Source organism: Altericroceibacterium endophyticum, assembly GCF_009827595.1.
In the GTDB taxonomy this organism is placed as follows: Bacteria; Pseudomonadota; Alphaproteobacteria; order Sphingomonadales; family Sphingomonadaceae; genus Altericroceibacterium; species Altericroceibacterium endophyticum.
In genome coordinates this window covers 571,344-627,403 of the sequence record NZ_WTYT01000002.1, presented here as the reverse complement: position 1 = coordinate 627,403, position 56,060 = coordinate 571,344, and the positions used below count along the sequence as shown (strand labels likewise).

Annotated in this window: 55 protein-coding genes and 1 pseudogene (2 of these 56 cut by a window edge); 33 read left to right on the top strand and 23 right to left on the bottom strand. The window is 58.8% G+C overall.

Annotated elements, in window-relative coordinates:
- The 3 genes in view from GRI91_RS06955 to GRI91_RS06945 are tightly spaced (at most 34 nt apart) and all read right to left on the bottom strand, a layout consistent with a single transcriptional unit that may run on beyond the window.
- Nucleotides 1-365: the beginning of a phage portal protein gene (locus GRI91_RS06955; RefSeq protein ID WP_160735878.1), read on the bottom strand. Its footprint begins 811 nt before the window's first position; only the first 365 of its 1,176 coding nucleotides appear in the window; it begins with the start codon at nt 363-365; its stop codon lies off the left edge, out of view.
- A 34-nt stretch (nt 366-399) separates the two neighbouring features.
- Nucleotides 400-1,737 (bottom strand): DNA-packaging protein, encoded by a 1,338-nt coding sequence (locus tag GRI91_RS06950; protein WP_160735877.1) that lies wholly within the window; start codon nt 1,735-1,737, stop codon nt 400-402.
- Nucleotides 1,730-2,254 (bottom strand): hypothetical protein, encoded by a 525-nt coding sequence (locus GRI91_RS06945; RefSeq protein WP_202385488.1) that lies wholly within the window; start codon nt 2,252-2,254, stop codon nt 1,730-1,732. The genes GRI91_RS06950 and GRI91_RS06945 overlap by 8 nt, the downstream gene beginning before the upstream one ends.
- A gap of 198 nt (nt 2,255-2,452) precedes the next feature.
- Here GRI91_RS06945 and GRI91_RS06940 point away from each other — a divergent pair, with 198 nt between their 5' ends.
- Nucleotides 2,453-3,094: a YqaA family protein gene (locus tag GRI91_RS06940; protein WP_160735876.1), complete on the top strand. Its 642-nt coding sequence runs from the start codon at nt 2,453-2,455 to the stop codon at nt 3,092-3,094.
- A gap of 18 nt (nt 3,095-3,112) precedes the next feature.
- On the opposite strand, the gene GRI91_RS06935 is transcribed toward GRI91_RS06940, so the two are convergent.
- The 4 genes and pseudogenes from GRI91_RS06935 to GRI91_RS06925 form a co-directional block, all read right to left on the bottom strand.
- The gene (locus GRI91_RS06935; protein ID WP_160735875.1) at nt 3,113-3,910 is read right to left on the bottom strand and encodes a sulfite exporter TauE/SafE family protein; all 798 of its coding nucleotides are present in this window, start codon (nt 3,908-3,910) and stop codon (nt 3,113-3,115) included.
- Nucleotides 3,910-4,101, bottom strand: coding sequence for a YgaP family membrane protein (locus GRI91_RS16390; protein ID WP_419866828.1), 192 nt, complete (start codon nt 4,099-4,101; stop codon nt 3,910-3,912). The genes GRI91_RS06935 and GRI91_RS16390 overlap by 1 nt, the downstream gene beginning before the upstream one ends.
- A gap of 54 nt (nt 4,102-4,155) precedes the next feature.
- Nucleotides 4,156-4,422 (bottom strand): annotated as a pseudogene (locus tag GRI91_RS16385) (rhodanese-like domain-containing protein); the annotation flags it as partial.
- Nucleotides 4,419-4,730 carry a metalloregulator ArsR/SmtB family transcription factor gene (locus GRI91_RS06925; protein ID WP_337190332.1) on the bottom strand — a complete coding sequence of 104 codons (312 nt, stop codon included), beginning with the start codon at nt 4,728-4,730 and terminating at the stop codon, nt 4,419-4,421. The gene GRI91_RS06925 and the pseudogene GRI91_RS16385, both read right to left, overlap by 4 nt.
- An 84-nt stretch (nt 4,731-4,814) precedes the next feature.
- On the opposite strand from GRI91_RS06925, the gene GRI91_RS06920 reads away from it, so the two are divergent.
- Together GRI91_RS06920 and GRI91_RS06915 are read left to right on the top strand one after the other, a co-directional pair.
- A complete protein-coding gene (locus tag GRI91_RS06920) occupies nt 4,815-5,711 on the top strand; it encodes an MBL fold metallo-hydrolase (protein WP_160735872.1) in 897 nt (298 codons plus the stop codon).
- A gap of 71 nt (nt 5,712-5,782) precedes the next feature.
- Nucleotides 5,783-6,211: an OsmC family protein gene (locus GRI91_RS06915; protein WP_160735871.1), complete on the top strand. Its 429-nt coding sequence runs from the start codon at nt 5,783-5,785 to the stop codon at nt 6,209-6,211.
- A 44-nt stretch (nt 6,212-6,255) separates the two neighbouring features.
- Here the strand turns inward: GRI91_RS06915 and GRI91_RS06910 are convergent, their stop codons facing one another.
- The 4 genes from GRI91_RS06910 to GRI91_RS06895 form a co-directional block, all read right to left on the bottom strand.
- Nucleotides 6,256-7,500 carry a metallophosphoesterase gene (locus GRI91_RS06910; protein WP_202385487.1) on the bottom strand — a complete coding sequence of 415 codons (1,245 nt, stop codon included), beginning with the start codon at nt 7,498-7,500 and terminating at the stop codon, nt 6,256-6,258.
- 165 nt (nt 7,501-7,665) lie between these two features.
- Nucleotides 7,666-8,916, bottom strand: coding sequence for a serine palmitoyltransferase (gene spt / locus GRI91_RS06905; RefSeq protein ID WP_160735869.1), 1,251 nt, complete (start codon nt 8,914-8,916; stop codon nt 7,666-7,668).
- A gap of 15 nt (nt 8,917-8,931) precedes the next feature.
- Nucleotides 8,932-9,174, bottom strand: coding sequence for an acyl carrier protein (locus GRI91_RS06900; RefSeq protein WP_160735868.1), 243 nt, complete (start codon nt 9,172-9,174; stop codon nt 8,932-8,934).
- A gap of 54 nt (nt 9,175-9,228) precedes the next feature.
- Complete coding sequence (locus GRI91_RS06895; protein ID WP_160735867.1) at nt 9,229-9,630, bottom strand: response regulator; 402 nt, start codon at nt 9,628-9,630, stop codon at nt 9,229-9,231.
- 69 nt (nt 9,631-9,699) lie between these two features.
- Here GRI91_RS06895 and GRI91_RS06890 point away from each other — a divergent pair, with 69 nt between their 5' ends.
- The 9 genes from GRI91_RS06890 (at nt 9,700) to GRI91_RS06850 (ending at nt 16,121) form a co-directional block, all read left to right on the top strand.
- On the top strand, nt 9,700-9,984 hold the full coding sequence (locus tag GRI91_RS06890) for a DUF3572 domain-containing protein (RefSeq protein ID WP_202385486.1): 285 nt from the start codon (nt 9,700-9,702) through the stop codon (nt 9,982-9,984).
- Nucleotides 9,981-10,610, top strand: a complete 630-nt coding sequence (locus GRI91_RS06885) for an HAD family hydrolase (RefSeq protein ID WP_160735866.1) — start codon at nt 9,981-9,983, stop codon at nt 10,608-10,610. Before GRI91_RS06890 ends, GRI91_RS06885 begins: the two co-directional genes overlap by 4 nt.
- On the top strand, nt 10,607-11,068 hold the full coding sequence (locus tag GRI91_RS06880) for a RidA family protein (RefSeq protein ID WP_160735865.1): 462 nt from the start codon (nt 10,607-10,609) through the stop codon (nt 11,066-11,068). The genes GRI91_RS06885 and GRI91_RS06880 overlap by 4 nt, the downstream gene beginning before the upstream one ends.
- Nucleotides 11,069-11,090: 22 nt before the next feature.
- On the top strand, nt 11,091-11,810 hold the full coding sequence (locus tag GRI91_RS06875) for a glycerophosphodiester phosphodiesterase family protein (protein ID WP_237437701.1): 720 nt from the start codon (nt 11,091-11,093) through the stop codon (nt 11,808-11,810).
- 28 nt (nt 11,811-11,838) lie between these two features.
- The gene (locus GRI91_RS06870) at nt 11,839-12,975 is read left to right on the top strand and encodes a GNAT family N-acetyltransferase (RefSeq protein WP_160735863.1); all 1,137 of its coding nucleotides are present in this window, start codon (nt 11,839-11,841) and stop codon (nt 12,973-12,975) included.
- Nucleotides 12,976-13,127: 152 nt separating this feature from the next.
- Entirely contained in the window at nt 13,128-13,586 is a 459-nt protein-coding gene (dksA, locus tag GRI91_RS06865) for an RNA polymerase-binding protein DksA (protein ID WP_160735862.1), read from the top strand.
- A gap of 135 nt (nt 13,587-13,721) precedes the next feature.
- Nucleotides 13,722-14,090, top strand: coding sequence for a PilZ domain-containing protein (locus GRI91_RS06860; RefSeq protein ID WP_160735861.1), 369 nt, complete (start codon nt 13,722-13,724; stop codon nt 14,088-14,090).
- Between the two features lie 68 nt (nt 14,091-14,158).
- Nucleotides 14,159-15,643 carry an ABC transporter substrate-binding protein gene (locus tag GRI91_RS06855; RefSeq protein WP_160735860.1) on the top strand — a complete coding sequence of 495 codons (1,485 nt, stop codon included), beginning with the start codon at nt 14,159-14,161 and terminating at the stop codon, nt 15,641-15,643.
- 88 nt (nt 15,644-15,731) lie between these two features.
- On the top strand, nt 15,732-16,121 hold the full coding sequence (locus tag GRI91_RS06850) for a DUF4112 domain-containing protein (protein ID WP_419866827.1): 390 nt from the start codon (nt 15,732-15,734) through the stop codon (nt 16,119-16,121).
- 14 nt (nt 16,122-16,135) lie between these two features.
- Here the strand turns inward: GRI91_RS06850 and GRI91_RS06845 are convergent, their stop codons facing one another.
- Nucleotides 16,136-16,744: an HNH endonuclease gene (locus GRI91_RS06845; RefSeq protein ID WP_160735859.1), complete on the bottom strand. Its 609-nt coding sequence runs from the start codon at nt 16,742-16,744 to the stop codon at nt 16,136-16,138.
- A gap of 120 nt (nt 16,745-16,864) precedes the next feature.
- Here GRI91_RS06845 and gluQRS point away from each other — a divergent pair, with 120 nt between their 5' ends.
- The 4 genes from gluQRS (at nt 16,865) to GRI91_RS06825 (ending at nt 19,327) form a co-directional block, all read left to right on the top strand.
- Nucleotides 16,865-17,710 carry a tRNA glutamyl-Q(34) synthetase GluQRS gene (gene gluQRS, locus GRI91_RS06840; RefSeq protein ID WP_160735858.1) on the top strand — a complete coding sequence of 282 codons (846 nt, stop codon included), beginning with the start codon at nt 16,865-16,867 and terminating at the stop codon, nt 17,708-17,710.
- Nucleotides 17,711-17,723: 13 nt separating this feature from the next.
- A complete protein-coding gene (locus GRI91_RS06835; RefSeq protein WP_160735857.1) occupies nt 17,724-17,951 on the top strand; it encodes an HIG1 domain-containing protein in 228 nt (75 codons plus the stop codon).
- 93 nt (nt 17,952-18,044) lie between these two features.
- Complete coding sequence (locus tag GRI91_RS06830; RefSeq protein WP_160735856.1) at nt 18,045-18,914, top strand: 3-hydroxyacyl-CoA dehydrogenase NAD-binding domain-containing protein; 870 nt, start codon at nt 18,045-18,047, stop codon at nt 18,912-18,914.
- 65 nt (nt 18,915-18,979) lie between these two features.
- The gene (locus tag GRI91_RS06825; protein WP_160735855.1) at nt 18,980-19,327 is read left to right on the top strand and encodes a hypothetical protein; all 348 of its coding nucleotides are present in this window, start codon (nt 18,980-18,982) and stop codon (nt 19,325-19,327) included.
- 23 nt (nt 19,328-19,350) lie between these two features.
- Here the strand turns inward: GRI91_RS06825 and GRI91_RS06820 are convergent, their stop codons facing one another.
- Nucleotides 19,351-19,752: a YidH family protein gene (locus GRI91_RS06820; protein WP_160735854.1), complete on the bottom strand. Its 402-nt coding sequence runs from the start codon at nt 19,750-19,752 to the stop codon at nt 19,351-19,353.
- Nucleotides 19,753-19,793: 41 nt separating this feature from the next.
- Nucleotides 19,794-22,388, bottom strand: coding sequence for a DNA mismatch repair protein MutS (gene mutS, locus GRI91_RS06815; RefSeq protein ID WP_202385484.1), 2,595 nt, complete (start codon nt 22,386-22,388; stop codon nt 19,794-19,796).
- Nucleotides 22,389-22,501: 113 nt separating this feature from the next.
- Between mutS and GRI91_RS06810 the strand changes: the two genes are divergently transcribed.
- Nucleotides 22,502-24,766, top strand: coding sequence for an NADP-dependent malic enzyme (locus tag GRI91_RS06810; protein ID WP_160735852.1), 2,265 nt, complete (start codon nt 22,502-22,504; stop codon nt 24,764-24,766).
- 66 nt (nt 24,767-24,832) lie between these two features.
- Here GRI91_RS06810 and GRI91_RS06805 read toward each other — a convergent pair whose 3' ends face one another.
- From GRI91_RS06805 to lptB, 5 genes are all read right to left on the bottom strand, one after another.
- Entirely contained in the window at nt 24,833-26,743 is a 1,911-nt protein-coding gene (locus tag GRI91_RS06805) for a M61 family metallopeptidase (RefSeq protein ID WP_160735851.1), read from the bottom strand.
- 424 nt (nt 26,744-27,167) lie between these two features.
- Nucleotides 27,168-27,872, bottom strand: coding sequence for a tRNA (guanine(46)-N(7))-methyltransferase TrmB (trmB, locus tag GRI91_RS06800; protein ID WP_160735850.1), 705 nt, complete (start codon nt 27,870-27,872; stop codon nt 27,168-27,170).
- A gap of 82 nt (nt 27,873-27,954) precedes the next feature.
- A complete protein-coding gene (ctrA, locus tag GRI91_RS06795) occupies nt 27,955-28,656 on the bottom strand; it encodes a response regulator transcription factor CtrA (RefSeq protein WP_160735849.1) in 702 nt (233 codons plus the stop codon).
- Between the two features lie 151 nt (nt 28,657-28,807).
- Complete coding sequence (rpoN, locus tag GRI91_RS06790; RefSeq protein WP_160735848.1) at nt 28,808-30,325, bottom strand: RNA polymerase factor sigma-54; 1,518 nt, start codon at nt 30,323-30,325, stop codon at nt 28,808-28,810.
- Between the two features lie 38 nt (nt 30,326-30,363).
- Complete coding sequence (gene lptB / locus GRI91_RS06785) at nt 30,364-31,125, bottom strand: LPS export ABC transporter ATP-binding protein (RefSeq protein WP_160735970.1); 762 nt, start codon at nt 31,123-31,125, stop codon at nt 30,364-30,366.
- Nucleotides 31,126-31,348: 223 nt separating this feature from the next.
- Between lptB and GRI91_RS06780 the strand changes: the two genes are divergently transcribed.
- From GRI91_RS06780 to GRI91_RS06770, 3 genes are read left to right on the top strand one after another with little or no spacing between them, the layout of a single operon-like run.
- Complete coding sequence (locus tag GRI91_RS06780) at nt 31,349-31,723, top strand: hypothetical protein (RefSeq protein WP_237437700.1); 375 nt, start codon at nt 31,349-31,351, stop codon at nt 31,721-31,723.
- Between the two features lie 45 nt (nt 31,724-31,768).
- Entirely contained in the window at nt 31,769-33,133 is a 1,365-nt protein-coding gene (locus tag GRI91_RS06775) for a TldD/PmbA family protein (protein WP_160735847.1), read from the top strand.
- Nucleotides 33,130-34,557: a mechanosensitive ion channel family protein gene (locus tag GRI91_RS06770; protein WP_237437699.1), complete on the top strand. Its 1,428-nt coding sequence runs from the start codon at nt 33,130-33,132 to the stop codon at nt 34,555-34,557. The genes GRI91_RS06775 and GRI91_RS06770 overlap by 4 nt, the downstream gene beginning before the upstream one ends.
- Nucleotides 34,558-34,666: 109 nt before the next feature.
- Here the strand turns inward: GRI91_RS06770 and ppa are convergent, their stop codons facing one another.
- Nucleotides 34,667-35,203 (bottom strand): inorganic diphosphatase, encoded by a 537-nt coding sequence (ppa, locus tag GRI91_RS06765; RefSeq protein ID WP_160735846.1) that lies wholly within the window; start codon nt 35,201-35,203, stop codon nt 34,667-34,669.
- A 200-nt stretch (nt 35,204-35,403) separates the two neighbouring features.
- On the opposite strand from ppa, the gene hisS reads away from it, so the two are divergent.
- The 8 genes from hisS (at nt 35,404) to GRI91_RS06725 (ending at nt 44,191) form a co-directional block, all read left to right on the top strand.
- Nucleotides 35,404-36,645: a histidine--tRNA ligase gene (hisS, locus tag GRI91_RS06760; RefSeq protein WP_160735845.1), complete on the top strand. Its 1,242-nt coding sequence runs from the start codon at nt 35,404-35,406 to the stop codon at nt 36,643-36,645.
- 34 nt (nt 36,646-36,679) lie between these two features.
- Nucleotides 36,680-37,750, top strand: coding sequence for a peptide chain release factor 1 (gene prfA, locus GRI91_RS06755; protein WP_160735844.1), 1,071 nt, complete (start codon nt 36,680-36,682; stop codon nt 37,748-37,750).
- Between the two features lies 1 nt (nt 37,751).
- Nucleotides 37,752-38,603 carry a peptide chain release factor N(5)-glutamine methyltransferase gene (gene prmC, locus GRI91_RS06750; RefSeq protein WP_160735843.1) on the top strand — a complete coding sequence of 284 codons (852 nt, stop codon included), beginning with the start codon at nt 37,752-37,754 and terminating at the stop codon, nt 38,601-38,603.
- A gap of 200 nt (nt 38,604-38,803) precedes the next feature.
- Nucleotides 38,804-39,532: a DUF4167 domain-containing protein gene (locus GRI91_RS06745; protein ID WP_160735842.1), complete on the top strand. Its 729-nt coding sequence runs from the start codon at nt 38,804-38,806 to the stop codon at nt 39,530-39,532.
- Nucleotides 39,533-39,598: 66 nt separating this feature from the next.
- On the top strand, nt 39,599-41,176 hold the full coding sequence (gene lnt, locus GRI91_RS06740; RefSeq protein WP_160735841.1) for an apolipoprotein N-acyltransferase: 1,578 nt from the start codon (nt 39,599-39,601) through the stop codon (nt 41,174-41,176).
- A gap of 47 nt (nt 41,177-41,223) precedes the next feature.
- Nucleotides 41,224-42,438, top strand: coding sequence for a methionine adenosyltransferase (gene metK / locus GRI91_RS06735; RefSeq protein ID WP_160735840.1), 1,215 nt, complete (start codon nt 41,224-41,226; stop codon nt 42,436-42,438).
- 204 nt (nt 42,439-42,642) lie between these two features.
- Complete coding sequence (locus tag GRI91_RS06730; protein ID WP_160735839.1) at nt 42,643-43,050, top strand: baeRF12 domain-containing protein; 408 nt, start codon at nt 42,643-42,645, stop codon at nt 43,048-43,050.
- Between the two features lie 136 nt (nt 43,051-43,186).
- The gene (locus GRI91_RS06725) at nt 43,187-44,191 is read left to right on the top strand and encodes a serine hydrolase (RefSeq protein WP_160735838.1); all 1,005 of its coding nucleotides are present in this window, start codon (nt 43,187-43,189) and stop codon (nt 44,189-44,191) included.
- 143 nt (nt 44,192-44,334) lie between these two features.
- On the opposite strand, the gene GRI91_RS06720 is transcribed toward GRI91_RS06725, so the two are convergent.
- A complete protein-coding gene (locus tag GRI91_RS06720) occupies nt 44,335-44,607 on the bottom strand; it encodes a hypothetical protein (protein ID WP_160735837.1) in 273 nt (90 codons plus the stop codon).
- 263 nt (nt 44,608-44,870) lie between these two features.
- Between GRI91_RS06720 and polA the strand changes: the two genes are divergently transcribed.
- The gene (gene polA, locus GRI91_RS06715) at nt 44,871-47,735 is read left to right on the top strand and encodes a DNA polymerase I (RefSeq protein WP_160735836.1); all 2,865 of its coding nucleotides are present in this window, start codon (nt 44,871-44,873) and stop codon (nt 47,733-47,735) included.
- Between the two features lie 56 nt (nt 47,736-47,791).
- Nucleotides 47,792-48,958, top strand: coding sequence for a mechanosensitive ion channel family protein (locus GRI91_RS06710; RefSeq protein WP_160735835.1), 1,167 nt, complete (start codon nt 47,792-47,794; stop codon nt 48,956-48,958).
- A gap of 62 nt (nt 48,959-49,020) precedes the next feature.
- Here GRI91_RS06710 and GRI91_RS06705 read toward each other — a convergent pair whose 3' ends face one another.
- A complete protein-coding gene (locus GRI91_RS06705) occupies nt 49,021-51,330 on the bottom strand; it encodes a CDC48 family AAA ATPase (protein WP_160735834.1) in 2,310 nt (769 codons plus the stop codon).
- A gap of 538 nt (nt 51,331-51,868) precedes the next feature.
- On the opposite strand from GRI91_RS06705, the gene GRI91_RS06700 reads away from it, so the two are divergent.
- Genes GRI91_RS06700 through GRI91_RS06690 form a run of 3 tightly spaced genes read left to right on the top strand, consistent with a single transcriptional unit; the run spans nt 51,869 to nt 54,539 of the window.
- Entirely contained in the window at nt 51,869-52,576 is a 708-nt protein-coding gene (locus GRI91_RS06700) for a CoA transferase subunit A (protein WP_160735833.1), read from the top strand.
- A 2-nt stretch (nt 52,577-52,578) separates the two neighbouring features.
- Entirely contained in the window at nt 52,579-53,214 is a 636-nt protein-coding gene (locus tag GRI91_RS06695; RefSeq protein ID WP_160735832.1) for a CoA transferase subunit B, read from the top strand.
- A 47-nt stretch (nt 53,215-53,261) separates the two neighbouring features.
- On the top strand, nt 53,262-54,539 hold the full coding sequence (locus tag GRI91_RS06690; RefSeq protein WP_160735831.1) for a spinster family MFS transporter: 1,278 nt from the start codon (nt 53,262-53,264) through the stop codon (nt 54,537-54,539).
- A gap of 108 nt (nt 54,540-54,647) precedes the next feature.
- Here the strand turns inward: GRI91_RS06690 and groL are convergent, their stop codons facing one another.
- Nucleotides 54,648-56,060, bottom strand: the 3' portion of a protein-coding gene (groL, locus tag GRI91_RS06685; protein WP_160735830.1) for a chaperonin GroEL. The gene runs 237 nt beyond the window's last position; only the last 1,413 of its 1,650 coding nucleotides appear in the window; its start codon lies beyond the right edge, outside the window; its stop codon occupies nt 54,648-54,650.

Sequence of the window (56,060 nt, the reverse complement as noted above, 5' to 3'; positions counted from 1 at the left end):
AGGGCGAACAGCTCCACCGGCTGCGCCTCGGCATTGCGCAATATCTGCACATAGGCATTGCCATGCAGCAGCATCTGCGCCGCCAGTGTTTCCAGCAAGGGCTGGCCCGCGCTGCGCGCGGTGATCAGGCGGCGCACATCATCATGCGCCGTTTTCAGCGGCACCGTGCCCAGCGCTTCGGCCACAATCTTGACCGCGCGCTGCGCCACCGGATTATCGCAAAAGGCGCGCCTAGCGCTTTGGGCATAGGTGGGGCGCGCCGCCGCATAGGGCACGCTCCAGGGGGAGAAAAGCGCACCGGAAACAGGCGCGCGGGCGCTCGCCCCGCTTTTGAAAGCGGTGCGGAGCCTGTCGAGCAGGGCCATGGACTTATCCTTTGCTGCGGAAGTGTGGGGTGTTCTAAAGCGCCGTTGCGCGCGGGCGTGGGCGGTTGTTGAGCATCAGTTCGGTAAGTGCCCAGACCAACGCATCCGCGCGGTCGGGGGAGCGGGTCGGCCCTTCATAGGCACCGCCCGCCATCAGAGCGCACAGCTGGTCTTCCAGCTGTGGGAAACATTCGGCATGGCGCACCCGCCCGGCCTCATAGAGCGCGGCCACCGGCTCTGCCCGGGCCACCTTGCCGCGGCTGGCATGGACGAGGCGCAGCGGCATGGCGCAATCGGCAGCGCGCAGGACGCTTGCCACCATATCGCCGCCCTGATTGGCCTCTGCCACGACCCGTTCGGCCTGCCAGCTCGTCGCGGTCAGCGCGACCTGCCGGGCCCATCTTTCGGGGCTGGCCGAGGGGATCGAGGCATCGGCAAGGACATGGCCGACGCTGTGTCCATCCGCCCTTTCCCAGATGCCGGCGACCACGATGCCGCATTCATCCCCGCGTGCTGAGGCCGGAGGATCGACCCCGACCACGATCCGGGTGAGCGGCGTATCGGGCATGGATGCGCGGCAGTTTTCGAGCAGGGCACGGCTCCACAGCGCGCCTTCCGCCTCGCGCAGCAACACGCCTTCCAGCTCCTGCGCGCCCAGCGCGGTCCCACCATATTGGCGCTGCATCGCGCTGAGGAAGCTTGATGGCAGATTGGCGGCGTTGGCATAGGAGGACCCCGTGGTGAGCGCGATGCTGCCTGTTTCCTGTTCCGCCATCAGCCGCAGCATCAGCGGCACCGCGCGCGGGGTGGTGGTCGCCAGCAGACGCGGATCGTGTCCCAGCCTGAGGCCCATCTGCAGATTATCCCAGGCGCGGATTGCCCGGCCCGAGGCATTGTCCCATTTGGCGATTTCATCGCACCAGGCATGGCTGTGCTGCGGCCCGCGCAGGCTCTCGGGTTCTCCGGCGGAGAAAAGTTGCGCCTGCGCCCCGTTCGGCCAGATCAGTCGCCTCAGCGATGGTTCGAACAACGGGCGGAAGGCCGGCGGGGTGCAGGCGAGAATGCCGCTTTCCCCCTCCACCATCACCGCACGCGCTTCCACCAGCGAGGCTGCGACCAGCGCGATCCGTGCATCGGGCGAGGCGCGGGCGAGGCTGCGCACCCATTCGGCCCCGGCGCGGGTCTTGCCGAAACCGCGTCCGGCGCAGATCAGCCAGATCGCCCAGTCGCCCCGGGGCGGCAATTGGTCGGCCCGCGCCCACAGGTGCCAGGCATAATCGAGATTGTCCTGCTCCTCCGGGCCGAGATGCTTCAGCAATTTGCGGCGCAGCGCGGGTTCGAGCCCGCAGAGCCATTCGCGCTCCTCAGTCATCAAGCGCCTGCGGCTGCGCTGTCATTACCGCATCGGCAGCGTCGCGTTTCCGGCGATGGTTCAGCTTGCGCCGCGCCTCCGCCTCGCGCTTGCGCATGGTTTCGATCTTGGCATTGATCGCATCCAGCACGGCCTGTTCGTCACGCTCGGCATAGGCGCGCGCTTTCTGCGTGGCCGCACTGCTGCGGTGGAGCGCGAGCAGGCGCAGCGCATTGGCGATATCCGCTTTCGGCTCATCCTTACCGCTGCCGAAGCGCAGCCGGCACAGCGTTTCCATTTCCAGATTTTCATACCCTTCCAGCAGCGCCCGGTTCCAGGCATGGGCAAACCCCGCATCGCGCCGACGCGTGTCATAGGCGCGCGCCGGGGTGACGCCGGCATGGCGGGCGGCGGCGGTGACATTGGATGTGTCCGCCAGCGCGTCCAGAAAATGGTCGCGCCAGCGTGTGCTGGTGGTGCTGTCCGTTTCGGAGCTGTCCCGCCCATGCGTAATGGGCAGGCTGGGGGCCTGGGTCATAGCGCTATCCTGATTATGAGAGAGATACGAAATGCGCGGAAGCCATGGCCGCCGGACGGTTTATCGCGATGTTCCGTTTCTCTAACCAAATAGCGTCACAATGTCAACATAAAAAACCAAATAGGTTAAAAGAACCGCACTTGCGAGCCAGCTTCTACTTGCCTAAAGCTCGGAATTCAGAGGGAAAGAGTAACCGATATGCTGCGCCGCCTTTACGAATGGACCATGGAAAAGGCCGCGCATCCCCATGCGCAGGGCTGGCTCGCTTTCTTCTGCTTTGCCGAAGCAAGCTTCTTCCCGATTCCCCCGCATCCGCTGCTGGGCCTGATGTGCCTGGCCGAACCCAAACGTGCGATTCGCTTTGCGCTGATCGCTACATTCGCTTCCGTGCTCGGCGGTCTGTTCGGCTACTGGATCGGCTGGGGCCTGTATGATGTGATCGGGCAGCAGCTGATTTCAGCGCTGGGTCTGACCGACAGTTTCCCGGTCGCCGCCTGCTACTTGCGCGAATATGATTGGGAAGTGATCGTGATCGCGGGCACAACGCCGGTGCCCTTCAAGCTGCTCACCATCACGTCGGGCTTCATTCACATGGCGCTGGGCACGTTCATCCTCGCCAGTATTGCCGGGCGCGGGCTGATCTTCATGAGTGTCGGGATTCTGTTCCGCCTGTTCGGCGCGCCGATCAAGCGCTTCATCGACAAATATCTCGGCTGGGTCACAGCGGCATTCGTGGTGCTTCTGGTGGGCGGAATCATGGCGATCACGCTGCTTGGTGGCGGCGATAAGGGCGCGCAGGACAAATGCGAAGCGGCAACCGAAGTGCATGCGGGCGCCTGATCGCCCGGTGCGCGATTTCTAGAGCGACTGGATCACGACGAACAGCCCGACCGCGCTGACCACCAGCGCAAATCCCGTTTGCAGCAGCCGCTTGCGCGCCGCCAGATGGTGTCCGGCTATTCGGCCGAGCACAGATCCGGCAACACCGCCAAGAACCAGCCACAGCACCAGCATCCAGTCAACATAGCCCGAGATCGCATAGGAAGCCGCCGTGGTCAGGCCCAGCGCGCTGACCACCACCAGCGATGTACCGATGGCGATCGAAAGCGGCATCGCCGTGGCCAGCATCAGGCCGGGGACGATCAGAAATCCTCCACCGATGCCGAAGAAACCGGCGAGCAGTCCCACGCCCAGCCCGATCGGGATCAGCCGGGGGAGCAGCACACGCGCACTCGCACGCGTCAGGCGGACATCGGGACTTTCACCTGTGCGGCGCGGGCGCAGCATGGCGATACCGACACCGACCATCAGCAGGCCGAACAGAGCGAGCAGCTTCTGCCCGTCGAGCGCCTTGCCGGCCTCCGCGCCCAGCGCTGCGCCGATCATGCCGGTGGCGGCGAAGACCAGCGCGCAAGGCCATTTCACATTACCCGCGCGGGCATGACCGGCCAGCCCGCTGAGGGCATTGAGCGCCACCGCCACTGCGGCCGTGCCGATCGCGGCATGGGGTGAGCCGACACCCACGAAATAGATCAGCAACGGCACGGCGAGAATGGATCCCCCGCCTCCGATGAGCCCGAGAACGAAGCCGATCACCGCGCCGGCCAGCAGCGCGGCTGCTATGGTGGCCGCACCGGCGGAGAGCGCGGCGTCCATTACCCGGCCGCTTTACGGTTCCAGGGCATGGCTGAAAGCAGTGTCGCCATGCCGCACCAGCCCGACAGACCGGCAAAGAGCAGCCCAGCGCCGACAAAGCCCGACAGCCAGATGAACCCCGGCGCGACGAAGGCGGCCAGCAGCACCCCGATAAGGATCAGAGTGCCCGCGGTGATCTGCACCTGCCGCATGATTGGCAACGGCTGGCTGCGATCCTCGGTCACCGGCATGCCCTCTGCCTTCCAGCGGTCGATCCCGCCATCCAGCAGATAGCCATTGCCATTGCAGCACAGGGCGAGCTTCTCGGCATTGCTGCCGGTTCGCATACCCGTCCGGCAATGAAAGATGACCGGTTCGTCGCCTTCCAGCGGACCGAGCTGGTCGAGCGGAATATTGCGAGAACCTGGAATATGCGCGCGAACATGTTCGTCGCTGCCGCGAATATCCACCAGCTTTGCGCCATTGCGGCATAGTTCTTCGGCTTTTTCAGGGCTGATACGATTCAGGGTCATTGTTCGGACTCCTTGGCACAATAGATTTCATACAGGGCACCCATCAGCCGCGCACAGCGCGGATCGGCGATGCGATAGAACAGCGTTTGCGCTTCCCGGCGATAGGTCACCATCTTCTCCTCCCGCAGCCGGGCGAGATGCTGCGAGAGGGCTGATTGCGAAAGGCCGACTTCTTTCACCAGCGCGCCAACGGCCATTTCGCCTTTCTCGGCCAGTTTGCAGAGGATCATGAGTCGCCTCTTGTTGGAAAGAGCTTTCAGCAATTGAGCAACCTCGCCGGCATTTTCCTCGAATGTCGCGAGATCCATGGGGGGTTTGACAAAGTTCTCTTTCATAAGCATATACTAAATAAGCTTATGCTAATATAAGTCAAGCGAAGAAGGAGACCGAGGATGGACAAGCCAGAGATTCGCGCGTTTTTTGATGAGACGACCAATACGGTCAGCTATCTCGTCTGGGACAAGGGCACGCAGGCAGGCGCGGTGATCGATCCTGTTCTCGATTTTGATCCGGCCTCAGGTCAGGTCGATATCCGCTCAGCGGAAGCGATCATTGCAGCCGCAGCAGAGGAAGGGGTGAAGGTCGAACGGGTGCTCGAAACCCATGCCCATGCCGACCATCTCTCAGCGGCGCCTTTCATCAAGGAAAAGACCGGCGCCAAAATCGGAATTGGCGAGCATATCCGCGATGTTCAGGCGATTTTCCGCCCCATCTTCATGGCTGACGACATTCGCCCTGAGGGCGGCGATTTCGACCATCTCTTCCGCGATGGGGAGCGGTTTGCGATCGGTGCTCTGGAGGTCGAAGTAATGCATGTGCCGGGGCATACCCCAGCGGATATAGCCTACAGGATCGCGGATGCCGTCTTTGTCGGCGATACTTTGTTCATGCCGGATTACGGCACGGCGCGGGCGGATTTTCCGGGCGGCGATGCGCATATGCTCTATCGCTCGATCCGGCGGTTGCTGGCTCTGCCGGAGGAGACACGCCTGTTCATGTGCCATGATTACAAAGCCCCCGGGCGCGAGGAGTACCGCTGGGAAACCACCGTGGGCGATCAGCGCCGCGACTCGGTTCATGTCCATGATGGTGTGAGTGAAGAGGAATTTGTCGCGCAGCGTGAAAGCCGCGATGCCACTCTTTCCGCACCGCGATTGCTGCTGCCATCGGTGCAGGTGAATATCCGCGCCGGTCGCTTCCCCCCGGCAAAGGCCAATGGGGTTTCCTATTTGCAGATTCCGGTAAAGCCGGTGCGTGGTGCGGTGGCTGCTGTCTCACCGGCTGCATGAATCGTCGCATTTGACGGAACGCAAAGGGTCGCTGCGGCGTCTTGTGAGCATATTCAATAGGAGAATTTCTCATGACGACACGCAGCGGCAGCGCAAAATATGAAGGCCTCGGCAAGGATGGCAAAGGCCATGTTTCGACCGAAAGTGGAGCCCTGAAGGATCAGCCCTATGGCTTCCAGACCCGCTTCGAGGATGCGCCGGGCACCAATCCCGAAGAACTGATCGCCGCCGCCCATGCCAGCTGCTTCACCATGGCGCTCAGCTTTGCCCTCGCGAAGGAAGGACACGAACAGGGCACATTGGAAACCAATGCCAAAGTGAAGCTGGAAAAGGATGGCGATGGCTTTACCGTCACGCGGTCGGACCTGACTTTGACGGGCACGGTTGCGGGTATTGAAGAAGCCAAGTTCAAGGAGATTGCGGAGGGGGCGAAGGCCAATTGCCCGATCTCCAAGCTGCTCGATGCCGAGATTTCGCTCGAGATTGCATTTCAGAGCTAATCAGCAGGATAGAAGAAGGGCCGCTCTCTCGGCGGCCCTTCAGTTTATTTCGAGCGGTTGGCGAAACTCTGTTCGAATTCTTTGATCGGCCGGCCGGACATGTCGCCCGGCGTGCTGTAAATGGCTGCATTCAGCAGATCATCCTGCAGCGTGACATGCAGGAATCCCCAGGTTGACCCTTTGGAGAAAAGATTGGTCATCTGCGGATTATTGGCCTTTTGCTGCGCTGCAAAGGCGACATCCTGCTGGCGATATTTCGACCCTGCACCGGCGACGAACATAGGCACCGGGCCGTCCGCAGCATCCGCCACCGTCGAACAGTCATCGCTATAGGCTTCCATCAGATGATCGTCGCCGGAGATATAGGCATCGGCATATTTGCAAATGGCCGGCAGCAGCAATTTGCGCAGCGAGCGCGCCTTTTCATATTTGCTGCCACCCGATGACCACAATGCGTGATGGCCAAAAACCACTTTCCACCGAGCATTGGACTGGGCGAGCGATTGCTCGAGCCAACTGACCATGTTCTTCTCCGCCGGGCTGGCGGGTTTTACATAATCGTCCCAGCTTTCCAGCTCACCCGTCTGGATCTCGTTACCCTCTGCATCCAGTTCATCCTTATAAACCGTGGTTGAAGCCAGCAGCATTTCCGTGTCGACGACAAAAATCTCGACTTCCCCTTCCATGCCAACGGGCACAGCCTTGTAAAACAGATCCGGCATGGTGAAATTCGGGTGCTGCTGGAGATAAGTCAGCTGGGCTTCGGTTGCCTCGCGCGAAATGTGCCAGTCATGATTGCCCATCATCGTATAGATGGTGAAATTCTCAGTCCCGGCACCAAACCGGCCATAGGGTTTGTCCAGCATGTCGGAAAAGCGGCGGGCATCCGAAATGCCATCTGCACCAAGTGTGGCGCCGTCCGGATAAATATTGTCACCCAGCATCGCGCCAAAATCGCAACCCTGACTCGCACAGACTTCCGCGGCAGCGCGGGCTACAGGATACATGCCGCTTGCAGACGTAAAGCCGCCGAGTGTGCTTTCAAATGTCCATGGGGTCGGCGTGAAGTCTGAAAGGTCGGGATGATGATCCAGCCAGCCTTCGGCGTGGGCGCCCAGATATTCGCCCAAGGTTGCGAAAGGCTCTTCATCCTCATCCAGCGTTTCGTAAGCCGGGATATAGCCGGTATCACCAATGGCGACGAAGGAAATTGGCGCTTCTTGCGCCTGGGCCGGCATGGCGACGGAACTGAGGGCAGCAACGGCCAGCAACGCATGAAAGCGGTTCATAAAGCTCTCCGGAAATCGGGACATGGGCAGGGGCGCATGTTTCGAGGCCGGACCTGCCTCCTGTTTGTGACACGCGAATGTCACAAGCAGGAGGCTGCCATCAGCTTCGGTTGAACGCACATTGTCGTCCGCCTATGGGTAAATCATCCGCACTTGGCGGTGATATCAAATAATTCCGATCGCTTTTCCGGCGCGTTCGAACATGCCCAGGATCGTGTCGACCTGTTCGCTCGTATGTTCAGCGCAAAGCGAGCAGCGCAGCAGGGTCATATTGGCCGGGGTTGCCGGGGGCCGGGCCAGATTCACATACAGGCCTTCTGTCAGCAGTGCTTCCCACATGGCGGCGCCGCGTTCCAGATCAGGCATGATCACGGCCACGATCGCGCTTTGCGGTACGTCAGTGCCCAATGTAAAGCCGCGCTCTTTCAGTCCCTTATGCAGCTTGCGCGAATTTTCCCACAAATGGGCGCGCTTATCCGCATTATGCATCAGCTTGCGAATGCTGGTGGCCGCAGTTGCGACTACGCTGGGCGGCAGGCTGGCGGTGAAGACATAAGGCCGGCACACCAGCCGCATGATTTCAAATTTCGGATGGTTCGAAACGCAGAAACCGCCAACAGTGCCGACTGATTTGGAGAAGGTGCCGATGATGAAATCGACATCGTCCATCACGCCCTGATCTTCGGCCACGCCGCGGCCATTTTCGCCGATAAAGCCCATGGAATGTGCTTCGTCGACCAACACCATCGCGCCGTGGCGTTTGGCGATGGCGATCATTTCCTTCAGCGGGGCAATATCGCCCAGCATGGAATAGACGCCTTCGAGCACGACCAGCTTGCCAGCGCCTTCAGGAATCCGCTTGAGGCGTTTTTCCATCGCTTCAATGTCATTATGCTTGAAGGGCACGATTTCGGCATTGCCCAGCGCACAGCCATCCCAGATCGAGGCGTGGCTATCGATATCGAGAACGACGTAATCGCCTTTGCCCGCGATTGTGGAAATGATCCCCAGATTGGCCTGATAGCCCGTGGAAAAGACCATGGCATGATCCATGCCATAGAATTCCTTCAGCGCATCCTCGCATTCGCGGTGGCCCTGATAAGTGCCATTGAGAACCCTGCTGCCCGTGGTGCCTGATCCAAAATCAGCCAGTGCCTGCTTACCTGATTCGACCACATCGGGATCGAAGGTCATGCCCATGTAATTGTAGGTGCCGAGCAGAATCGTCTCGCGGCCATTGCAGATGGCCTGCGTGGGGGAAAGCACCCGCTCCATCACCAGGCTGAAGGGGTCTTCAATCCCGCTCGCCAGCAAATCGGCACGCTGTTTGATCAGGGGATCAAACTTTGAAAACAGGTCCGGTGCATCGCCTTCGCGTGCCACCGGCTGATCAGATTGGTTGATACCTTCGCTCATAGAATATGTCTCGAATCAGTCGTTCTGCAGTTTGCAGACGGCGTCCACCAACTGGCCGTAATTTTCGATTTCAGCCTGCTGGTTCATGGAAATGATGATGTCGAATTCGTCCTCAATCGCGGCCACGAAATCCATCACCGTGAGGCTGTCAAACTCGAGATCGGTGGCAAAGGTGGTGCTATCGCTGATCTCCACGCCCTTTTTGTTGAAAGGCTCGATCAGAGAACGAATGCGGGTGTCTATGTCTACGCGGTCCATAAAGGCACTCCTAACTACGGAATGCGGCGCAAAAGCGGCGATATGGGGTGATTGTCAAGCGTGGGCGGCGCTGGCTTGCACTCCAATCGCCGAATCCATGAGCCCTTTCACCGTATTCATGAAGGGGCCGAGCGATACAGGTTTGGATAGATAACCCTCCGCCCCGACATCACGAATCCGCTGTTCGTCGCCCTTGCCGGCATAGGCTGTGACAGCCAGCACGGGCACATCGCACAAGGTCTGATCATCCTTGAGTTCGGCAATCAGATCCAGCCCGGAAATATCCTGCAGCTGAATATCCATGATCACCAGATCCGGCATGAAAGCGCGCGCGCGGGCCACGGCCTCGTCACCTCGTGCAACTGGTTCAGCCTCAAACCCACTCGCTCGCAAAACATCGCAGAACAGCTTGCGATTAAGATCGTTATCCTCGACAACCAGCACGCGTTTCGCCATTGGACCCCCCAGAAACTCTTCCGCTTTGGCGGCAGAGGCGACAGCATTTCACTTCGCTGCAAAAATCGGTTGAGAGCAATTATTACCAAATTTGGCCATTTTGTTAAGGACAATTCCGTCATTGCGCTTCAGGCGCTGGCCTGGGTGCTGTCCGATGATGATCGGGCGCATCGCTTTATGGCGCTGACCGGGCTGACACCGGACGTGTTGCGCGGCGGATTGGATGACCAGGTGACGCAGCAGGCAGTGCTGGATTTCCTGTGCGGGCACGAACCCGACTTGCTGGCTGCGGCCGAAGCATTGGAAATAGAACCTGCCACGATAGTTCAGGCACGCGAAGGGCTGGCCCAATGACACGACCTCTGGTGATTACCGATTGCGACGAAGTTCTGCTGCATATGGTGCAGCACTTCCGCCAATGGCTGGATGAGGACCATGCGATCGATTTCCAATTGCGCGGGCGGCCTTTCGTGCAATCCATGACCCGTGCTGATGGCGAAGCGCTGACGGAAAAGGAGATCTTTTCCTATCTCGACCGTTTTTTCGACACCGAGATGCATCGGCAGACACCGATTGCCGGTGCCGTAAATGCCATCAATGAATTGCGGCAGGACGCCGATGTCGTGGTGCTGACCAATCTGGGCGACAAGCATAATGCCGCGCGCAAGCAGCAGCTACGCGACCACGGTATTGATGCACCGGTCTTTACCAATCAGGGCCCGAAAGGGGAGGCGCTGAAACGAATCGTGGAGGAATATGGTGCGCAGCGCGCCGTGTTTATCGACGATCTCGCCGTGCATCATAAGTCTGCGTCGGAAGTTGCTCCGCATATTACCCGGCTCCATTTTTGCGGTGAGCCGGCCATCGCGCCGCATGTGCCCTGCGCATTGGAGGCAGGTCATGCGCATGCCCGCATTGATAATTGGGCGGATGCCTTGCCATGGCTTCGCCAGACGCTTCATGGAGAAGAAAGCAAATGACGATAGAAGTGCGCCTCGAGCAACAGGGAATTATCCTTCCCGAAGCAGCCGCTCCGGTTGCCAGCTATGTTCCCGTGGTTGTGTCGGGCGGTTATGCTCATGTTTCGGGCCAGCTTCCCTTTCGTGATGGCGAATTGATGACCGGGCGACTGGGGGAGAATGTCTCGCTCGAAGAAGGGATGGAAGCGGCGCGGGCCTGCGGCCTGATGCTGCTGGCACAGCTTAAACAGGCCATGATCCCGCTCGACAAGGTCGTGCGCGTGGTCAAGCTGGGCGCATTCGTCAATTCTACGCCCGATTTTACCGATCAGCCGAAAGTGGCCAATGGCGTGTCCGATCTGATGATTGATGTGTTTGGCGATAAGGGCCGTCATGCTCGGGCGGCGGTTGGCGTCGCTGCACTGCCTCTGGGGGCTGCGGTCGAGGTGGATGGTATCTTTGCTCTGGCGGACGCTTAATTCCTGGCTTGCGCCCCTGCCGTTGGCTGATCATTTCGATTGGCTGACGGCGCAGGATTACACCCATCGCGGCCTGCACGGTCTTGGACGTGTCGAAAACACGCTGAGCGCGTTCCAATCTGCCATGGATCGCGGATTGGGTATCGAATGCGATGTGCGGCTGAGCGCTGACGGCCTGGCGATGGTCTTCCACGATGAGACGCTTACCCGTCTGGCGGATCGTCCGGAGCGGGTTTCGAGGCTTTCGGCAAAGCAGCTTTCCAAGGTGCTGGTTGGGCCGCGCGATACAATTCCTACGCTCGGACAAATGTTGCAATGCGTGGATGGCGCGGTGCCGATTCTGATCGAGCTGAAAAGCCCTGCAAATAGCCGGGTGGAGCCGCTTTGTCTGGCCGTTCGCCGCGAATTGGAAGGGTATCGCGGGCATTGCGCGGTGATGAGCTTCGATCCGCGGGTCAGCCGCTGGTTCTGGCGCTATTCTCCTGACACGTGTCGTGGTCTCGTTCTGAGCGAAGAAAATGCGCGCACCTATTCTGCCACCATCCGGCGTTATCGTGCGCTAAGACGGGCCATGCCACATTTTCTGGCCTATGATATTCGTGATTTGCCTAGTTCTTTTGCGCGCAAGCAGCGCAAACGCGGAATACCTTTGTTAAGCTGGACAGTGCGCTCCCCCGCACTGCGCGAGACCGCCCGGCATGAAGCCGATGGCTGCATCGCCGAAGGAGAAGGCCTCGCATAAAGGGCACGTTTCCTTTAGCTTGCACCAGATGGCTGAAAATCTCCACGCGCGTATACTTCCCTCGGTTGGCTCGGTGTCCGCCGAGGATTGGGACAGGCTGGCTGGAAATGCTAACCCTTTCCTTTCTCATGCTTTTTTGACCTCGCTTGAGGATTCCGAAAGCGTCGGCGGTGATACGGGGTGGGCTCCCGCACCGATTGTCATCGAAGATGGCGGGGGCGGGCTGCGGGCTGCTTTGCCGGCCTATCTCAAGGGGCATAGCCAGGGAGAATATGTGTTCGATTATGCCTGGGCGGATGCATGGCACCGGGCCGGCGGCGAATATTATCCAAAATTACAGATTGCCGTGCCTTTTACCCCGGCTACCGGCCCGCGGATGCTGCTGTCTGATCCGATCTATGCGGCCCCGCTGCTGCAGGCGGCGCAGACTTTGTGCGAAAGACAGGGATTTTCCTCCGCCCATGCAACCTTCATTGAGCCTGATCAGGTCTCTCTGTTCGAAGAAGCGGATTGGCTGATCCGCACCGATACGCAATTCCATTGGGAAAACCGTGATTATGGCGATTTTGATGGCTTTCTGGATGCCTTGGCATCGCGCAAGCGCAAGGCTGTGCGCAAGGAGCGGAAGGCGGCGCAGGATGGCGTAACGATTCGCCATCTGACCGGCGCTGATCTGACGGCGGACGTGTGGGATGCGTTCTGGCAATTCTATCAGAATACCGGTGCGCGCAAATGGGGTACGCCTTACCTCACTCGCACGGCATTTGATCTGATGAGCAAGCGCATGGGAGAGCAGATCCTGATGGTGCTGGCCTATCAGGATGGCTATCCGATCGCCGGGGCGCTGAACTTTATCGGCACGGAAACGCTGTTCGGGCGCTATTGGGGCTGCGTGGTGGACAAGCCCTTTCTACATTTCGAACTGTGTTATTATCAGGCGATTGATGCGGCGCTTGAGCGGGGCCTTTCGCGCGTCGAGGCTGGTGCGCAAGGAGGGCACAAGCTGGCCCGTGGATATGAGCCGGTTACCACCTATTCGGCGCACTGGATTGCGGATCCGCAATTCCGACTCGCTATTGAAGATTTTCTTGAGCGCGAAAGAGAAGGTGTGGCGATTGACCAGATGACACTGGGTGATCACACCCCGTTCAGGAAAGGTAACTAGTATATTTCAAACCATAAAATCTGGGCAGAAGCACAGTTTTTGGCGTCATTGCGCTTGTGTGTGCGTTTTTGTCCCCCTATAGGCCCGGTCACGTCGCACCACGGCATGTTTCCTGCCTGAAATACTGGGGCTGACTGAATGGAGTAGCGTTGATGGCGTCGATCCTGAGTGACGATATCGACATTCTCGCCAAAGCGAGGCGAGCTCTCGATGGAAGTTACACACCGAGCGAGGATGAGGACTATATGTCCGAACGCCAGCTCGATTATTTCCGTGTTCTGCTGTTGCAGTGGAAGAAGACAATCCTGGAAGCTTCGGAAGGCACGCTGCAATCGCTGCAGGAAGGGCCCATTCGCGACGCCGATCTGAACGATCGTGCATCCAGCGAAACCGATTGGGGGATAGAGCTGCGTACCCGCGACCGGCAGCGCAAGCTCATCTCCAAGATCGATTCTGCTCTGCGGCGAATCGATGCCGGAGAATATGGCTGGTGTGAAGTCAGCGGCGATCCGATCGGCATTAATCGTCTGACGGCCCGCCCGATCGCCACGATGACGGTGGAAGCGCAGCAGGCGCATGAAAAGCGCGAAAAAGTCTCCCGAGACGATTGAGTTGCGATGCAATTTTGCATCTCAACATGTTGATCTTAATAATGCGTTATCCATTTAGCGGCATGGTATCTTGTTGTAAGGCAGGATATCGGGCAGGTCTGTTGCCCTGAGCCGAGCGGGATTAGAGCTGATACAATGAGTGATGTCGATACACGCCAGGTGAGACGGGACAGCATGTTCTTGCTCGCACAGCTGCGTGTCGATGGCAGGGATGAAACTCACCGGGTCAAGGTCCGCAATTTGTCCAAGGGTGGCATGATGGCGGAAGGCGAGGTGGAAGTCGTCCGCGGCGCACACGTGAGCGTGGAATTGCGCAATGTGGGCTGGGTCGAAGGATCAGTAGCCTGGACGCAGGAAAACCGGTTCGGGATTGCCTTTGCAGACGAGGTCGACAGCCAGCTTGTCCGCCAGCCGGCAGGAACCACGCACACACACGAATTGCGCGACAGCCACAAGGCTCCCAAGACCGAACCAAAAGATCCCAGCACTTTACGCAAGATTTAGGCGCGGTGCGCCCGGTAATGCCCCATTGCCCCATTGCGGCTTTCGGGAAGCCGTCCTACCGCTGGTCTATGCACCGATTTCTCGCTTTTTGCCTGCTCTCCATGGGTGTTCTGCTCAGCAGTTGCGGCAATCAGCAGACCGGTGCCGTCGATGTTGCGATCATTTCGAACGAAAATGAGATCAACACTGCCAGCGTGCCTTATGACGAGGCCTTGCGGCCGGTTTATGCCGCGCTTTCCAGCGGGCTTGTCGGGTTGGATGAAGATGGCGAGATTGTGCCTGAGCTGGCCGATCGCTGGATCATCACTGATGATGGGAAAAGCTATATTTTCCGTTTGCGGGAAGGGACGTGGCCTGATGGCAGCGAACTGACCGCGGCCAGCGCGCGCCGCTCGATCCGCAAGAATCTGCGGGCCTTGCGGTCATCCGCACTTGGCCGTGATCTGGCGGCTATTTCCGAAGTGCGCGCGATGGCTGGACGGGTCATCGAATTTCGTCTCTCATCACCAACGCCCAATCTGTTGCAGATGCTGGCCCAGCCGGAAATGGCGCTGTCACATGGATCAGATCCCACGGGCCCGATGATGCTGATGCAATCGGATGGCGATATGCGGTTGATTTTCCGCGCCCCGGAACAGCGCGGTCTTCCCCCGATGGAAGATTGGAATGAGGGGCTGCGTCCGATTGCCCTTCATCTCTTGCCAGCAGATGCCGCCATCCGGCGGTTTTACGACGGCGATGCCGATATTGTACTGGGCGGGACGCTGGGGGACCTTCCTTTGGTCGATACCGGGCCACTGTCACGCGGGACAGTCCGGCTGGAGCCGGCATTGGGGCTGTTCGGGCTGCAGGTGCAGCGGGCAGATGGCGTGCTGGCCAGTCCTGAAGGCCGCGAAGCTGTGGCCATGGCAATAGATCGCAGCGCCTTGATGCAGGATTTCAACATTGGCGGATGGCTGGCGTCCACCCGGGTCATTGCCAATGGTCTGGAAGGAGATCTGGGCACGATTGCGCAGCGTTGGACCGATGCGACGATGGAGGAACGGCAGCAGGAGGCGCGCCGCCGCATTGATGCCTGGGCGACTGATATGCCATCCAACGCGCCAGAGGGGGCGCTCGCAGAATTGTCGATCTATCTTCCGTCTGCACCGGGATACGCCAAACTCTTTGATAAGCTGGCCGGTCAATTGGCGGAAGTGGGCATTGTCCTGTCGCGCGAAGATGATGCGGCCAAGGCAGATCTTGTGCTGGTGGACCGCGCTGCGCGCTATGCCGGTGTGCGCTGGTTCCTCAATCAGTTCAGTTGCAAATTGAAGCGCGGATTGTGCTCACCTGAGGCGGATCAGCGGCTGGCCGATTCGCTGGCCGAGCCGGATCCGGCCTTTCGGGCCGGGCTGTTGGCAGAGGCAGAGGCGGAACTGACGGCTGCCAATATCTTTATTCCCTTTGGTGAACCTGTGCGATGGTCTCTCATTCGTGGGGGCCTGACAGGCTATGCGGCCAATAGCTGGGGCTTCCATCCCTTGCCGCCACTGGCAACGCGCCCCAATTAAGGCGTTTCACAATCTGATGACCATGGGCATTGTGCCCTGGCTACCGGATCAGGAGTATTTGATGGTTGATCCACAGCGCCCCCGTCCAATGAATATGGGTTTGCCGACCGGCACTGATCCCGCCTCTGTCCTTATGCGCATAGAGGCGATGGAGATGTTGCTGGAGCGCGGCTTCACCATTCCGCTAATCAATCGGAAATTCGGACTGGATGCCTTGATCGGCCTGATCCCGGTTGTCGGCGATCTGATCACGGCCGGGATGGGCGCCTATATTATTTGGGAGGCGCGCAATCTGGGCATGCCCAAATGGAAAGTGTGGCGCATGGCGGGAAATGTGGCGTTCGATACGGCGATTGGTGCCATCCCGCTGGCAGGTGATACTTTCGATTTCTTCTTCCGCTCCAACACGCGCAATCTCAAAATCGTGAAAAAGCATCTGCACAAACATCACCCGGAGGCGCAGGTGATCGAGGGATAACCTGCCCGCTCCGCCTATTCTTCCAGCTCGATGTCCCAATAGAGCCAGTCCCGCCATGTTTCATGCAGGTAATTGGGGGGGAAGCTTTTGCCATATTGCTGCAATTGCCAGCTGGTGGGGCGAATGGGCTCCATCATGACACGCATATTGGCCTGCTTCGGCGTTCGCCCGCCCTTGCGCATGTTACAGGGGGCACAGGCGGTGAGGATGTTTTCCCACGTCGTCTTCCCGCCTAACCGTCTGGGCACCACATGATCGAAGGTCAGATGTTCGCGGCTTCCGCAATATTGGCAGGTAAAGCGATCGCGCAGGAACAGGTTGAAGCGGGTGAAAGCCGGGAATTCGTTTGGCTTCACATAATCCCGCAAGGCGATGACCGAGGGGATCTGCATATCGAGCGAAGGCGAATGCACCTGCCGGTCATAACTGGCGACAATATCGACGCGTTCGAGAAACACCGCCTTGATAGCCGTCTGCCACGGCCAGATGCTGAGCGGATAATAGGAAAGTGGCGTGTAATCGGCATTGAGGACCAATGCCGGGCAACTCTCCAAATTGCGCGTCGGATCTTCCTCCACGCTACGAAATCGAGCAGCTCTCTCGATCAGTTCGGCCTTGAACACTTTGTGTGCCCTCCCTGATACGTGACAAATGAGCATTTGCCGCAAAAAGCGTCAAGTCTGTTACAAACTGACAATCCCCATTTTTTTACTGAACCCCAATCGGGCCGTACGGATTATTCGATGACGATTATTACGCGTTTTGCCCCTAGCCCCAATGGATCACTGCATCTGGGCCATGCGCTTTCGGCAATCGTCGCACATGATCGGGCAAAGGCGGATGGCGGCCGCTTTCTGTTGCGGATCGAAGATATTGATGGCGGCCGTTCCCGGCCAGAACTGGCAGCGGAGTTTCGCGCAGACCTGGCATGGCTGGGGCTAGAATGGGAGGAAGTGCGCGCGCAATCTACCCGGATAGCCCACTATGATGCGGCGGCAGAGGAATTGAAGGCGCAAGGCCTGTTGTACCCCTGCGATTGCACGCGCGCGCAAATTCTTGCCGCTGATCCCGTGATCGGGCCGGAGGGGCCGATCTATCCCGGCACATGCCGTGAGAAACACATCGACCCCCACAATTGCGACGGGCCGGTTGCCTGGCGCCTGGATGTGGCGCAGGCGAATCGCAAAACCGGACCGCTCATCTGGGAGGATGAGCTGGCAGGACCGCAGACGGCGCGGCCGGAAATGCTGGGTGATGTGGTTCTGCTGCGTAAGGATCCCGATACGCCGGCCAGCTACCATCTGGCCGCGACACTGGATGATGCGGCGGATGGAATAAATATGGTGACCAGAGGGATGGACCTGTTTTCCGCGACGCATGTTCACAGATTATTGCAGGCGCTGCTGGGCTTGCCGGTCCCGCGCTGGCACCATCATTCGCTGCTGCTCGATGAACAGGGGCGCAAATTGGCCAAGCGACGCCATTCGCCATCATTGGCAGACCGCCGATTGGCGGGGGAAGATGGCAGGGCTTTGGCCGCTGCGTTGCGCGCCGGGCAGCTACCAACTGGCATTTCCTGTTCGAAATGATTACATAGCGGATATGAGCACACTTCTTGTTATCCTGCTGATCATCCTTGCGATCATGGTGGTTGTTTCTCTGGTTCGCGGCGTGGTCGCGTTTTTGCAGAGCAGCAAGCTCGATCTGGAACAGGAAGGGGATGAGCCAACAGAGATGCAGCTGATGCAGAACCGGATGATGTTTTCCCGGATCAAATATCAGGCATTGGCGATTCTGGTCGTTGGCGTGTTGCTGGCGGTGAGCAAGTAAGACGACCCTGTAATTCCGAGCCTGCAATTCTGCCGCTGGAATTTTTCAGCCGGTGCGCTTACTCTTGCTGCATCTGCGAAGAAGGATGGTGAAATGGATGCAATCGGAATAATCGGTGCTGGTCAGATGGGATCCGGCATTGCGCAAAACGCTGCTGCAAGCGGGCTGACGGTGCTGCTTGCCGACCGGGAGCAATCCATAGCTGACGCCGCGCGTGACGGCATTGCGAAGCGTTTTGCCCGGCTCGTTTCCAAGGACAAGATCTCTGAAACCGAGGCTGATGCTGCCATGCAGCGAATTCAGCCGGTGAGTGATTATGGCGCAATGGATCAGGCGAGCTTCATCATCGAAGCCGCGACCGAGCGCGAAGACATCAAGCAAGCCATTTTTGCTGAAGCGGGCAAGGTGCTGCGCAGCGATGCCATTCTGGCGAGCAATACCAGCTCCATCTCCATCACGCGAATGGGCGCCAATCTACCCGATCCCTCCCGCTTCATCGGCCTGCATTTCTTCAATCCGGTTCCGGTGATGGAGCTGATCGAGATTATTCCTGGTCTCGCGACATCACAGGAAAGCGTTGCCAAAACCCGTGCCTTTGCCGAGTTGCTCGGCAAGAAAATTGTCATGAGTGAGGACGAACCGGGGTTTGTCGTCAATCGCATTCTTCTGCCCATGATCAACGAAGCGATCTTCGTCCTGGGGCAGGGGACAGCGAATGTCGCCGATATCGACAAAGGATGCCGGCTGGGGCTCAATCATCCGATGGGGCCGTTGCAACTGGCCGATTTTATCGGGCTGGATACCTGTCTGGAAATCATGCGGGTGATCTTTGAAAGCACGGGCGATTCCAAATACCGCCCTGCGCCGATGCTGATGAAATATGTCGATGCGGGCTGGCTCGGACGCAAAAGCAAGCGCGGCTTCTACGATTATTCGGGCGAGGAGCCGGTGCCCACCCGCTGACCCTGACACTCGGATCGGGAACGCAGCCTTTGCTCTGGCCGTTGGTGGGGCAAAGGAGATTTCGTATGACCGACAGCAAGATGATGAAAGCGCAGGAAGAGCGCCAGGCCGATCTGGCGCCTGAAACCCATAATGATGAGCAGGACGACCACCGCAATCAGGCGCAGGAAGTCTCTCAGGAGGCCCAGAGCCTGACCCCCGAGACGCGCTCCCCTACGGAGAGTACCAAGGGCCGGGGAGAGACTGATTTGCTCAATGATGCGTCTCAGGACGTCGTCGATCGAATGCGCGACATGGAATCAAGTGGCAGAATCGATATGGATGCCTATCGCGGTGAACCCAATTACGACGATAATGTCGATAAATATGGGAAAGCGCATAAGCCCGATGGGCTGCGTGGTGACGGCACCTGATTATACGAGACGCGGTGGGCGGGCTATTGCCCGTCCCCCAGATTGCCGTCATTCAGAATCCACAATCCCGCTATCAGGATGAGCGCACCCAGCGCGACCGACCAGCTCAGCCATCGTAAATTCGGGAGGTCCGGCGCATCCACCTGATGCGTGGAAAGCCTCCTGAATGTCTTGGAAGCCCGGTGCTGCGCGCTTAGGGCGATCATGCCCCCCAGGATGATGAACAAGGTTGCGACCGCGCGCGCCAGCCATGGCGGATCGAAATCTCCGAAAACCGCGCGGAAAGCCAGCCCGATACCAATGGCGGCGAAGGCGGTCCTCATCCAACCGGCAAAAGTGCGTTCGGTGGCTTGAACGGTGCGGTCTTCCGCAAGATCCGTACGCTCTTTCGCAAGACCGTTATTGCTCTTTTTGTCGTCGCCCATGCTGCGAAGCTAAAGCCGGGGATGATAAAGGCAAGCTGCGATTATTGAGCCTCGCTTTTAAGTTCATAAAGCAAATCAAGCGCTTCACGCGGGCTCAGACTGTCGACATCGACACTTTGCAGCCGCTCGCGCAGCGTATCGCATTGTTCCTCCTGAGCTTCTGCCGCAGCGGCAAACAGCGGCAATTCTCCCAGTCCGGCAGCGAGCCCTCCGGTCTCGGCACGTCCTTTCTCCAGCTTGCCGAGAACTTGCCCGGCGCGGGCAACAACGGCTTTGGGCACACCCGCCAGACGGGCCACGGCCAAGCCATAGCTGCGATCTGCCGCCCCTTCTGCCAGTTCATGCAGCAGTACCAGATCGCCTTTCCATTCCCGTGCCCGCACGTGATGGAGGGAAAGTGAATCGCAGCTTTCCGCGAGGCGCGACAATTCGTGGTAATGGGTGGCGAACAGGCAGCGGCAGCCAATCTGCTCATGCACGGCCTCGACCACCGCCCATGCCAGTGCGAGCCCGTCATAGGTGGACGTTCCGCGGCCCACCTCATCCAGAATAACGAAGCTGCGTTCGCTGGCCTGCAACAGGATCGCGGCGGTTTCGACCATTTCCACCATGAAGGTGGAGCGGCCCCGGGCAAGGTTATCGGATGCGCCCACCCGGCTGAACAGACGGTCCACCAGACCGATTTTGGCGCTTGTGGCTGGAACATAGCCGCCTGCCTGCGCAAGCAGAACGATCAGAGCGTTCTGGCGCAGAAAGGTCGATTTACCGCCCATATTCGGGCCGCCGATCAGCCATAGACGGTCGGTCTGGGTCAGCGTGCAATCATTGGCGACAAATCGTTCGCCTCGGCTGGACAGGGCATCTTCCACCACCGGATGGCGGCCACCGCTGATCGCCAGACTGCGATCTTCGACTATATCGGGCTGGCACCAGTCACCTTGTGCGGCGCGTTCTGCCTGCCCTGCGGCCACGTCGATCCGTGCCAATGCGGCGGCGCTGTCTGCAATTGCCCGGCCCGACAGGGCGGCCTGTTCCACCAGATATTCGAAATGCGCTTCTTCCGCCGCCAAAGCGCGCCCGCCAGCTTCAGCAATTCGGCTGGCTTCCTCATGCAGATGCAGCGAGTTGAAGCGCACCGCGCTGGCCATGGTCTGGCGATGCGTGAAGCCGCTATCGGCTGCCATCAGCGCATCGGCATGGCGGGAGGGGACTTCGATGAAATAGCCCAGCACACCATTATGTTTGATCTTGAGCGAAGATACGCCGGTTTCCTCGCGGTAGCGCGCTTCCAATGCGGCAATCGCACGGCGGGCATTGCCGGAAACGGAGCGCAATTCGTCCAGCGCTTCGTCAAATCCCTCGGCAATATAGCCGCCCTGATTGCGCTCTGTCGGTGGGCTGGCGACCAGGGCGCGGGCGAACAGGTCGGTCAGTGCGCCATGTCCTGTGAGTGCTGGCAGGAGCGCTTCAAGCATTTCCGGCTTGTCAGGCAAGGATGCAAGCTGATCGTAAAGGCGCTGTGCATCGCGCAGCCCGTCACGCAGCTGGCCCAGATCGCGCGGACTCCCACGGCCCGCCGCAACGCGCCCCAGAGCGCGGCCAATATCGGGCAGACCGCGCAGCAAATCGCGCACATCCCCGCGCCGCAGGGCATCGTCATGAAAATAGGCCACAAGGCCAAGCCGCCGGGAAATCGCCTGTTGGTCACATAAAGGGGCGGCCAGATCTTCGGCCAGTTGCCGCGCACCAGCCCCCGTCACGCAGCGGTCGATTGCCGCCAGCAGGCTGCCCTTGCGCTGCCCCTGCTGGGACTGCAGAATTTCCAGACTGGACCGCGTGGCCGCATCCATTGCCAGCGCCGCTGTGCCCGAATGGGCAACCGGGGGCAGCAGCAGCGGCAAGGTGCCGCGTCCGACATGGTCGAGATAAGCTATCAACCCGCCGGCGGCCGCCAGCATAGGCTTGGAAAATTCGCCAAAGCCGTCCAGCGTTGCCACATCATGCAGCCGCCTCAGCCGTTCTTCCCCGCCATCGCTGGAAAAGTCGCTGCGGGGACGCAGGATCGCTTCATCCGGGGCCGATTCCCATTCTTCCGGCGCTACCACTTCATTGGCGCCAATCCGCGCGAGCGCGGCGTCCAGACTTTGCGGGTCGCATTCCTCGAGCATCATCTGGCCGGTTGAGATATCGCAGGCCGCAACCCCGCATTGGCCGCGAATTGTGCAGATTGCGGCCAGAATATTGGCGCTGCGCGGTTCGAGCAAAGCTTCTTCGGTCAGCGTGCCGGCGGTAACGAAACGCACGATATCGCGCTTCACCAGAGCTTTGGAACCACCTCGTTTTTTGGCTTCCTCAGGCGTCTCAACCTGCTCGGCAATCGCGACGCGGCAACCGGCGCGGATCAGCCGCGCGAGATAACCCTCCGCCGAATGAACCGGCACACCGCACATGGGCACGGGCGCGCCATCATGTTCGCCGCGCGTGGTCAGCGCGATATTCAGCACCGCGCTTGCTTTTTGCGCGTCGCCAAAAAAAAGCTCGAAAAAGTCGCCCATTCGGTAGAAGAGGAGGCAATCCTCTGCCTCGTCCTTCAATGCGAGATATTGGGTCATCATTGGTGTTGCAGAGCCAGCCATCCTGGCGTGACTAGCGGCACCTGACCCGATTCGGAAAGCTTCTGATGACCGCTTTCCCCTATCCTTTGCGTTCATGGTGGATTAGGCAGCCGGCACAAGACATGGAGATAGACTTGGCTGACGAGAGCAATGACAGTTTCACCCGCCGTGAAGCACTGTTTTATCATAGCACCAAACGTCCCGGTAAGATCGAGATCGTTCCTACCAAACCCGTGGCGACCCAGCGCGATCTGAGCCTTGCTTATTCTCCCGGTGTCGCGGCGCCTGTGGAAGCCATTGCGGAAGATCCCTCGAAAGCGGCAGAATATACGATCCGCTCCAACCTCGTCGCGGTGATTACCAATGGCACGGCCATACTTGGCCTTGGCAATCTGGGCGCATTGGCTGCGAAGCCGGTGATGGAAGGCAAGTCGGTTCTGTTCAAACGCTTTGCGGATGTCGACTCGATCGACATCGAACTGGATACCGAAGACCCGCAAAAGATCATCGATGCCGTGGCCTTGATGGAGCCCACCTTTGGCGGGATCAATCTGGAAGATATCAAGGCCCCTGAATGTTTCATCATCGAGCAGGCTCTGCGCGAAAAGATGAATATTCCGGTGATGCATGACGACCAGCACGGCACGGCGATCATCGCCGCCGCTGGCCTGATCAACGCCTGCCACCTGACCGGCCGCGAACTGAAAGATATCCGCATAGTGGTGAACGGGGCAGGCGCTTCGGCGATTGCCTGTACCGCCTTGATGAAGGCGATGGGTGTGCGGCACGACCATGTGACCATGTGCGATCGTTCCGGGGTCATCTACACCGGTCGGACCGAAAGCATGGATCAGTGGAAGAGCGCCCATGCGATCGACACGCCGGCGCGGACACTGGAAGACGCCTTGCACGGCGCGGATATGTTCCTTGGTCTGTCGGCTGCCGGCGCACTCAAGGCGGAATGGGTCGCCAATATGGCAGATCGTCCGATCATCTTCGCCATGGCCAACCCGACGCCTGAAATCGCGCCCGAAGAAGCCAAGAAGGTTCGCCCCAATGCGATTATCGCCACGGGCCGTTCGGATTATCCGAACCAGGTGAACAATGTGCTCGGCTTCCCTTTCATCTTCCGCGGTGCGCTGGATGTTCAGGCGACGGCCATCAATGAAGAAATGAAAATCGCCGCAGCAGAGGCCATTGCGGAACTGGCGCGTGAACGCGTGCCCGAAGAAGTCGCTGCTGCCTATGGCAAGAACCAGCAATTCGGCACGGAATATATCATTCCCGCGCCGTTCGATCCGCGATTAATGGAACGCGTGTCCTCCGCCGTTGCCAAGGCGGCGATGGAAACGGGCGTGGCCCAAAAGCCGATCGAGGATCTCGATGCCTACCGGATGCATCTGAAGGGCCGTCTCAACCCGACGACATCGGTGCTCACATCGGTCTATGCCGATGCGAAGAAACACCCCAAGCGGGTTGTGTTTGCCGAAGCGGAAGAGGAAGTGGCGCTGCGCGCCGCGATCCAGTTGCGCGATTTCGGCTATGGCACACCGGTGCTGGTCGGCCGCACTCAGGCGGTGCGCGACAAGCTGATCGAGCTTGGCGTGGATCAGCCCGAAGCGTTCGAAATCCAGAACTCACTGGATTCGCCTTATGTCCCCGAAATGGTCGACTACCTGTATAAGCGCTTGCAGCGCCGCGGTTATCTGGAGCGTGACGTGCGCCGGGCCGTGAATCAGGATCGCAATATCTTCGCCAGTGCGCTGGTGGCGCTGGGCCATGGCGATGCGATGATTTCGGGCCTGACCCGGCCTTTCGCGCAGACCATGCGTGAGGTTCGCCATGTGCTCGACCCGAAACCGGATGCGGTGCCTTTCGGTGTGCATCTGATAATCGGCAAGACCAACACGGTGTTCCTGGCCGATACGACGATCAATGAACGCCCCACATCGGTCGAATTGGCGCATATCGCCAGGGAAACCGCGGCTGTGGCGCGCCGGCTGGGTCATGAACCCCGGGTTGCCTTCCTGTCCTATTCGACCTTCGGCAATCCGCCGGGCAAATGGCTGGAAAATATCCGCGGTGCCGTGCAGTTGCTGGATGAAGAAAAGCCAGATTTCGAATATGAAGGCGAAATGGCACCCGATGCCGCGCTCAATCCGGAAATCATGGCGAATTACCCGTTCAGCCGCCTTTCCGCACCGGCCAATGTGCTGGTGATGCCGGGGCTGCAATCGGCCAATCTCTCAGCCAAATTGCTGCGCGAACTGGGCGGTAATGCGATGATCGGCCCGATGCTGATCGGGATGGAAAAGCCGGTTCAGATCGCACCGATGACGGCGATCGCGCCGGATCTGCTCACACTGGCCGTGCTCGCCAGCGCGGGCGTGGTTAAGTAAGCCTGATATATTCGCCAGTGCCGCCCGCCAATAAGCGGCGCGGCACTGGCTATATCCTCGCTTTTGTTACCGGGCTTCCAGCAGACGATCGAGCCCGCTTTTCCCCTTCACGATCTTTTCCAGATGCGGATAACGCGCGCCTTCGAAATAAGAGAAGGAAAGCGTCTGGAAGTCATCGCCCTGTTTGATGAGCACGCGAATGGGGTCCTTGGTATCCTGCGCTGCGGCAAGGGCACCGGTCAGCTTGTCGGGCGTGTAGGCTGCATCATTCACGGCAACCACTTCATCACCAACGGTCATCCCCTCGGCAAAGGCTGGGCTGTCCCAGACCACGCGGCTGACCTCGCCATCCTTGTTGAGGGTGAAGCCCAGAGAATAGCTGAGATCGGTAATCCCGCGTGCTTTGGCCGCATCTTTCAGAACGTCGCTTTGCGTGTCGGTGAAGATCAGCCGATAGCCATTATCGGTAAAGCCCTGCAGCGGAGCATGATCGCTGGTTTCATTCAGCCGGGTGCTGAGGAAGCTGTTCCAGTCATAGGGCTGCACATTGTTGAGTGTGTTTACGACATCATCGAAAGTGTAGGTCACTTCTCCCCAGTCGCCATCGCGTATGCCAAAGAAAGCGCGGGCGAAATCATCAATCGATTTCTGGCCGCCGGATTCGCGTCGCAGAATGGAATCCACTTCCATCCAGACCAGCAGACCTTCATTGTAATAGTCTTCCGAACGCTGCCAGCTCCTCCAGGCTTTGGGTTGCCGGTGGGCGATGATCGGATCGTTGGTCGTATCGAGCAGCGGGCGCCATTCGCGTCCGGGCGTGTAGTCATATCGCGCCATGATCGCGGCGTATTCATCCAGCGTATCCTGCTTTGAAACCAGCCCGGATCTGGCCTGCAGCACATAGCCGTAAAACTGGGTCAACCCTTCATAGACCCACATCAGGCTGTCGCGCATCGGCATGCGGTAATCGGGCGTCCACAGATCTGCGGGACGGCGAAATTTGCCATTCCAGCTATGGACGAATTCATGCGGCAACAGATTGCGGGCAGAGGCCTGATCATCCCATTCGGTGAAATAGCCCGGCTCGACACCATTTTCAGAGCTGCGATGATGCTCCAGCCCGATTCCGCTGATTTCGTCTGAAATGCTGAGCAGAAATTCGTAATTGTCGTAATGCTGCGCGCCGAATGTCTTCACCGCTTGATCGACCAGCCGTTTATGCGCAGCGATCTGCTCCGGTGTGGCTTCCAGCTCATCCGGCGTATCGGCTACCACATCCAGACCGACCCGCGGGGTTAATTCGAAGCGTTTGAAGAAACGCCCCGCCAGCACCGGCGAATCGACCAGCGTTTGGTAATCCGTTGTTTCGTAGGTGTAGGTGGAGCCTTGCGCGGTGGCCGGTAGGCCGGACGCAGCCGTCCAGTCCTGCGGATAGCGGACGGTGGCGGAAACCGGAATGTTGCGGGTGTAATAGCCCGCCGGATACAGGCTCATCGAATTGAATTGCAGCCGCAGCATCTGCGGCGTCATCACAATCGGCCCCTGATTTCTTGCGGTGGCGGAGAGGAATTGCAGATCGATATCCACGGTCTTAGCACCCTCCGGGATATCAATGTGGAAGGCGTAGACATCGACCGGATCGCGCTTCCACGAAAGGGTCTGACCATTGGCGGTGAATTTCAGGCTGGCCAGCTTGGATAATTGCCCGGCTTCTGAATGCTTGCCCGGCAGCCATTCTGGCATCAGCAGCACCATCGGGCCGGATTCGGCCACATCGATGGTTTCCTTGACGGTGAAAATGCCGCGCTGCGTATCCGTTGCGTCAATATCGAGGGTGATCGCACCGGGATAGGCAATGTCGCGGGCCGCGGGAATCGTATCGGTAATCGGTACGGGCTGCGGCCGCGAATTTTCCGCGCTCGCCACGCTGGAGAGGCAGGATGCAGCCAGAAAACCGGCCAGAAGCGAATGTTTCATCGGTGCTTATACCTTTGACGCTGGATAGAAGAACGATGTCTAAGCCGTGCCACAGGCCAAGGTCCAGCATCACGGAGCCGGATAGGTATAATTTGAAACTATCGATCTGTGTCTGCCTCCTGCCCGCAATGAATGAGGAATTCCGCCAGTCCGGACGCAATAGGCATTATTGGAAAATTGCAGCACTCTTGCGAGATCGGCGCATTGTACGGCTGTACGCCGTCTCCGCCGGTGAGGCGAGGAGTTTACGTGGCTAAGCTTATAACCGTAGTCTATGCACGTGCGGGTAAGGGTGAGCGCTCCAGCTTATAGAGGGCTACATCCAGAAGACTGGCAGCGATAGGAAATGAACCGATTTCCAGCATTTGAGCCGGTGGTTTGACGCCGCACAGTTTGGAAAGAAGGCGTTAAAAGCAACGCCAAATTACGCCTCAGTGCGCCGATAGCGAAAATACCAGACCTCGTGCCCCTGCTGGCGCGCCTTGGCTTCATAGCGGGTTTCGCTCCAGCCGCCGGGGCGCTTTTGCCAGCTTTCGGGCCCCTCGGTCAGCCAGTCGAACTGATCTGTATGATTGCGCATCACCATCAGCGCGTGGCGCAGATAGACCGGGTGGTCGGTGCCGAAACGAAACTCGCCGCCGGACTTGAGCTTGGCCGCGATCATATTCACCGGGCCGTCATTCATCATGCGCCGCTTTGCATGGCGCGCCTTGGGCCAGGGGTCCGGGTGCAGCAGATAGACGAAGGATAGGGCATTGTCGGGAATGCGGGCCAGCACTTCCAGCGCGTCGCCCATATGCAGCCGCACATTGAACAATTGCTGATCACGAACATGCTGCAACGCGCCAACGACGCCGTTCAGGAAGGGTTCGCAGCCGATAAATGCATGATCGGGCAGCAGATCGGCACGCGCGGCCAGATGCTCGCCGCCGCCAAAGCCGATTTCGAAATGGAGTGGTGCGTCCTGTCCGAAAAGCGCCTGCGACGTGACGGCACCGTCTTCCGGTACGCTGATTTTGGGCAGCAGATTGTCGACCAGGTCCTGTTGGGCCTGGCGCAGCTTGCGTCCTTGCGATCGGCCATAGAGCCGGTTGAGTGTGGTCGGGTCACCCGATTTATGTGCAGTCATGGGCTGGCGCGGATAACAAGAAACCCCCGAGAGGCAAGCCTTCTCAGGGGTTTCGTTGTAAATTGTCTGTCATTGGCAGGCGTCAAGCGGCCGCATCCTGACTTTCATCTTCGTCATCGCGCAGCACATAGCCGCGGCCCCAGACGGTTTCGATGTAATTTTCCCCTTCGCAGGCCGTAGCAAGTTTCTTGCGCAGCTTGCAGATGAAGACATCGATAATCTTCAGTTCCGGTTCGTCCATCCCGCCATAAAGATGGTTCAGGAACATTTCCTTGGTCAGCGTGGTGCCTTTGCGCAGGGAAAGCAGCTCCAGCATGGCATATTCCTTGCCGGTCAGATGCACGCGGGCGCTATCGACTTCGACAGTCTTGGTGTCGAGGTTCACGGCCAGCTTACCCGTGCGGATGATGCTCTGCGAATGGCCTTTGCTGCGGCGAACAACGGCATGGATGCGGGCGATCAACTCATCACGATGAAAGGGCTTGGTGACATAATCATCAGCGCCAAAACCAAAGCTGCGGACCTTGGAGTCCATTTCCGAGATGCCGGACAGGATCAGAACCGGCGTCTGCACTTTGGCGACGCGCAATTTCTTCAGCACGTCATAACCATGCATATCGGGCAAGTTCAGGTCGAGCAGAATGATGTCGTAATCATACAGCTTGCCGAGATCGAGGCCTTCTTCGCCCAGATCGGTGGAATATACGTTGAAGCCTTCATTGTTGAGCATCAGCTCAATAGCCTTCGCGGTGGTAGGCTCATCTTCGATCAGCAGCACGCGCATGGGATAAACCCCCCGTTGTTGTTCTGCGGTAACTCTCCGATATGAGAGATTGCAACTTGTTAACCACAGACTTTCTTACCGGAAAAGGTTAATATTCCCTAAAGTAATTTACCTTGGTGAAAGTTGTGGCTTTGAGGACACCGCCATGCGCCTATTTCAATCCGGCCATTTTCTTCTGTCGGCGGCGCTGGACAGAGGAGCCGATGCCAATCGCTTCACGATATTTGGCCACCGTCCGCCGGGCGAGGTCGAAGCCTTTTTCGCGAAGCAGTTCCACCAGCTTGTCATCCGATAGAATCTTTTTCGGGTCTTCGGCATCCACCAGACTGCGTATTTCCGCCTTCACCGATTCGGCGGACACGCTGCCGTCGCCATCGGCGGCGGCTACTCCGCTGGTGAAGAAATATTTGAGTTCGAATGTCCCGCGGGCGCAATTCAGATATTTGTTGGATGTGACGCGGCTGACGGTGGATTCATGCATATCGATCGCTTCGGCTACCGTCCGCAGCGTCAGCGGTTTGAGATGGGCCACGCCCTTGCGAAAAAACCCCTCCTGATGTTTCACTATCTCGGCGGTGACCTTCAGAATGGTCCGTTGCCGCTGATCCAGCGCCTTGATGAGCCAATTGGCATCCGCCAATTTTTCCTGCAGCCAGCCGCGTGATGACTTGTCCTGACAATCCCCCCGCAGCTCGACATAGTAATCGCGGTTGACGATCAGCCGCGGCAGAGTTTCGGGGTTGAGAGCGATGTCCCAGCCAAAATCGGGTGTGGCGCTGATCAGGATATCGGGCACCACCGGTTCATGGTCTGCATTGTCGAAGCAAAGGCCGGGCTTCGGGTTGTAGCCGCGCAATTCCGCCAGCATATCGGCGAAATCCTCTTCATCCACGTTGCAAATGCGCCTGATCTGATCGAAGCGGCCCTTGGCAATCAAATCGAGATTGTTGATCAGCTTTTCCATGCAGGGGTCAAATCGATCTGCCTCGCGCGCCTGCAGGGCGAGGCATTCAGCAAGGCTGCGCGCGCCGACACCTGTGGGGTCGAGCGATTGCACCAGATGGAGCGCTTGCGCCACGTCATCTTCTGAGACGCCCAGGTCGTGAGCCATTTCTGAAAGATCGGCGGTCAGATAACCCGCATCGTCGATCTGGCCGATAATATGGCGGGCGATAAAGGCACTTTGCGGGTCCGGGGCGACCGAACCGATTTGCGCTTCGAGATGTTCGGCCAGTGTCGGGCCGCCGCTGCCACGTTCATCGATTGATGGCCCGGCGTCGCTGCTGCCCGCGCCGCTTGAAGCACTGGCGGTTGCAGACCAATCGCCCGTGTCCCGGTCCCGATCAAGTGCAGAGCTGTCAATATCGAGCGGCGCATCCGCCTCTCCGGCGCCCTGACGGATCAGCTCATCCGACGACACGCTTTCGGTGCTGGTTGCAGCGGACTGCTCGGCGACCGGGTCCGGCCCGTCACTTGCGGTATTCGATGGTCCGGCATCCGCGCCCTCCTGCCCTGATGTGTCGAGCAGGGGGTTTGATTCGAGCGCGTCGGAAATGAAGCTTTCGACTTCCAGATTGGAGAGAGCAAGTAGCTTGATCGCCTGCTGCAATTGCGGCGTCATCACCAGCGATTGCGTCTGGCGCAGGTCGAGGCGCGGGCTCAGCCCCACGGATCAGCCTGCATTATGCGGAAGGGGCGCCGCCAAAATCACAAAGTGAAGCTCTCGCCAAGATAGAGGCGGCGCACATTTTCATCTGCGACCAGTTCCTGCGGACTGCCGGCAAACAACACCTGGCCGCCATAGATGATGCAAGCGCGGTCGACGATATCGAGTGTTTCACGGACATTGTGATCGGTGATGAGCACACCAATTCCGCGCTGTTTGAGGTCGATCACCAAATGGCGAATATCGCCGATCGACAGCGGATCGATCCCGGCAAAGGGTTCATCCAGCAGCATGATTGACGGGTTGGCCGCCAGCGCGCGGGCAATTTCACAGCGCCGCCTTTCCCCGCCGGACAGTGCCATGGCGGGGCTTTCACGCAGACGGGTCAGCCCGAATTCATCCAGCAGCCGCTCCAGCTCGGCCGCGCGGACATCCTTGTCGGGTTCAACCATTTCCAGCACGCAGGAAATGTTCTGTTCCACGGTCATGCCGCGAAAGATCGATGTTTCCTGCGGGAGGTAACCCAGACCGAGAATGGCGCGCCGATACATGGGCAGGCGCGTCACATCTTCCCCATCCATCAGAATGCGGCCGCTATCGGGACGGACGAGGCCCATGATGGAATAAAAGCAGGTGGTCTTGCCCGCGCCATTGGGGCCGAGCAGGCCGAGCACTTCGCCTTTGCCGACCGACAGCGAAATATCGCTGAGCACGGAGCGCTTGTCATAACTTTTGGCAATCGAAACGACTTCCAGGCCCCCTTGCGGGATCGGCGGGGAAGCATTCGAAGGGGCCTCGGCCATGGCGTCGGCCAGCGCATCCTGATCGAAGGGATCGGCATTCTCGGTGTTCATGAAATGGAATTTAGCATGGATGCGCTATGTTTGAAGCCTATTTGGCAGGATTCGTGCATGATACTTGGATTAGCGAAGCGTAAAGCTTAGTTTTCTAAGGAAAATCAAGGCACTTGCCAACTTGGCCGCTGGCTGGAATACTGCTTTTTCCAAGACGTGACGGAGGAAGCCGATGGACAGCGCTCTTGCAAAATATGCTCGCCCTGCCGTGCGCCGCAATGGGCGACAGCTCAGCCGCCGTTTCAGCGATCATATTGCTTACGCGCTGCTGGTTTACACCGGCTTGCATATTTTCGTCACGATGGGCGCAATGAAAACCGGTCAGGGCTCGGTTCTTCCCTATCTCGCTCTGGTCGTGCTGGTAATGGCGATTGTCCCGGCCTGCCGCCTGATGCAGCGCCGCTGGGATGGCTGCACAGAAAATGCTGCCGATAATGCGGTTCTCGGGGCGCGTTTCCGCCGGGATTGTCTGGCTGTCTGGCTGTGCGCAATTGGTCTTCCCTTTGCCATCACAGGCTTGTTCACGCTGATTCTCCCTCTTTTCTGACGCGCTTGTCTGGCCCAGGCAGCAGGGCTGGGCTAGAAGCGGAGAATGAGTGAAAACGCATCTCCTCTCGACCCGGCTGTTGCGCAGGAACGCTGCGCAGCCCTGATAGATATGGTTTGCCGCGGCGGCGCGGATAGCGCTGATGCCGTGGTGATTGGCAGTGAAAGCCAGAGCATTGAAGTGCGGCTTGGTAAACTGGAAGGCGCGGATCGTTCCGAAAGTGCCGATCTGGGGCTGAGGGTTTTCTGTGATGGGCGTTCCGCCTCCATCCATTCCAGCGATTTCAGCGATGCCGGATTGAAGGAATTGTCCGAGCGGGCCATTGCGATGGCGAAGGCTGCGCCGCTGGACCCCTATGCGGGACTGGCTGAGGCACAAATGCTCGCCCAGCCACCCTATCCCGATTGCGACTTGTTCGATCCGGTGCAGGTGACGCCTGAAAAGCTGCGCGAAGCGGCCTTGGCGGCAGAGGATTCAGCACGGGCGACGGCAGGTGTCACCAACAGTGAAGGCGGATCGGCGGGTTATGGCTCCAGCATGGTCGCGCTTGCGACCAGCAATGGCTTTGCTGCCGCCCACCGCGCGACCAGCCATTCTCTGAGCGCCAGCGTCATTGCCGGCGAAGGGGCGGCAATGCAGCGTGATTACGCCTACCGCGTTGCGCGCCATGCAGAGGACTTGCCCGATCCGCTGGAAATCGGCCAGAAAGCTGGTCAGCGCGCGGTTGCCCGGCTTGATCCGCAGCGGGTGAGCAGTGGGCCCCGGCCCATTCTGTTCGATCCGCGCATCGGCCATTCGCTGGTGGCCCATTTGATTGGTGCGATGTCTGCTGCGGCGATTGCCCGCAGATCAAGTTTCCTGCTTGGGAAGGAAAATGACACATTGTTCCCTGACGACTTGCGCTTGCTGGAGCGACCGCATCGCCAGCGCGGTCTGCGGTCACGCCCCTTTGACGGAGAAGGGCTGCCCACGCGGGACCGGGCTCTGGTGCAGGAAGGTCGCATCACCGGCTGGCTGACCAATTGTGCTGCCGCGCGGCAATTGGGCATCGCGCCCACCGGCCATGCGTCACGCGGTGCGGGAGGTGCCCCCGGTATATCGGTTTCCAATTGCCATTTGGAGGCTGGGGGGATGAGCCCCGCTGAATTGATGAGCGATATTGAAGACGGTATTTATGTCACCGAATTGTCTGGTCAGGGCGTGAACGGGGTGACCGGTGATTATAGCCGCGGTGCGGCGGGCTTTCGTATTGTGAAAGGCGAGCTGGCGGGGCCGGTTGCTGAATTCACGATTGCGGGCAATCTGCTCGACATGTTTGCGCGCATGTCCGCCGCCAATGATCTTGAATATCATCGCACCATCAATGTCCCGACCTTGCGGGTGGATGGCATGACGGTGGCGGGCGAATGATGCGCCCGCGTCTTCAGGCGGGCCGGGCCTGTCTTGCGGCGCTGTTGCTGTTCCTTGGCTCGGCGCCTGTCGCCGCGCTGCTTCCCGCGCCATCGACGCCCACTGCCACAGCCGAAGAACCTGCCACCACCACGACCATCGACCCGCAGCAGGAGGCGGGATCGGATGACAGGATAGCCGAGCGTATCGCTGGCATCTTCGCTGAATTGCCCGCGCTGAGTGACGTCCGTGTCTCGGTCAGCGAAGGGGTGGTCTCGCTGGAGGGCAGCGTTGCCGATATGGCCGATAGCCAGCGGGCAGAGGCCATTGCCAGCCGCGTCAGCGGTGTGGTGACGATCGAAAATGCACTTCGCCGGGATGTTTCCGTCGACAGGGGACTGGCCGGGTTGGCTGGCGTGTCGGAGCGTTTTTCCGAATTCATCGCCATGCTGCCCTTGATCGGTGCGGCGATTGTTGTCGGCTTGCTGATCGCCGCGCTCGGCTATGTCATCGCCTCGCTGACGGGGCTGTGGAATCGGCTGGCACGCAACACGTTTCTTGCCGGATTGATAGCCAGCGCGATTCGCTTCGGCTTTGTCATTGGCGGATTGGTGGTGGCGCTCGACATGATTGGCGCGGCCGCACTGCTCGGTGCGGTTCTGGGCGGGGCAGGCGTGATCGGTATCGCGCTGGGCTTTGCCATGCGTGACACGATTGAAAACTACGTTGCTTCGCTCATGCTGTCCTTGCGCCAGCCTTTCCGTGCGAATGACCATGTCGTGATTGAGGGTCAGGAAGGCCGCGTCATACGTTTGACCAGCAGGGCGACGATCCTGATGACGCTGGATGGCAACCATCTGCGCATTCCCAATTCCACGGTCTTCAAGGCAGTGATCCTCAATTACACGCGCAATCCGCAAAGGCGGTTCGAATTTCTGTTGGGTATCGATGCGGATGACAGCCCTGATGCCGCGCGGGCGCTCGGCGTGAAGGTGCTCAATGCGCTGGATTTCGTGCTGGCTGAGCCGGAGCCTGCCGCAATCGTGGAAGAAGTGGGCGATTCGAATATCGTGATCCGCTTCCTTGGCTGGATGGATCAGGACAAGACGGATTATTTCAAAGCCCGCAGCCGGGCGATTCCGGCGGTGAAGGACGCTCTGGAAAGTGCTGGCTTCGCATTGCCCGAGCCGATTTATCGCCTGCGTTTCGACAGTTCAGCGCTGCCGCCGATGGCCCTCTCGCCTCAGCTTTCGGACGGGGCACGCACCAGCAGTGCTGCTCCGGCACCCACCGCAACACCCGCCAAAGTATCGCCTGCCGTGGATGCACCTGCGCCGGTGGAAGATGTTTCGCCGGAAAATGAAATTGCCCGCATGGTGGATGCGGAACGGGCCATGGCCCCGGGGGAGAAAGACCTGCTCGATTCCTCCCGGCCCGTGGAATAAGGCGCGCCGCGCCGGTTAAGCGGCGGTGTCGCAGCCAAAAAAAGAGGCCCGGTGCAATGCAGCGGGCCTCCTTTTCAAACAGCTTGGTAAAGTGATGAGCCTTGGGCGATCAGGCCTTGGCTTCCTTCTCGCGCTCGATCGCTTCGATCACGATGCGCTTGGCATCTTCGGCGCCGCCCCACGTGCCGACGCGAACCCACTTTTCCTTCTCCAGATCCTTATAATGGGTGAAGAAATGTTCGATCTGCTGCAGCACGATGGCAGGCAGGTCGCTGATTTCCGAGATCTGGCTGTGATAGGGGAAGGTCGAATCCACCGGCACGCAGACGAGCTTTTCGTCGCCGCCATGTTCGTCTTCCAGATTGAGCACGGCGATCGGGCGTACACGGACGACGGAACCCGCAATGAAGGGGAAGCCGGCCACGACCAGCGCGTCGAGCGGATCGCCATCGGGCGAAAGCGTGTGCGGCACGAAACCGTAATTGGCGGGGTAGCGCATCGGCGTATGCAGGATACGGTCGACGAACAGAGCGCCCGATTCCTTGTCGAATTCGTATTTCACCGGCTCGCCCCCGGTGGGCACTTCGATGACGACGTTCAGGCTTTCGGGCGGATTATCTCCGGTCGGGATAAGGTCGATACGCATGGATCTGTATTTCCCCAGGCAAAGTTGAGTGATGGTACAGAGCGGCTCTAGGATGCCGACCCCGTCAGAAATTCGGACCAGCGCCTAATGCAAGCGGCGCCACTTGGCGAGGGGTAAATGCCCTCTTTTCGCCGCTTTATATGCTTGATCGCATGGCTCCGTTGCCTGCCGCGCCATCCGGGACTAAAGCGCGGTCCATCATGAGCATGATCAAAACCCCCAAGCCCATTCGCGGCACGCAGGATATTTTCGGTGCAGAGGCCGAAGCCTTTGCCTTTGTCACCGCGACATTTGAACGAATTCGCAAGCTTTATCGCTTCCGACGCGTGGAAATGCCGGTTTTTGAAAAGACCGAGGTGTTTTCCCGCTCGCTGGGGGAGACGACCGACGTTGTATCCAAGGAAATGTATTCGTTCGAGGATCGCGGCGGCGAATCGCTGACGCTGCGCCCGGAATTTACCGCGGGGATTGCCCGCGCCTATCTCACCGATGGGTGGAAGCAATATGCGCCGCTGAAAGTTGCCACCCATGGGCCGCTCTTCCGGTATGAGCGCCCGCAAAAGGGCCGCTATCGCCAATTCCACCAGATCGATGCCGAAGTAATCGGCGCGGCCGAGCCTCAGGCGGATGTGGAATTGCTGGTGATGGCTGATCACCTGCTGCGCGAATTGGGCATTGCCGATGGCGTGACCTTGCAACTGAACACGCTGGGCGATGGTGAAAGCCGTGAAAACTGGCGCGCTGCACTGGTCGAATATTTCCGCGCACATAGGGATGAATTGTCGGAAGACAGTCAGGATCGGCTGGAGCGTAATCCGCTGCGGATTCTCGACAGCAAGGATCCGCGCGACAAGCCCTTCACCGCAGATGCGCCGCGCATTGATGATTATCTGTCCGACGCAGCCAAGGATTTCTTCGCTCAGGTGACAGAAGGGCTCGATGCGGCAGGTGTCGCATGGGAACGCAATCCGGCGCTGGTGCGCGGACTCGATTATTATCGCCACACCGCGTTTGAATTCGTAACCGATCGGCTGGGCGCACAAGGCACGGTACTTGGTGGCGGGCGTTATGACGGGCTGATGGAATCGCTTGGCGGAGCGGCAACGCCTGCTGTTGGCTGGGCGGCCGGGATCGAACGTCTGGCCATGTTGGTGGAAGAACTGGGTGAGCCGGTGCCCGATATCATCGTGGTGGTGGAGGATGACGCAATGCGCGCCGATGGTGTGGGGCTGACTGCTGCCATGCGCCGTGCGGGGCTGGCCAGCGAACTGATCGCCACGGGCTCCGCTCGCAAGAGGTACGACAAAGCAGTGAAGCAGAATGCGAAGGCGATACTGGCGCTGACAGCCGGAGACGATGGCGCAATGCAGCACCGCTTGCGTATCGATGGCGGGGATGAAGCCGCGATCGATGCTGTGCTGAAGGGATATTCCCCGAATTGATCCACCTCCGATCCTTCAAATGTCAGGCCGTGCGATGATTGTTCCAGAGGAACGGCTGCAACAGATCGCGCATCGCTTTGCCGAATTGGAGGCGCGATTGGCATCGGGGACGCTGGAGGGCGATGAATTCGTCACGGCGAGCCGCGACTATGCCGAACTGGATCCGGTGGCGCAGGCCGCCCGGAATGTTCAGGCGATGCGCGCCGAATTGGCTGAACTGGAAGCGCTCGACGATTCCGATCCCGAGATGAAGGCTCTGGCAGGGGAAGAAATCAGCCGGTTGCGCGGTGAACTGCCAGAGGCGGAGCGCCGCCTGGCAATTGCGCTGCTGCCGCGCGATTCAGCCGATGCACGGCCAGCGATGCTGGAGATTCGTGCCGGAACGGGCGGCGATGAAGCCGCACTGTTCGCGGGCGATCTGTTCCGCATGTATGAACGCTTCGCGGCTGAACAGGGCTGGAAAGTAGAGACGATCAGCATGAATGCGTCCGATGTGGGCGGGTTCAAGGAAGTGGTCGCGCATGTCAGCGGGCAGGGCGTTTTTGCCAAGCTCAAATTTGAAAGCGGCGTCCACCGGGTGCAGCGCGTGCCGGTGACGGAAAGCGGCGGACGCATCCACACCTCGGCAGCGACGGTCGCCGTCCTTCCGGAACCGACCGAGGTGGATGTGCAGATCGACGACAACGATCTGAAGATCGACATCTATCGCGCCAGCGGTGCAGGCGGGCAGCATGTGAACACCACCGATTCCGCGGTACGCATTACGCATCTTCCCTCTGGTATCGTCGTCACTCAGCAGGATGAGCGCAGCCAGCACAAGAACAAGGCCAAGGCCATGCAGGTGCTGCGCGCCCGGTTGTACGAAAAGATGCGTGAAGAAGCCGATGGGGCCGAGGCTGAAGCCCGCAAAGCCATGGTAGGATCGGGAGACAGGTCCGAACGCATCCGCACCTATAATTTTCCGCAAGGGCGCGTGACCGATCACCGGATTGGCCTGACACTCCATAAATTGCCGGAAATTCTGGCAGGAACTGGGCTAAATGATCTGATCAATGCCCTGATCTCCGAAGATGAAGCGAAACGTCTGCTGGCGATGAGCGATTGAGATGCGCGTTTCCGAGGCGCTTCGTGAAGCCACTCGCCGGCTGACCCCAGACAGCGACACGGCCAGGCTCGATGCGGAATGGCTGATGGCGCATGCGCTTGGCATTTCGCGCTCTGCCATGTTGCTGTCGGCTGCCGACAGAGATGCCCCGGCAAATTTTGACGGTCTTGTTGAAAGAAGGGCGCGCGGGGAGCCACTCGCTTATATTTGCGAAACGCAGGACTTTTACGGGCGCTGCTTCCGGGTGTCTCCGGCAGTGCTCATCCCCCGCTCCGATAGTGAAAGCGTGGTGGAGGCGGCTCTGGATCATGCACCGAATCAGGGCCGTATATTGGATTGCGGTGTCGGATCGGGCGCCTTGTTGCTGACAATGCTGGCTGAGAAGCCGCAGCTGAACGGAATAGGTATTGATCGCAGTGGTCAGGCGCTGGAGATAGCGGCAGGCAACGCGAAAGCGCTGAATCTGGCACAGCGGGTCCAATTGGAGCAGCGCGATTGGACGAAACCCGGCTGGCAGAGCGATCTGGGGCAGTTTGACTGCATCATTGCCAATCCGCCCTATGTTGAAATTGGCGCGCAATTGGACGCATCGGTGCGCGATTTCGAACCTGCTGGCGCTTTGTTTGCGGGGCCGGATGGGCTCGATGATTATCGCTGCCTGATCCCGCAATTGCCTGACATGCTGACGGCGAATGGGGTTGTTATTCTCGAGATTGGGGCCAGTCAGGCCGCCGAAGTAAGCAAAATCGCGGAGCAAACCGGCTTCGCCACAAAGGTTTGTCATGACTTGGCCGGGCGGTCACGAGCGCTTATCTTACGATTTCCCCTTGGCAAAAGCGATGCCAGCGTTTAGGCCTTACCCAAGGCCAAGGGCGGTATGTGCGTGAAGCGCCAGATAGCCGGGTCTAGCTCCATCATTATGTGCAACGGGCGGCGAGTTTTTCGCACGCTTTTGATCCGATGGAGCCCACGAAGCGCAAAATGCGCCGTGGCGAGGGGTCATGCGACCGAAGCGGATGGATCCGCAGGTCTCAACTGAGGAAGTGAATTCCCTTGAACAACAATCGTGGTAACAATCGTCGTCGCGGCCGGGGCAACAATCGCAACTCGGGCGGTGGCAACAATCATAACAGGATCGACAGCCGCGCACGGGGCAACGCACCGCAGCTGCTGGAGAAATACAAGAAGTTGGCGCATGATGCGTCGCTGAATGGCGACCGTGTGCAAACGGAATATTATCTCCAGTTTGCCGATCACTATTTCCGCGTGCTGGCCGACAGTAAAGCGCAGAAGGACGAATCCCGCGCCAAGCGTGACGGTGATCGTGAACCGTCCGAAGAGGGCGAAGAGGGGCAGGAGGGTGACGATAACGCATCCCGTAACAACCGGATGCGCCGCAAGCCTGAACCCGCCCAGAACGCAGAAGCTGGCAATGCTGGTGAAAGCAGCGAAGAAAACGCGCCGCGTCCGCGTGGCCGCCGGAAGGCTGCAGCTGAGCAGACCACGCAGGAAGACAGCCAGGCTAAGCCAGTTGATGCTGCCGAGCAGGATGATGCGGAAGACAAGCCCGCGCCCAAGCCGCGCCGCACCAGCCGTAAGAAGGTGGATGCCGTGAAGAAGCCGGCAGCTGCTGGCGAAGGGCTCGACCCCGCGACACTGCCCCCGGCAATTGGTATCAGCGACAATGCGGATAATGACGAGGAAGCGCCCAAGCCGCGCCGTCGGACCCGTCGCCCTCGCGCAGCCGATGGCGATAGCGAGAATCTCGAAGTCGCAAGCTGATATATAGGCGCGCGCAGGCGGGAATTGCCGCTTGCACGCGCCTGTTGCTCCAGCCAGAGAGGGCCCATGAAAGCCTTTGGTCAGTTCTCTGCCTGGTTTGCCATGCGCCCTCGTCTGAGCGCGTTTGCGCTTGGTATACTCTCGGCTGCCGCGTTCCGCCCTCTGACAATCTGGCCGCTGGCTTTCCTGTCTATTGCGGGTCTGATAGCGCTCGTTTTCCAATCCAGCACCGTGAAGCGTGCGACGGGGTTGGGCTGGCTATTTGGTTTCGGCCATTTCACTGCCGGGAATATCTGGATTGCGCAGGCTTTTACCTATCAGGCTGAAATGCCCGCGGCTCTTGGCTGGGCCGCTGTGCCCTTGCTGGCGCTTTACCTTGCCCTTTATCCCGCTTTGGCCGCTGGCACCGCACGGTGGCTGATGGGCGACAGGCGCGGCTGGTCCGCCATCGCCGCCTTTGCCGCGTGCTGGATTGTCTCCGAATGGCTGCGCAGCTGGGTCTTTACCGGTTTTCCGTGGAACCCGCTTGGCGCGGTGCTGATCGGCCCGTTCGATCGCCCCGGACTGGCGGTGCTTGCGCCCTGGCTGGGTACCTATGCGCTCTCCGGCCTGGTTGTTTTGCTGGCGGGGACGGGGCTCTGGCTGGCGCGTGATCGGCGCATAGTGCCGTTTGCCGTGTTATGCGTGTTGGTGATTGCTGGCATGTATGTGCCAAGTTGGCAGGTCGCCCGCGACAGCACTGTGCATTTCACTCTGGTGCAGCCCGATATCCGGCAGGAAAAGCTCAACGATCCGGCATCATTCGAAGAAAATTTCATCAAAACCGCGCGTCTTTCCCTGCCTGACTCACCGGGACAGGAAAGGCTGGTTCTGTGGCCGGAATCGGGCGTACCGGATTATCTGCGGGATGGTTATCCGCAGCGTTATTATAATCACATGACTGCGCTCGGGGATCCAGAGTTCGCCCGCCATCGGCTGGCCCGCGTGGTGGGTGAAAATAGTTTGCTGCTCACTGGAACGACTGATCTCGATATCTCTGATGGCCGGGCCGTGGGCGCACGCAATGTCGTTACGGCCATCGACGATACCGGCAATATCCGTGCAGGATATGCGAAGGCACATCTGGTGCCCTTTGGCGAATATCTCGCCCTGCGCTGGTTGTTGGAGCCGTTAGGCGGCGCGCGACTGGTCGCCGGGACGATCGATTTTCTGCCCGGACCTGGGCCGCGCACGCTCGATTTGGGCAATTACGGGCAGGCCGGCGTGCAGATTTGCTACGAGATCATTTTCTCTGGCCGCATTACCGACCCTGAGAACCGCCCTGATTATATCTTCAACCCTTCCAATGATGGCTGGTTTGGGACCATCGGGCCTCCCCAGCATCTGGCTCAGGCCCGATTGCGTGCGATTGAAGAAGGGCTGCCCGTTTTGCGCGCCACGACAACAGGAATCAGTGCGGTCATCGATGCACGCGGCATAGTGCGTCAATATCGCCCTTTGCATGTTGCGGGACGAATCGACGGCACGGTGCCAGCCGCAGCGGAACCCACATTATTTTCATTTCTTGGCAACGTATTGCCGCTTGCCTGGGCAATAGTTCTTTTGCTTCCCACAGCCGTTGCTATACGCCGGATAGGTCTTTAGACATCCGCATATTCACATAGATTTTCATAACCGGAGGATCGACCTCAATGCGTCAGAACTATCTTTTTACCTCTGAGAGCGTTTCCGAAGGACACCCAGACAAAGTATCCGATCAGATCTCGGACGCCGTTGTCGATCTGTTCTTGTCGAAGGATCCGGAAGCCCGGATTGCCTGTGAAACACTGACCACCACTCAAAAGGTCGTCTTGGCGGGTGAAATTCGCTGCAAGGGCGTGTTCGAAAATGGTGACTGGGCTCCCGGTGCACTGGAAGAAATCGAAAAGACCGTTCGCCAGGTTGTGAAAGACATTGGTTACGAACAAGAAGGGTTCCATTGGGAAACACTGGATTTCCAGAACCTTCTTCACGCGCAGTCCGCCCATATCGCGCAGGGCGTCGATGCCTCCGGCAATAAGGATGAAGGTGCCGGCGATCAGGGGATCATGTTCGGTTTTGCTTGCGACGAGACACCGGATCTGATGCCCGCCACCCTGGATTACAGCCACAAGATCCTGCAACGGATGGCCAATGACCGGAAATCCGGCAAAGCGCCGTTTCTTGAACCGGATACGAAGAGCCAGGTCACATTGCGCTTCGAAAACGGCAAAGCGGTCGAATGCCCGGCCGTTGTCGTATCCACGCAGCACATCCCCGGTTACGATCAGGGTGAGAAGGAAGCCGAGCTTAAATCCTATGTGAAAGCGGTGATCAGCGACGTGCTGCCCGGCGATCTGATCACGGATAAAACCGTCTATCACATCAATCCCACGGGAACGTTTGAAATTGGCGGCCCCGATGGTGATGCCGGACTTACCGGGCGCAAGATCATCGTGGATACTTATGGCGGTGCGGCCCCGCATGGCGGCGGCGCGTTTTCGGGCAAGGATCCGACCAAGGTCGACCGTTCGGCGGCCTATATCACGCGCTATCTGGCCAAGAATATCGTCGCGGCTGGTCTGGCAAAACGCTGCACAATCCAGCTTTCCTACGCGATTGGCGTGGCTGAGCCGCTGTCGATCTATGTCGATACGCATGGTACCGCTGCGGATGGTGTGACGGATGAAGCGATCGAGGCCGCCATTCGCGGTATGGAAAAGCTTGGCGGCCTGACGCCGCGCGGCATCCGGATGCATCTTGGTCTCAATAAGCCGATTTATGCGAAAAGTGCGGCCTATGGTCATTTCGGTCGCAAAGCAGATGGCGACTTCTTCCCGTGGGAACGCACCGACCTGGCTGAAGATCTCAAGGCTTCAATCGGCTAAGCCGGAAATGACACTATGAAGCGAAAAGCCCGGCCCCTGATTGGCCGGGTTTTTTGTGCCCGCAATGCCCTGATATTTACGTCAGATGGTCTGAAGAGAAAGGCAGCTGAACCGGGAATAGCGCGTAGCGCGGAAATTTCAGGCACTTCCCGCAGCCTCATCCATTGAATGAATACTGTTTCAATTGAGAGGAGACGCCAACTTATGAAATGCCCACATCAGGCCCTTGTCGCATTGGTCGACGGAGAACGCTTCCTGCTCATGCGCAATGTCGGCCAGATTTTCGAACCCAAGCTGGAAAAAGTGGCGGAGCCCGAGCTGGACCCGACAAATTTCAGCGCGGGCGTGGATCATCAGGATAAGATCAGCCAGCGTCATGGGCGCACGGATCTGAATGAACTGGCCCACGGTGCAGCAGCGACGGAGTGGCTCAACAATCAGGCCAAGACTGGCAAGATCGATCAGATCATGATTATTGCAGACCCCAAGACGCTCGGCGAAATGCGGCGGCATTATCATAAGGAACTGGAGAGCCGAATCTGCGGAGAGATCGCCAAGGAACTGGCAACGGAACCAACCGCGACGATTGAAAAATCAATCGCATCAGCCTGATCGCTGCTTCCAAGTACTATCCCATAATTCAGCTGGTCGCGTGGTGGTTTCGGCCTGCCGCGCGGCCGCTTTTGTGAGCGCCAATAAGTGGCAGGTTAACATCTTGCTAACCTGATCGGCTCTAAATTCGGATATTATGAAGCACAGTATAATAAAACGGATCGTAGCCAGCCTCACACTGGCATTTGTCGCTACCGGCCCTGCCCATGCTGAAGAGCGGGCCTTTCTGACCTCATTCGATCATGCTCTGGGCACGGAGGTACGCACTCCGCAGGATTATACGCCCGATTTCAAAACTGATTTTGAACGGACTGTGGCTAATCTTGCCGCGGGCGATAAAGGGCGCATCGGCGTTGCCGCGCTTGATCTGTCCTCTGGCAAGGAAATAGCGATCCTGGGTGATCAACGTTTCCCGATGGCCAGCACCAGCAAAATCGCCATTGCAGCGACGTTTCTGGAAGGGGTCGATCAAGGCCGGTGGAGTTTGACCAGCGAATATCCGCTGATGGTGCCGCAGAGGTCCCAGCCTTTCTCATCGGCTACCGCGCCGGTGCATAAGGGAAGTTATCTGCCTGCCAGTCAGCTGCTCAATTTGATGCTCACGCGCAGTTCCAACAGCGCGACCGATGCCCTGCTCGCAGTGGTTGGCGGTCCTGATGCAGTGAACGCATGGGCTAAGCGTGCCGGTATCGGTGAATTCGAGCTTACGCGCGATATCGCTACCTTGGTGCGCGATGATGGCGAATTCGACCCTGCTGCGCATATTGATCATCGCGATAGCGCGACGCCGCGTGCCATGGTGCAATTGCTGACCGGTCTCTATCAGGGACGCTGGCTCAGCAGCGAAAGCCGCAATCTGCTGATCAACACGATGGAAGAGTGTCGTACGGGGAAGCGCCGGATTGTCGCCGATATGCCTTCCAGCGTGACAGTGGCGCACAAGACCGGATCGCTGCACAACACATCCAGCGATATTGGTCTGCTGACCACACCGGATGGCCGGACGATCGCAGTGGCCATCTATGTGACAGGACAGGGCTCGCGGCTTAATCGCGAACGCCGGATCGCCTCAATCGCACGCGCTGTATATGATGGCTACACATCTAAACCGGCCAGCTATTGGGTGAATGCCAAATATTAAGCACCGCTTAGGCCTGAGACACAGCAGCGGCATCACTTACGTCAAGCGTAAGCCATGTCCTTCAGCGCTGCGGCAGTAGACATTAAAAAAGGCGCGATCCGGTTTGGATCGCGCCTTTTTCGTAAAACCGTAGAAGACTGAAATCAGTCAGCCTGCGCTTCGGCAGTGGTTTCGTCCTGAGCGTCAGCTTCGACTTCAGCAGCAGCTTCGTCAGTTGCCTGAGCAGCTTCGTCAGCAGCTTCAACAGCTTCGTCGCCAGCAGCTTCAGCAGCGTCAGTAGCATCTTCGAGGTTCTGTTCAGCATCAGCCATAGCCGAGTCAGCAGCTTCGGACGTGGCGTCTTCGGTGCCTTCCGAGCAAGCGGCGAGGGAGAGAGCAGCGCCAGCAATGGCGGCAGCGAGAACGATCTTGCGCATGTAATTCAATCCTTAACAGCGAGTGGACTGTGCACGGCAAAGATATGCCGTACGCAAAGCCAGCCCTCGTGAACCAGCTTCGGCGCGCACAAATACTCGCGTTGCAAACCCCATGCAAGACAAATGGCGGCAAGAAGCAAAATGCTTTTCCCGATAATCCCTCGCAACCGTCACTGTGAGGGAGGCTATATTAACGAAATACGTCCGGAAAATGGCGGGAATTGCGGCTGACCTTGGCTGCAGACCCTGCTAGCGCATACGGCATGTCGGATAAGCAGCATCTCTACCTCGTCGACGGCTCAGCCTATATTTTCCGGGCTTATCATCGTCTTCCGCCGCTCACCAACCCGGAAGGGACCCCGGTAGGAGCTGTTTATGGCTATACCACGATGCTGTGGAAACTGGCGGAGGAGCTGAACACGGCCGAAGGGCCAACCCATATGGCCGTCATTCTCGACAAGGCGTCGCATTCCTTTCGCAATGATATTTATGAGGATTACAAAGCCAATCGGCCGCCGCCACCGGAGGATCTGGTGCCGCAATTCCCGCTGATTCGCGATGCAACACGTGCGTTTTCGCTCCCCTGTATCGAAGAAGCGGGGCTGGAAGCTGATGATATCATTGCCTCTTATGCCCGTGAGGCCGCCCGGCGCGGTTGGGATGTGACGATTGTTTCGTCGGATAAGGATCTGATGCAACTGGTCGGAACGTGCGATTTGAATGCGGAAGACCCCGAATTTCCCGGTGGTGGCTGTATCGACATGCTCGATACAATGAAAAATCTGCGAATCGGACCGGCCGAAGTCGAGGAGAAGTTCGGCGTACCGCCTGAAAAGGTTGGCGATGTGCTGGCGCTGATGGGCGATTCGGTTGATAATATTCCCGGAATTTACGGTGTCGGTCCCAAGACGGCGACCAAACTCATCCAGGAGCATGGCAGTCTGACGGGGGCGCTTGATGCCGCGCCGGAGATGAAGAAGTCAAAGCTCAAGGAGCGTTTGCTCGAGGGCCGCGAAATGGCTGAACTCAGCCGTATTCTGGTGACGTTGAAAGAGGATGCGCCGCTGCCCAATGCGCTCAGTGAATTCCGGCTCGAAGCAATTCCGTCCGAACCACTGGCTGATTTCCTCAGCTTGCATGGTTTTTCCAGCCTGCTGAAGCGGCTCGAAGCAGGAACGGGCAGTCCGTCACGCAAGACCGATCTCAACCCGGCCAAGCCCCAGAATGAAGGCGCAGAAGATTCGCCAGAGGGCAACAGTCAGCCTTTGCCCGACATGCCGGCAATTGATCGTTCCACCTATGAATGCGTGCAGGATGAAAAACGCCTGGCCGAATGGGTCGAGCTGGCACAGGCAGCGCGGGTGTTGGCGGTGGATACTGAAACGAGCGCGCTCGATGCGATGGCCGCAGAGCTCGCGGGGATCAGTCTGGCCATTGGTCCAAATCAGGCCTGCTATATACCACTCGCCCATGGGGGGAGCGACATGTTCGCCGAACGCCCCCAGCAAGTTGCTCTTAAAACTGCATTGGAACTGCTGAAGCCTTTGCTTGAGAGTGAGGCGGTGCTGAAAATCGGCCAGAATATCAAATATGATATCAATGTGCTGGCCCGCCACGATATCGCGGTGGCGCCGGTCGATGACACGATGATTCTCAGTTTTGATCTCGATGCCGGGCGTTCGCTGGACGGGATCGGCGGGGGCCACGGCATGGATGAATTGTCCGAACGGCATCTCGGCCACACGACTATGAAGTTCAAGGATGTCTGCGGAACTGGAAAAAAAGCGATTCCCTTTGGCGAAGTCCAGCTCGACAAGGCGACAGAATATGCGGCGGAGGATGCCGATGTTACCTGGCGGCTATGGCGTCACCTGCGTCCGCGCCTCGCCAGCGAAGGCGGCACGCGGATTTACGAAAGGGTCGACCGCCCGCTGATCCCGGTGGTCGCCCATATGGAGCGTGAAGGAATCAAGGTCGACCGGGATCAGCTGGCGCGGCTTTCCGGCGAATTTTCCGAAACCATGGCCGGTTTGGAAAAGACGATTCACGAAATTGCCGGTGAGGAATTCACCATTGGCAGTCCCAAGCAATTGGGCACGATCCTGTTTGAAAAAATGGGCTATAAGGGCGGGCGTAAGGGAAAGAGTGGCCAATATTCGACCGATCAGGCGATATTGGAAAGGCTTGCCGAACAGGATGCGCCGATTGCCAATAAGGTGCTGGAATGGCGGCAGCTGTCCAAACTGAAAAGCACCTATACCGACGCATTGCAGGCTGCGATCAATCCGAAAACGGGGCGCGTACATACCAGCTATTCTCTGGTCGGCGCGCAAACCGGGCGCTTGTCGTCAACCGACCCGAATTTGCAGAACATTCCGATTCGCACGGAAATTGGCCGACAAATTCGTCAGGCCTTCGTGCCAGAGAAGGGGCAGGTGCTGCTCGCCGCCGATTACAGCCAGATCGAATTGCGGCTGGCCGCGTCCATGGCCGATGTCCCGCAGCTGCGTGAAGCCTTTGCCAAAGGGGAGGATATTCACGCGCGCACGGCAGAGGAACTGTTCGGCATGGTCGACCGTGATACGAGATCACGGGCAAAGACGATCAATTTCGCCATTCTCTACGGGATTTCCCGTTGGGGGCTGGCGGGCCGCCTTGGGGTGGACGCCGATGAAGCCCAGGCAATGATTGATCGCTATTTCGAACGTTTTCCTGGAATCCAGCGCTATATCGCCAGCACGCTCGAAACAGTGCGGGAGCGCGGATATTCGGAGACGTTGTTTGGCCGCAAGACGTGGTTTCCCCGCATTGAATCGAAAAACCAGACGGAGCGGCAGGGCAGCGAAAGAGCGGCCATCAATGCGCCGATTCAGGGCACCTGTGCGGATATCATAAAGCGGGCGATGGTCCGCATGTTGCCGGCATTGGAAAATGCTGGGCTGGGCCATGTCCGGATGCTGCTGCAGGTGCATGACGAACTGGTTTTCGAATTGCCGGAAGATGATGTCGCCGCGGCTTCTGCAGTGATCGAAAAGGTGATGGGCGAAGCGGCTCTTCCCGCAGTGACGCTGGATGTCCCGCTGGCGATTGAAATTGGCCATGGGGCGAGCTGGGACGCCGCCCATTGACCTGACGGGGAACCTTTTCGCACTTGCAGCATCGTTTCCGCAGGGGGCGTGAAATTATGCTGGAGCAACTGGATCTCTATCTGCTGGATTTTTCGGACTGGGCGCCGACTGCGCTTCGCATAGTGCTGGCTACGATAGTCGCGCTGGTTGCAGCGCTGGCCGTTCATTGGCTGTTGTTCCGATTTCTCCGCCGCTTTGCGAAAGCGAGTGACAGCGAATCCGATAATATCGTGGTGCGCCGACTCGCCCGGCCGAGCAGATGGGCTTTGGTGGCCCTGTTTCTGGTGATTGCCGGACGAAGCCTGCCGGCGCTGGAAAACATGTGGGATGATGTCAGCGGTCTGATCATGCCGCTGCTGATTGGCTGGATGGCCGTTGCGATTCTGCATGCGCTGGTAGAGGCGATGATCCTGCGCAGTGATATTTCCGTATCTGATAATCGCGCCGCACGCCGCCGTCGTACCAGACTGGCCATTTTCAACCGGATCGCCACTTTCATCATCGTTTTTGTCACCGTGGCGCTGATGTTGCTCGCCATTCCGGGGGTGCGCGATATCGGCGTGACCCTGATGGCGTCGGCCGGTTTGGGCGCGCTGGCGGTGGGCGCGGCCGCTCAGCCAGCGCTGAAATCGTTGATTGCGGGCTTTCAGATGGCCGTAACCGAGCCGGTTATTGTCGGGGATGCCGTGATTATTGGCGGCGAATGGGGCTGGGTGGAGGAAATCCGCACCACCTATGTCGTGGTGAAAGTGTGGGATGAACGCCGTCTGGTTGTGCCGACATCCAAATTCCTCGACGAGATTTTCCAGAACTGGACCAAAACCACTTCGGAATTGCTCGGCACCGTCTATCTCTATGTCGATCCCACGACCAAGCTTGATCCTATCCGCGCGAAGTTCATGGAGATCATCGAAAGCAATGAACGGTGGGACGGACGGGTCAAGCACATGCAGATCACTGATCTCACGCGCGATGCGATTGAAGTGCGTTTACTCATGACAGCGAAGGATTCGCCGACACTCTATGATTTGCGCTGTGATATTCGCGAGGCACTGATCCAGTGGATCGCGGAAACGATGCCCGATGCGCTTGTCCGCCATCGGATCGTCACCACAGCGCCGGTGGCGCTGGATGGTATCGGCCCGGTTTCCGGAGAAGCGCTGGCCCAGATGCAAGCGCCGACTTTTCAGGGCGCAGATAGGAAAGGGGCCGGAAAGGACTGATCCCTTCCGGCCCCACATCTTAATCGTCTGCGCAAACGCGTCAGCCGATTACGCTGTAACAATCACGAATGTTTGTTCTCGCGCGTTGGTTCAACCATGCCTTCATGAATGAAGCCGATCGGGTTCACTTCCAGGGCACGTTTCTTCAATTCGCCCTTCATCTTCGCATATTCTGCTTCCATCCGCTCCGTCACGGTCGGACGGCTGTCTTCGACAGCTTCGCGGAAGTCCTGTGCGGTCACTTCGGTTGCCGATTCACCGGAACGGCGAATGGCCACCAGACCGGCACGGCGCACCACATCTTCCAGATCGGCGCCTGTATATCGGTGCAGATTGGCCGCCAGTGCAGTCAGATCGACATCTGCCGCAAGTGGCATATTGCGCGTATGGATTTTCAGAATATGAACCCGGCCTTCCACACTGGGGGCGCCGACATAGATCAGCTCATCAAACCGACCAGGCCGTAACAGAGCGGGATCGACCAGATTGGGACGATTGGTGGCTCCGATCACGACAATCGAGTTGAGCTCTTCCATCCCGTCCATCTCGGCCAGAATGGTGTTGACCACCCGCGCCGTGACTTGTGGTTCATTCCCGCCAGTGCCGCGTGCCGGGACCAGGCTATCGATCTCGTCGATAAAGATTACGCAGGGCGCAACCTGCCGGGCGCGGGCAAACATGCGGCTGATCTGTTGCTCGCTTTCGCCATACCATTTGGACAGAAGGTCCGAACTTTTCATAGAGATGAAGTTGGCTTCAGCTTCCTTGGCGACCGCTTTGGCAAGCAGGGTCTTGCCAGTTCCGGGCGGGCCATAAAGCAGGAAGCCCTTGGCAGGACGGATGCCGAGCCGTTCAAAGGCCTGCGGATTGCGCAACGGCAGTTCTACGCCTTCGCGCAGACGGTTTTCTGCATCTTCCACACCGCCAAGATCAGACCAGCCAATGGTTGGCGCCTGCACCATGACTTCGCGCATGGCTGATGGCTGGACGCGTTTAAGCGCGGCCTTGAAGTCGTTGCGTTCCACCTGCAGCGTTTCGAGCACTTCGGGCGGCACTGTGCGTTCGTCGAAATCGAGCTTCGGCATGATGCGGCGCACCGCTTCAATCGCGGCCTCACGGGTCAATGCCGCGAGATCGGCCCCGACAAAACCATGGGTCGAACGGGCGAGCTCTTTCAGATCAACCCCTTCGCCAAGTGGCATGCCGCGCGTGTGGATGGCGAGAATTTCACGCCGTCCTTTTTCATCAGGAACGCCGATGATGATTTCACGGTCGAACCGGCCCGGACGTCGCAGAGCTTCATCAATGGCATCAGGCCGGTTGGTTGCGGCGATCACCACCAGATTGGAGCGCGCCTCGAGCCCGTCCATCAGGGTCAAAAGCTGTGCAACCAGCCGCTTTTCAGCTTCACCGCTGACATTCTGGCGCTTGGGCGCGATGGAATCGATCTCGTCAATAAAGACGATCGAGGGGGCTGAACGCGCCGCTTCTTCGAACACTTCGCGCAGCCGTTTTTCACTTTCTCCATAAGCGGAGCCCATAATTTCGGGGCCGTTGATGGTGAAAAACTCGGCATCGCTTTCATTGGCCACGGCCTGCGCGAGGCGGGTCTTGCCCGTACCCGGCGGCCCGTGCAGCAACACACCCTTTGGCGGATCAACCCCCAGACGGGTGAACAATTCGGGATAGCGCAGCGGCAGTTCCACCATCTCACGCAGGGCAGTGATGGTGTCTTCCATGCCGCCGACATCATCGTAATTGACCGTCCCCCGGCCATCGCGCGGCTCTTCAAATTCGGGGCGCAGTTCGACTTCGGTATTCTCGTCAATATGGACTATGCCCTTGGGAGCGGTGGAGACCACCTGCAGGCGGATCTGCGTCAGGGCGTAAGCGGGCGTGTTGAACATCCGCCGCACTTCTGGCGGCACGTCCTGTACGGGCTGCTGGCCATGGGTCGCGACGAAGTCACCAGCCACCAGCGGCTTCTTGAAGAAGACGCGTTGCAAGGCCTGTGCCGGGCCCTGCAAACGCATGTCGCGCTGCGCGGGGGCAAAGACCACCCGTGTCGCGGCGCGCGATTCGCCCTTGCGGACTTTTACATGCTCGCCGGAGCCGGTGTCCGCATTGCCGCGCTGAAGCCCGTCCAGCCGGATCACATCGAGGGATTCGTCTTCCTTATAGGAAGGAATGGCAATGGCGGCGGTGACGCGCTTGCCTTCAATCTCGACGACATCACCTTCCGTGATGCCCAGTGTCTGGAACACTTTCTTTGGTATGCGGGCAATGCCCTGCCCACTTTCTTCCTGCCGCGCCGCAGCGACCTGTAGTCTTACCGTATTTGTATCGATTGCCGCCGCATCTGCATCAGCCATGTCGTCCAAGCTCCCTGTCCGACCAGTTTCGTTTCTTGCCAGTTTCGCTTCTTGAGAGCCAAGCTAGGTATGCCAAGCTCTCTATTCAAACAGGTGGGGGAGATAATCGTGCCGAAAAGGGCAAAACGGCGCACAGTTTGGCTGCCGTAAAAAGGCCAAAAAAAGACCCGGCCGAACCGGCCAGGTCTTGGAAGTTTTGGGAGAGGATGCCTGAAAGGCGAGTTCGATATGCTCGTTTCGGTCCTATCTCGCAAGTGCGAAAAACGCATCCTTTGTTGAGTTTAGCGCAACACACACTTTCATATCCCGCAAAAGCTCGTTAATCCAACGTTTATGTAGTGGTTCCAAATTTGCAATTCGGCCCAGCCACTTCGATTGCGTAAAATTTATTGTGCACTGCACAACGACTTGGCGTGGAATCGACGGAGCAAATTCGAAATCCGGACTATCTCGCTTTTGCAGCGAGCAAAGCGGATGGTATGAGAGGCGGAACCCGTGTTCGATTTATTCGGTATGCCGCCGTGATCAGGAGATTCGCATGCAGAAACTTTACCCCGATGCCGCCGCAGCCCTCGACGGAATTCTGACCGATAACATGCTCATCGCTTCGGGCGGTTTCGGGCTATGCGGCGTTCCTGAAAGGCTGATCGATGCGATCCAGCAAAGCGGCGTGAGTGGTTTGACCTTTGCCAGCAACAATGCCGGGATCGACAATGAGGGGATCGGCAAATTGCTGCGTAGCAAACAGGTCGCCAAGATGATCTCTTCCTATGTCGGCGAGAATAAGGAATTTGAGCGACAGTTTCTGTCTGGTGAGCTGGAGGTCGAATTCTGTCCGCAAGGCACGCTTGCCGAACGGATGCGCGCCGGGGGCGCGGGCATACCGGCCTTCTATACAAAAACAGGCGTTGGCACGATGGTCGCCGAAGGCAAGGAAGTGAAAACCTTCGATGGCCAGGATTACATCATGGAGCGTGCGATCGTGGCCGATCTGTCGATCGTGAAGGCCTGGAAAGCGGATGAAACCGGCAATCTCGTGTTTCGCAAAACTGCGCGCAACTTCAATCTGCCTGCGGCAAGCTGCGGCAAGATCTGCGTCGTGGAAGTAGAGGAAGTGGTCCCTGCAGGCACGCTCGACCCGGATCATATTCATTTGCCCGGCGTCTATGTCCAACGCATGATCGTGGGCGCGCCCTATGACAAAAAAATCGAATTTGTAACAACGCGCGAGAGGGAAGCAGCATAATCATGGCCTGGACACGCGATCAGATGGCCGCTCGGGCGGCCCAGGAACTGGAAGACGGATTTTATGTGAATCTGGGCATCGGCATTCCCACGCTGGTGGCCAATTTCATCCCCGAAGGTGTGGATGTCACGCTGCAATCGGAAAACGGCATGCTGGGGATCGGGCCCTTCCCCTATGCGGGGGAGGAAGATGCCGATCTTATCAATGCGGGCAAGCAGACGATCAGCGAGCTGCCCCATTCCGCCTATTTCGACAGTGCTGCCAGCTTCGCCATGATCCGGGGCGGTCATATCGATCTCACCGTGCTGGGCGCGATGGAAGTGTCTGAAAAAGGCGACATCGCCAACTGGATGATCCCGGGCAAAATGATCAAGGGCATGGGCGGCGCGATGGATCTCGTCGCTGGTGTGAAGAAGATCATCGTGGTGATGGATCACACGGCCAAAGATGGCAGCCCCAAATTCATTCCCGAATGTTCTTTGCCGCTCACCGGTACGAATGTGGTCGATATGGTCATCACCAATCTGGCCGTGTTTCAGCGGTCTGATCATGCCAGCCCGTTCAAACTGATTGAACTGGCACCGGGCGTAAGCGCGGAAGAGGTGGCGGAAAAAACCACGGCAAGTTACACCTCCTGACACGGTAGCGCCCCGCTCAGGAGGGGGCGCCTGAGCGGGAGATGGAAATGGGATTGTCCACGCGGCGGGGTTCGCCCTGGCTGGCTCTGATCGTGCTGACGGGGATCAGCGCGGTCGGTTTTATCGACCGGATCGTGCTGAATGTTCTGGCCGAGCCGATCAAATTGGAATTTGGGCTCAGCGATACGCAGCTCGGCCTGCTGACGGGCCTTGCCTTTGCCGTGCTTAATGTCGGGCTGGGTATCTTCGTCGCGCGCGTGGCGGAGCGCCGGCGGCGGATGTCGCTGATCGCATTGGGCACCGTTTTATGGTCGCTGGCAACGGCGGCCTGCGGCTTTGTCAGCAGCTGGGTGCAATTGCTCTTTGCGCGGATCGGCGTGGGTGTAGGCGAAGCCGTCGGGCTGCCCGCCACGCAATCGGTGGTGTCGGATTATTTCCCGCCCGAGCGCCGTGCAACCGCCATGTCCGTATTGTTGCTGGCCCCGCCCATCGGGGCCTTTATCGGCTCGGCTGGCGGGGCATGGATTGCGCAATATTATGGCTGGCGCAGCGCTTTCATCGCGGCCGCGATACCGGGGATATTGCTGGCCGCTTTTGCCTATCTCTTCGTTTCTGAACCATTGCGCGGCCAGTTTGACCGGGAAGGCGGTGACGACCATGTCCCGCCCATCAGCGCGGTTGCAAAGCGCTTCCTCGGCCTTGGGAGCGCGCGCAACATGCTCATCGGATCGACGCTGGCATCACTCGTGGGCTTTGGCCTCAACGCTTTTGTGGCGGTGTTGCTGCTGCGCAAATTTGGTTTTTCGCTGCTGGAGGCGGGTGTCTATTCGGGCCTGCTAGCCAGCTTTCCTGGCGCGATTTCGGTGTTTTTCGGGGGGCGCCTGGCCGACCATTTCGGCAAAACGCATCCCTCGGCCTATGCGCTGGTTCCGGGAATTTGTCTGCTGCTATCGGCACCGCTTTATATTGTGGCGATCTCGAGCGAAAATGTGGCCGTCCTGCTCAGCGTGATGTGCGTCGCGGCCTTGTTCCAATATGCCTATCTGGGCGTGACCTATGGAACCCTGCATAATTTGCTGCATCCGCGGATGCGGGCCACCGGCTCTGCTTTGCTCAGCGCACTTTACGGACTGCTGGGGCAGGGAATCGGTCCGGTGGTGATTGGCGCGATCAGCGATCAATTCATCGCCAGAGGTTTTGATGGGGGTACGTCCATCGCCCGGGCCATGGCCATCACTGCCGGGCTCTATCTGATTGCCGGGGCGTTCTACTGTCTGGCCGCACGCCATTTGAAGGGAGACTTTGAAAAGGTCCAGAACATGTAGGCAAGCCGGTTTCGTTTCGAAGGCTGCCCTGGCAGCAGGCATAGAAAAAGGCCCGGAGGAATGTTCCTCCGGGCCTTTTCTTGATCCGGTATGGATACGGGTGTGGGCTTAGAAGCCCATGCCGCCGCCCATGCCGCCCATGCCGCCCATATCGGGCATGGCCGGGGCCGACTTGTCTTCCGGAATTTCTGCAATCGCAGCTTCGGTGGTGATCAGCAGACCGGCCACGGAAGATGCGTCCTGCAGAGCAGCACGGACAACCTTGGTCGGATCGATCACACCAGCAGCCACGAGGTTTTCGTAAACATCGGTTGCAGCGTTGAAGCCCAGGCTTTCGTCCTTGGCGTCGATCAGCTTGCCAGCGACGACGGCGCCGTCATGGCCAGCATTCTGAGCGATCTGACGAACAGGAGCCTGCAGTGCACGACGAACGATGTCGATGCCGCGGGTCTGGTCTTCATTTTCGCCGGTCAGGCCTTCAAGCGCAGCAGATGCGTAAAGCAGTGCCGTGCCGCCACCGGGGACGATGCCTTCTTCGACCGCAGCGCGGGTTGCGTGAAGAGCGTCGTCGACGCGATCCTTGCGTTCCTTCACTTCGACTTCGGTGGCGCCGCCAACCTTGATCACAGCCACACCGCCGGCGAGCTTGGCCAGACGTTCCTGCAGCTTTTCCTTGTCGTAATCCGACGTGGTGCTTTCAATCTGAGCGCGGATCTGTTCGACGCGAGCCGAGATTTCGCTCTGTTCACCAGCGCCATCAACGATGGTGGTGTTGTCCTTGTCGATCGTGACGCGCTTGGCCTGGCCGAGCATGTTGAGCGACACGTTTTCGAGCTTGATGCCGAGATCTTCGGAAACCATTTCGCCCTTGGTAAGGATCGAGATGTCCTGCAGCATCGCCTTGCGACGATCACCGAAGCCCGGAGCCTTCACAGCAGCGATCTTCAGGCCGCCGCGCAGCTTGTTGACCACCAGGGTTGCCAGTGCTTCGCCTTCGATGTCTTCTGCAATGATCAGCAGCGGACGGCCCGACTGCACGACGGATTCAAGAATCGGCAGCATGGACTGAAGGTTGGACAGTTTCTTTTCGAAGATCAGGATATAGGGATCTTCGAGTTCGACGGTCATCTTTTCCGGGTTCGTCACGAAGTAAGGCGACAGGTAACCACGGTCGAACTGCATGCCTTCAACGACATCGAGTTCAAATTCGAGACCCTTGGCCTCTTCAACTGTGATGACGCCTTCTTTGCCAACCTTGTCCATGGCTTCGGCGATCTTTTCGCCGACTTCCTTGTCGCCATTGGCGGAGATAACACCGACCTGGGCGATTTCGGCGGAACCGGACACGTCCTTCGAACGGCCCTTCAGGTTTTCGACAACCTTGGTCACGGCGAGATCGATGCCGCGCTTCAGATCCATCGGGTTCATGCCGGCCGAAACCGACTTCATGCCTTCGGTAACGATCGACTGAGCCAGCACGGTTGCCGTGGTGGTGCCGTCGCCGGCGAGGTCGTTCGTCTT

What these genes read in the sequence shown, in the direction of transcription:
- GRI91_RS06950 (WP_160735877.1), bottom strand. Translation starts at nt 1,737, where the DNA reads ATGACTGAGGAGCGCGAATGGCTCTGCGGGCTCGAACCCGCGCTGCGC.
- GRI91_RS06945 (WP_202385488.1), bottom strand. Translation starts at nt 2,254, where the DNA reads ATGACCCAGGCCCCCAGCCTGCCCATTACGCATGGGCGGGACAGCTCC.
- GRI91_RS06940 (WP_160735876.1), top strand. Translation starts at nt 2,453, where the DNA reads ATGCTGCGCCGCCTTTACGAATGGACCATGGAAAAGGCCGCGCATCCC.
- GRI91_RS06935 (WP_160735875.1), bottom strand. Translation starts at nt 3,910, where the DNA reads ATGGACGCCGCGCTCTCCGCCGGTGCGGCCACCATAGCAGCCGCGCTG.
- GRI91_RS16390 (WP_419866828.1), bottom strand. Translation starts at nt 4,101, where the DNA reads ATGCGGCAGGTGCAGATCACCGCGGGCACTCTGATCCTTATCGGGGTG.
- GRI91_RS06925 (WP_337190332.1), bottom strand. Translation starts at nt 4,730, where the DNA reads ATGGATCTCGCGACATTCGAGGAAAATGCCGGCGAGGTTGCTCAATTG.
- GRI91_RS06920 (WP_160735872.1), top strand. Translation starts at nt 4,815, where the DNA reads ATGGACAAGCCAGAGATTCGCGCGTTTTTTGATGAGACGACCAATACG.
- GRI91_RS06915 (WP_160735871.1), top strand. Translation starts at nt 5,783, where the DNA reads ATGACGACACGCAGCGGCAGCGCAAAATATGAAGGCCTCGGCAAGGAT.
- GRI91_RS06910 (WP_202385487.1), bottom strand. Translation starts at nt 7,500, where the DNA reads ATGAACCGCTTTCATGCGTTGCTGGCCGTTGCTGCCCTCAGTTCCGTC.
- spt (WP_160735869.1), bottom strand. Translation starts at nt 8,916, where the DNA reads ATGAGCGAAGGTATCAACCAATCTGATCAGCCGGTGGCACGCGAAGGC.
- GRI91_RS06900 (WP_160735868.1), bottom strand. Translation starts at nt 9,174, where the DNA reads ATGGACCGCGTAGACATAGACACCCGCATTCGTTCTCTGATCGAGCCT.
- GRI91_RS06895 (WP_160735867.1), bottom strand. Translation starts at nt 9,630, where the DNA reads ATGGCGAAACGCGTGCTGGTTGTCGAGGATAACGATCTTAATCGCAAG.
- GRI91_RS06885 (WP_160735866.1), top strand. Translation starts at nt 9,981, where the DNA reads ATGACACGACCTCTGGTGATTACCGATTGCGACGAAGTTCTGCTGCAT.
- GRI91_RS06880 (WP_160735865.1), top strand. Translation starts at nt 10,607, where the DNA reads ATGACGATAGAAGTGCGCCTCGAGCAACAGGGAATTATCCTTCCCGAA.
- GRI91_RS06870 (WP_160735863.1), top strand. Translation starts at nt 11,839, where the DNA reads ATGGCTGAAAATCTCCACGCGCGTATACTTCCCTCGGTTGGCTCGGTG.
- dksA (WP_160735862.1), top strand. Translation starts at nt 13,128, where the DNA reads ATGGCGTCGATCCTGAGTGACGATATCGACATTCTCGCCAAAGCGAGG.
- GRI91_RS06860 (WP_160735861.1), top strand. Translation starts at nt 13,722, where the DNA reads ATGAGTGATGTCGATACACGCCAGGTGAGACGGGACAGCATGTTCTTG.
- GRI91_RS06855 (WP_160735860.1), top strand. Translation starts at nt 14,159, where the DNA reads ATGCACCGATTTCTCGCTTTTTGCCTGCTCTCCATGGGTGTTCTGCTC.
- GRI91_RS06850 (WP_419866827.1), top strand. Translation starts at nt 15,732, where the DNA reads ATGAATATGGGTTTGCCGACCGGCACTGATCCCGCCTCTGTCCTTATG.
- gluQRS (WP_160735858.1), top strand. Translation starts at nt 16,865, where the DNA reads ATGACGATTATTACGCGTTTTGCCCCTAGCCCCAATGGATCACTGCAT.
- GRI91_RS06835 (WP_160735857.1), top strand. Translation starts at nt 17,724, where the DNA reads ATGAGCACACTTCTTGTTATCCTGCTGATCATCCTTGCGATCATGGTG.
- GRI91_RS06830 (WP_160735856.1), top strand. Translation starts at nt 18,045, where the DNA reads ATGGATGCAATCGGAATAATCGGTGCTGGTCAGATGGGATCCGGCATT.
- GRI91_RS06825 (WP_160735855.1), top strand. Translation starts at nt 18,980, where the DNA reads ATGACCGACAGCAAGATGATGAAAGCGCAGGAAGAGCGCCAGGCCGAT.
- GRI91_RS06820 (WP_160735854.1), bottom strand. Translation starts at nt 19,752, where the DNA reads ATGGGCGACGACAAAAAGAGCAATAACGGTCTTGCGAAAGAGCGTACG.
- mutS (WP_202385484.1), bottom strand. Translation starts at nt 22,388, where the DNA reads ATGGCTGGCTCTGCAACACCAATGATGACCCAATATCTCGCATTGAAG.
- GRI91_RS06805 (WP_160735851.1), bottom strand. Translation starts at nt 26,743, where the DNA reads ATGAAACATTCGCTTCTGGCCGGTTTTCTGGCTGCATCCTGCCTCTCC.
- trmB (WP_160735850.1), bottom strand. Translation starts at nt 27,872, where the DNA reads ATGACTGCACATAAATCGGGTGACCCGACCACACTCAACCGGCTCTAT.
- ctrA (WP_160735849.1), bottom strand. Translation starts at nt 28,656, where the DNA reads ATGCGCGTGCTGCTGATCGAAGATGAGCCTACCACCGCGAAGGCTATT.
- lptB (WP_160735970.1), bottom strand. Translation starts at nt 31,125, where the DNA reads ATGGCCGAGGCCCCTTCGAATGCTTCCCCGCCGATCCCGCAAGGGGGC.
- GRI91_RS06780 (WP_237437700.1), top strand. Translation starts at nt 31,349, where the DNA reads ATGGACAGCGCTCTTGCAAAATATGCTCGCCCTGCCGTGCGCCGCAAT.
- GRI91_RS06775 (WP_160735847.1), top strand. Translation starts at nt 31,769, where the DNA reads ATGAGTGAAAACGCATCTCCTCTCGACCCGGCTGTTGCGCAGGAACGC.
- GRI91_RS06770 (WP_237437699.1), top strand. Translation starts at nt 33,130, where the DNA reads ATGATGCGCCCGCGTCTTCAGGCGGGCCGGGCCTGTCTTGCGGCGCTG.
- ppa (WP_160735846.1), bottom strand. Translation starts at nt 35,203, where the DNA reads ATGCGTATCGACCTTATCCCGACCGGAGATAATCCGCCCGAAAGCCTG.
- hisS (WP_160735845.1), top strand. Translation starts at nt 35,404, where the DNA reads ATGAGCATGATCAAAACCCCCAAGCCCATTCGCGGCACGCAGGATATT.
- prfA (WP_160735844.1), top strand. Translation starts at nt 36,680, where the DNA reads ATGATTGTTCCAGAGGAACGGCTGCAACAGATCGCGCATCGCTTTGCC.
- prmC (WP_160735843.1), top strand. Translation starts at nt 37,752, where the DNA reads ATGCGCGTTTCCGAGGCGCTTCGTGAAGCCACTCGCCGGCTGACCCCA.
- lnt (WP_160735841.1), top strand. Translation starts at nt 39,599, where the DNA reads ATGAAAGCCTTTGGTCAGTTCTCTGCCTGGTTTGCCATGCGCCCTCGT.
- metK (WP_160735840.1), top strand. Translation starts at nt 41,224, where the DNA reads ATGCGTCAGAACTATCTTTTTACCTCTGAGAGCGTTTCCGAAGGACAC.
- GRI91_RS06730 (WP_160735839.1), top strand. Translation starts at nt 42,643, where the DNA reads ATGAAATGCCCACATCAGGCCCTTGTCGCATTGGTCGACGGAGAACGC.
- GRI91_RS06725 (WP_160735838.1), top strand. Translation starts at nt 43,187, where the DNA reads ATGAAGCACAGTATAATAAAACGGATCGTAGCCAGCCTCACACTGGCA.
- GRI91_RS06720 (WP_160735837.1), bottom strand. Translation starts at nt 44,607, where the DNA reads ATGCGCAAGATCGTTCTCGCTGCCGCCATTGCTGGCGCTGCTCTCTCC.
- polA (WP_160735836.1), top strand. Translation starts at nt 44,871, where the DNA reads ATGTCGGATAAGCAGCATCTCTACCTCGTCGACGGCTCAGCCTATATT.
- GRI91_RS06710 (WP_160735835.1), top strand. Translation starts at nt 47,792, where the DNA reads ATGCTGGAGCAACTGGATCTCTATCTGCTGGATTTTTCGGACTGGGCG.
- GRI91_RS06705 (WP_160735834.1), bottom strand. Translation starts at nt 51,330, where the DNA reads ATGGCTGATGCAGATGCGGCGGCAATCGATACAAATACGGTAAGACTA.
- GRI91_RS06700 (WP_160735833.1), top strand. Translation starts at nt 51,869, where the DNA reads ATGCAGAAACTTTACCCCGATGCCGCCGCAGCCCTCGACGGAATTCTG.
- GRI91_RS06695 (WP_160735832.1), top strand. Translation starts at nt 52,579, where the DNA reads ATGGCCTGGACACGCGATCAGATGGCCGCTCGGGCGGCCCAGGAACTG.
- GRI91_RS06690 (WP_160735831.1), top strand. Translation starts at nt 53,262, where the DNA reads ATGGGATTGTCCACGCGGCGGGGTTCGCCCTGGCTGGCTCTGATCGTG.